General features: G+C 71.7%; 33 protein-coding genes, 6 tRNA genes, 2 pseudogenes and 1 riboswitch. Of the genes and pseudogenes, 21 read left to right on the top strand and 20 right to left on the bottom strand.

The features are described from left to right. Nucleotides 1-426 precede the first annotated feature (426 nt). Nucleotides 427-975, bottom strand: coding sequence for a MarR family winged helix-turn-helix transcriptional regulator (locus tag ACZ6TU_RS30785; protein ID WP_184985429.1), 549 nt, complete (start codon nucleotides 973-975; stop codon nucleotides 427-429). A gap of 122 nt (nucleotides 976-1,097) precedes the next feature. Between ACZ6TU_RS30785 and ACZ6TU_RS30780 the strand changes: the two genes are divergently transcribed. After that, on the top strand, nucleotides 1,098-2,363 hold the full coding sequence (locus ACZ6TU_RS30780; protein WP_469552253.1) for an MFS transporter: 1,266 nt from the start codon (nucleotides 1,098-1,100) through the stop codon (nucleotides 2,361-2,363). 51 nt (nucleotides 2,364-2,414) lie between these two features. Here the strand turns inward: ACZ6TU_RS30780 and ACZ6TU_RS30775 are convergent, their stop codons facing one another. Beyond that, complete coding sequence (locus ACZ6TU_RS30775; protein WP_467677732.1) at nucleotides 2,415-4,082, bottom strand: ATP-binding SpoIIE family protein phosphatase; 1,668 nt, start codon at nucleotides 4,080-4,082, stop codon at nucleotides 2,415-2,417. 173 nt (nucleotides 4,083-4,255) lie between these two features. Further along, entirely contained in the window at nucleotides 4,256-5,635 is a 1,380-nt protein-coding gene (locus tag ACZ6TU_RS30770; RefSeq protein WP_469552242.1) for an NAD(P)/FAD-dependent oxidoreductase, read from the bottom strand. Between the two features lie 374 nt (nucleotides 5,636-6,009). On the opposite strand from ACZ6TU_RS30770, the gene ACZ6TU_RS30765 reads away from it, so the two are divergent. After that, nucleotides 6,010-6,789: a TetR/AcrR family transcriptional regulator gene (locus ACZ6TU_RS30765; protein WP_467677736.1), complete on the top strand. Its 780-nt coding sequence runs from the start codon at nucleotides 6,010-6,012 to the stop codon at nucleotides 6,787-6,789. A 294-nt stretch (nucleotides 6,790-7,083) separates the two neighbouring features. After that, nucleotides 7,084-9,027: a sigma-70 family RNA polymerase sigma factor gene (locus ACZ6TU_RS30760; RefSeq protein WP_469552240.1), complete on the top strand. Its 1,944-nt coding sequence runs from the start codon at nucleotides 7,084-7,086 to the stop codon at nucleotides 9,025-9,027. Here ACZ6TU_RS30760 and ACZ6TU_RS30755 read toward each other — a convergent pair. Together ACZ6TU_RS30755 and ACZ6TU_RS30750 are read right to left on the bottom strand one after the other, a co-directional pair. Next, nucleotides 9,014-12,352, bottom strand: coding sequence for an AfsR/SARP family transcriptional regulator (locus ACZ6TU_RS30755; protein WP_467677740.1), 3,339 nt, complete (start codon nucleotides 12,350-12,352; stop codon nucleotides 9,014-9,016). The genes ACZ6TU_RS30760 and ACZ6TU_RS30755 overlap by 14 nt on opposite strands. A 352-nt stretch (nucleotides 12,353-12,704) precedes the next feature. Beyond that, on the bottom strand, nucleotides 12,705-14,819 hold the full coding sequence (locus ACZ6TU_RS30750; RefSeq protein WP_467677742.1) for an asparagine synthase-related protein: 2,115 nt from the start codon (nucleotides 14,817-14,819) through the stop codon (nucleotides 12,705-12,707). Nucleotides 14,820-15,633: 814 nt separating this feature from the next. Here ACZ6TU_RS30750 and ACZ6TU_RS30745 point away from each other — a divergent pair. The 4 genes from ACZ6TU_RS30745 (at nucleotide 15,634) to ACZ6TU_RS30730 (ending at nucleotide 20,968) form a co-directional block, all read left to right on the top strand. Continuing rightward, complete coding sequence (locus tag ACZ6TU_RS30745) at nucleotides 15,634-17,055, top strand: MFS transporter (protein WP_466201100.1); 1,422 nt, start codon at nucleotides 15,634-15,636, stop codon at nucleotides 17,053-17,055. Nucleotides 17,056-17,129: 74 nt separating this feature from the next. Further along, the gene (lhgO, locus tag ACZ6TU_RS30740) at nucleotides 17,130-18,347 is read left to right on the top strand and encodes an L-2-hydroxyglutarate oxidase (protein WP_467678207.1); all 1,218 of its coding nucleotides are present in this window, start codon (nucleotides 17,130-17,132) and stop codon (nucleotides 18,345-18,347) included. A 319-nt stretch (nucleotides 18,348-18,666) separates the two neighbouring features. Further along, nucleotides 18,667-19,500 (top strand): tRNA (guanosine(46)-N7)-methyltransferase TrmB, encoded by an 834-nt coding sequence (trmB, locus tag ACZ6TU_RS30735; RefSeq protein ID WP_467677744.1) that lies wholly within the window; start codon nucleotides 18,667-18,669, stop codon nucleotides 19,498-19,500. Nucleotides 19,501-19,564: 64 nt separating this feature from the next. Next, on the top strand, nucleotides 19,565-20,968 hold the full coding sequence (locus tag ACZ6TU_RS30730) for a PrsW family intramembrane metalloprotease (protein ID WP_467677746.1): 1,404 nt from the start codon (nucleotides 19,565-19,567) through the stop codon (nucleotides 20,966-20,968). A 48-nt stretch (nucleotides 20,969-21,016) separates the two neighbouring features. On the opposite strand, the gene ACZ6TU_RS30725 is transcribed toward ACZ6TU_RS30730, so the two are convergent. The 4 genes from ACZ6TU_RS30725 to ACZ6TU_RS30710 all read right to left on the bottom strand — a co-directional run bounded on the left by ACZ6TU_RS30725 (nucleotide 21,017) and on the right by ACZ6TU_RS30710 (nucleotide 25,009). Next, entirely contained in the window at nucleotides 21,017-21,961 is a 945-nt protein-coding gene (locus tag ACZ6TU_RS30725) for an aldo/keto reductase (RefSeq protein WP_469552238.1), read from the bottom strand. Between the two features lie 126 nt (nucleotides 21,962-22,087). Beyond that, nucleotides 22,088-23,119 carry a M23 family metallopeptidase gene (locus ACZ6TU_RS30720; protein WP_467677750.1) on the bottom strand — a complete coding sequence of 344 codons (1,032 nt, stop codon included), beginning with the start codon at nucleotides 23,117-23,119 and terminating at the stop codon, nucleotides 22,088-22,090. Nucleotides 23,120-23,131: 12 nt separating this feature from the next. Beyond that, a riboswitch (cyclic di-AMP (ydaO/yuaA leader) is annotated at nucleotides 23,132-23,287 on the bottom strand. Nucleotides 23,288-23,576: 289 nt separating this feature from the next. Next, nucleotides 23,577-23,650 (bottom strand) — tRNA-Met (locus tag ACZ6TU_RS30715). A gap of 228 nt (nucleotides 23,651-23,878) precedes the next feature. Continuing rightward, a complete protein-coding gene (locus ACZ6TU_RS30710) occupies nucleotides 23,879-25,009 on the bottom strand; it encodes a dihydrofolate reductase family protein (protein WP_469552236.1) in 1,131 nt (376 codons plus the stop codon). Between the two features lie 99 nt (nucleotides 25,010-25,108). On the opposite strand from ACZ6TU_RS30710, the gene ACZ6TU_RS30705 reads away from it, so the two are divergent. The 3 genes and pseudogenes from ACZ6TU_RS30705 to ACZ6TU_RS30695 all read left to right on the top strand — a co-directional run. After that, entirely contained in the window at nucleotides 25,109-25,624 is a 516-nt protein-coding gene (locus tag ACZ6TU_RS30705) for a MarR family winged helix-turn-helix transcriptional regulator (RefSeq protein ID WP_467677754.1), read from the top strand. Nucleotides 25,625-25,766: 142 nt separating this feature from the next. Further along, complete coding sequence (locus ACZ6TU_RS30700) at nucleotides 25,767-26,408, top strand: GTP cyclohydrolase II (protein WP_467677756.1); 642 nt, start codon at nucleotides 25,767-25,769, stop codon at nucleotides 26,406-26,408. 117 nt (nucleotides 26,409-26,525) lie between these two features. After that, nucleotides 26,526-27,005 (top strand): annotated as a pseudogene (locus ACZ6TU_RS30695) (MarR family winged helix-turn-helix transcriptional regulator); the annotation flags it as partial. A 273-nt stretch (nucleotides 27,006-27,278) separates the two neighbouring features. Here the strand turns inward: ACZ6TU_RS30695 and ACZ6TU_RS30690 are convergent. From ACZ6TU_RS30690 to ACZ6TU_RS30670, 5 genes are all read right to left on the bottom strand, one after another. Next, complete coding sequence (locus ACZ6TU_RS30690; protein ID WP_467677758.1) at nucleotides 27,279-28,352, bottom strand: SpoIIE family protein phosphatase; 1,074 nt, start codon at nucleotides 28,350-28,352, stop codon at nucleotides 27,279-27,281. Beyond that, entirely contained in the window at nucleotides 28,352-28,798 is a 447-nt protein-coding gene (locus tag ACZ6TU_RS30685; RefSeq protein ID WP_469552235.1) for an anti-sigma regulatory factor, read from the bottom strand. The genes ACZ6TU_RS30690 and ACZ6TU_RS30685 overlap by 1 nt, the downstream gene beginning before the upstream one ends. Beyond that, entirely contained in the window at nucleotides 28,795-29,238 is a 444-nt protein-coding gene (locus ACZ6TU_RS30680) for an STAS domain-containing protein (protein ID WP_467677762.1), read from the bottom strand. Before ACZ6TU_RS30680 ends, ACZ6TU_RS30685 begins: the two co-directional genes overlap by 4 nt. Further along, nucleotides 29,235-30,134: an STAS domain-containing protein gene (locus ACZ6TU_RS30675; protein WP_469552232.1), complete on the bottom strand. Its 900-nt coding sequence runs from the start codon at nucleotides 30,132-30,134 to the stop codon at nucleotides 29,235-29,237. The genes ACZ6TU_RS30680 and ACZ6TU_RS30675 overlap by 4 nt, the downstream gene beginning before the upstream one ends. Before the next feature lie 144 nt (nucleotides 30,135-30,278). Continuing rightward, a complete protein-coding gene (locus ACZ6TU_RS30670) occupies nucleotides 30,279-31,448 on the bottom strand; it encodes a PP2C family protein-serine/threonine phosphatase (protein ID WP_467677766.1) in 1,170 nt (389 codons plus the stop codon). Between the two features lie 234 nt (nucleotides 31,449-31,682). Here ACZ6TU_RS30670 and ACZ6TU_RS30665 point away from each other — a divergent pair, with 234 nt between their 5' ends. Together ACZ6TU_RS30665 and ACZ6TU_RS30660 are read left to right on the top strand one after the other, a co-directional pair. Beyond that, complete coding sequence (locus ACZ6TU_RS30665; protein WP_467677768.1) at nucleotides 31,683-32,177, top strand: MarR family transcriptional regulator; 495 nt, start codon at nucleotides 31,683-31,685, stop codon at nucleotides 32,175-32,177. Nucleotides 32,178-32,505: 328 nt separating this feature from the next. Beyond that, the gene (locus ACZ6TU_RS30660; protein ID WP_467677770.1) at nucleotides 32,506-33,366 is read left to right on the top strand and encodes an RNA polymerase sigma factor SigF; all 861 of its coding nucleotides are present in this window, start codon (nucleotides 32,506-32,508) and stop codon (nucleotides 33,364-33,366) included. On the opposite strand, the pseudogene ACZ6TU_RS30655 reads toward ACZ6TU_RS30660, so the two are convergent. Further along, nucleotides 33,363-34,300, bottom strand: a pseudogene (locus ACZ6TU_RS30655) (IS481 family transposase). The gene ACZ6TU_RS30660 and the pseudogene ACZ6TU_RS30655 overlap by 4 nt on opposite strands. Nucleotides 34,301-34,397: 97 nt before the next feature. Here ACZ6TU_RS30655 and ACZ6TU_RS30650 point away from each other — a divergent pair. Both ACZ6TU_RS30650 and ACZ6TU_RS30645 read left to right on the top strand, forming a co-directional pair. Beyond that, the gene (locus ACZ6TU_RS30650; RefSeq protein WP_469552231.1) at nucleotides 34,398-34,538 is read left to right on the top strand and encodes a hypothetical protein; all 141 of its coding nucleotides are present in this window, start codon (nucleotides 34,398-34,400) and stop codon (nucleotides 34,536-34,538) included. Next, nucleotides 34,535-34,696 (top strand): hypothetical protein, encoded by a 162-nt coding sequence (locus ACZ6TU_RS30645; RefSeq protein WP_469552230.1) that lies wholly within the window; start codon nucleotides 34,535-34,537, stop codon nucleotides 34,694-34,696. Before ACZ6TU_RS30650 ends, ACZ6TU_RS30645 begins: the two co-directional genes overlap by 4 nt. A 215-nt stretch (nucleotides 34,697-34,911) precedes the next feature. Here the strand turns inward: ACZ6TU_RS30645 and ACZ6TU_RS30640 are convergent. From ACZ6TU_RS30640 to ACZ6TU_RS30625, 4 genes are all read right to left on the bottom strand, one after another. Next, nucleotides 34,912-34,984, bottom strand: a tRNA-Lys gene (locus ACZ6TU_RS30640). A 154-nt stretch (nucleotides 34,985-35,138) separates the two neighbouring features. Continuing rightward, nucleotides 35,139-37,295 (bottom strand): DEAD/DEAH box helicase, encoded by a 2,157-nt coding sequence (locus ACZ6TU_RS30635; RefSeq protein WP_469552228.1) that lies wholly within the window; start codon nucleotides 37,293-37,295, stop codon nucleotides 35,139-35,141. A 319-nt stretch (nucleotides 37,296-37,614) separates the two neighbouring features. After that, nucleotides 37,615-38,151 (bottom strand): hypothetical protein, encoded by a 537-nt coding sequence (locus tag ACZ6TU_RS30630; RefSeq protein ID WP_469552226.1) that lies wholly within the window; start codon nucleotides 38,149-38,151, stop codon nucleotides 37,615-37,617. Between the two features lie 87 nt (nucleotides 38,152-38,238). Next, nucleotides 38,239-38,589, bottom strand: a complete 351-nt coding sequence (locus ACZ6TU_RS30625) for a metallopeptidase family protein (RefSeq protein ID WP_059420586.1) — start codon at nucleotides 38,587-38,589, stop codon at nucleotides 38,239-38,241. 83 nt (nucleotides 38,590-38,672) lie between these two features. Between ACZ6TU_RS30625 and ACZ6TU_RS30620 the strand changes: the two genes are divergently transcribed. From ACZ6TU_RS30620 to ACZ6TU_RS30605, 4 genes are all read left to right on the top strand, one after another. Continuing rightward, a complete protein-coding gene (locus ACZ6TU_RS30620; RefSeq protein WP_469552225.1) occupies nucleotides 38,673-40,259 on the top strand; it encodes a metallophosphoesterase family protein in 1,587 nt (528 codons plus the stop codon). A gap of 80 nt (nucleotides 40,260-40,339) precedes the next feature. Beyond that, nucleotides 40,340-40,412: transfer RNA gene (locus ACZ6TU_RS30615), tRNA-Glu, on the top strand. Between the two features lie 37 nt (nucleotides 40,413-40,449). After that, nucleotides 40,450-40,524, top strand: a tRNA-Asp gene (locus ACZ6TU_RS30610). 24 nt (nucleotides 40,525-40,548) lie between these two features. Continuing rightward, nucleotides 40,549-40,622 (top strand) — tRNA-Phe (locus ACZ6TU_RS30605). A 439-nt stretch (nucleotides 40,623-41,061) separates the two neighbouring features. Here ACZ6TU_RS30605 and ACZ6TU_RS30600 read toward each other — a convergent pair. Beyond that, nucleotides 41,062-41,250: a hypothetical protein gene (locus ACZ6TU_RS30600; RefSeq protein ID WP_467677782.1), complete on the bottom strand. Its 189-nt coding sequence runs from the start codon at nucleotides 41,248-41,250 to the stop codon at nucleotides 41,062-41,064. Between the two features lie 295 nt (nucleotides 41,251-41,545). Between ACZ6TU_RS30600 and hrpA the strand changes: the two genes are divergently transcribed. The 3 genes from hrpA (at nucleotide 41,546) to ACZ6TU_RS30585 (ending at nucleotide 46,033) form a co-directional block, all read left to right on the top strand. Further along, a complete protein-coding gene (hrpA, locus tag ACZ6TU_RS30595) occupies nucleotides 41,546-45,514 on the top strand; it encodes an ATP-dependent RNA helicase HrpA (protein ID WP_469552224.1) in 3,969 nt (1,322 codons plus the stop codon). Nucleotides 45,515-45,607: 93 nt separating this feature from the next. After that, a tRNA-Asp gene (locus tag ACZ6TU_RS30590) sits at nucleotides 45,608-45,682 on the top strand. Nucleotides 45,683-45,841: 159 nt separating this feature from the next. Next, nucleotides 45,842-46,033 carry a DUF6274 family protein gene (locus ACZ6TU_RS30585; RefSeq protein WP_467677786.1) on the top strand — a complete coding sequence of 64 codons (192 nt, stop codon included), beginning with the start codon at nucleotides 45,842-45,844 and terminating at the stop codon, nucleotides 46,031-46,033. The last annotated feature ends 122 nt before the right edge of the window (nucleotides 46,034-46,155 follow it).

Genomic DNA, 46,155 nt, shown 5'->3' with positions numbered 1-46,155 from the left:
GGTCTTGCGTTTCCGACTCTATCAGATCTTTTCTCGATCCGATTTCCTCGGTGCTTTCCAGGTTCCCGCTTCCGCGTTTCCCTTTCCGGCGGTTCTGACTCTATCAGATCCTTTCGGGCCCGATTCCCTGTCAGCAGGGTTTGTCTTCGCGGCTGTTGGGCCGTTCCGACGTGTCCAACCTTAGCGCGTTCACTCGGCGTTTCCAAAATCGAAGCTGTGTCGATCAGGTCGTCGAGTCCCAATTCGAATTGAATTCGGGCACGCCGAAATCAACCCCGTTGGGAGCGATCTTGCTAGTGGTTGGGTGCCGCTGGTGCGGCGGAAGTGCCGTCGCAGAACCGTTACGGCTCCGCGGCAACCCGAAGAACTTTACGGATCAGAGAGGGGGCTGTCAAACGTCCCCTGTCAAGATCTTTTGTGTGGGCGTCAGTCCAGGTCGGAGAGGCGGCCGCCGGCGTCCGGCTGGGCGTCTTCCACCCGACGCAGAAGGCGGGTGAGGACCTCGCCGAGCGCGGTGCGCTCCTCCGGGGAGAGGTCCTGGAGCAGGTCCTCCTCGAAGACCGACGCCAGGCGCATCGCCTCCAGCCACTTCTCGCGACCTCCGTTGGTCAGCTCCACGATGACGCGGACTCGGTTGGACTCATCCCGCTCCCGGGTAACCAGTCCTTCGCCGACCATGCGGTCGATGCGGTGGGTCATGGCGGCCGGGGTCAGGCCGAGGCGCTTCGCGAGGTCGCTCGGGCCCAGACGGTAGGGAGCGCCGGAGAGGACGAGGGCCTTCAGGACCTCCCACTCGGCGTTGCTGATGCCGAGGGCCGCGGTCTGACGGCCGTAGGCGACGTTCATACGGCGGTTCAGGCGGGACAGGGCCGAGACGATCTGCTCCACCTGGGGGTCGAGGTCCTGGAACTCGCGTTGGTACGCCGCGATCTGCTCTTCGAGGGTCGGCTCGCTGGGGCCGGGGGTGTCGCCCATGGGCGCAGTATGGCACGGCCGTTCTTTGCCTTGAAGTCCTTGGGTATGTACTCTTTAGCTTCGAACTTTAGTTTCGAAGTCTTCACTCCTAACTTGTGAGAGAGGTGAACGTGACCAGGGCGATGGGCGCAGCGATGCGCCGGATCCACGTGGGCAACGCACTCAGCGCGTTCGGGCTCGGCTTCACCGTCCCCTATCTGTACGTCTATGTGGCGCAGGTGCGGGGACTGGGAGCCATGACGGCGGGTCTCGTACTCGCGGTCTTCGCTGTGGCGGCGCTGGTCGTGCTGCCGTTCGCCGGGCGGGCGATCGTCCGGCGCGGCCCGCTGCCGGTGTTGCTCGCCGCCCTGGTCACCGCCGCCGTCGGTGCGCTGGGGCTGGGGCTGGCGAGCAGTGCGGCGGCGGTGCTGTCAGCGGCTGCCGTGCTGGGGGCCGGGCAGGCCGTGACGCAGCCGGCGCTGGCGACGATGATCGTGGACTGCTCGACCGCGGACACGCGCTCGCGGGCCTTCGCCATGCAGTTCTTCCTGCAGAACCTCGGGCTCGGGGTGGGCGGCCTCATCGGCGGTCATCTGGTCGACACGACGAGCGCCGCCTCCTTCACCCTGCTCTTCGCGATCGAGGCGGCGATGTTCCTGCTGCTGGTCGTGGTGATGGCGACCGTGCGGATGCCGCACGCGCCGCGGATCGAGGGCGCGCCCGTGCCGTCGGGGCGGGGCAGCTGGAAGCAGTTGCTGGGGAACCGTGCCATGGTGCAGCTGTGCGTGCTGGGCTTCGTGCTGTTCTTCGCCTGCTACGGGCAGTTCGAGTCGGGGCTGAGCGCGTACGGGGTCGAGGCCGCCGGGATCTCGACGTCCGCGCTGGGGACGGCACTGGCCGCCAACACGCTGGTGATCGTCGTCGCGCAGTTCGCCGTGCTGCGGTTCGTGGAGCGGCGTCGGCGCTCGCGGGTGATCGCTGCCGTCGGGCTGATCTGGGCCGTGGCGTGGGCTGTCGCCGGGTACGCGGGGCTCGGGCACGGGAGCCAGGAGATGGCGACGGCCGCGTTCGTCTCGACGTACGCCTTGTTCGGGCTGGGTGAGGCGATGCTGTCGCCGACGGTCGCCCCGCTGGTCGCGGATCTCGCGCCGGAGGGGATGGCCGGGCAGTACAACTCCGCGTTCGCCCTGGTCAAGCAGCTCGCGCTGGCCGTCGGGCCAGCGGTGGGCGGGCCGTTGGGGGCCTCGCTGCACGCGCCGTACATCGTGGCGTTCCTGCTGTTCTCGCTGGGGATCAGCTTCCTGGCGGTGCGGCTGGGGCGGCAGCTCACGGACGTGCAGGATCGGCCGTGGCTCGCGAAGAGCCGGGTCGTGGCGCGGGGTGGGGCGCCCGTTTCCGCGGACGTCTGATCCCCTCCCCTCCCTGCCCCTCCGGTCCCTGAGTCCCTGCTTCCGTCTGCTCTACGTCGCCTGCGTACGCGGCAGCGCGAACTCGCACCAGACCGCCTTGCCCCCGCCCGGTGTCCGGCGGCAGCCCCAGTTCGAGGCGATCGTGGCGACGATGGCGATGCCCCGGCCCGATTCGTCGCCCGGTTCCGCGCGGCGGCGCCTGGGGAGATGGTCGTCGCCGTCGGTGACCTCGATGATCAGGCGGCGGTCGGTGCGGCGCAGGCGCAGGCGCATCGGTGGGGTGCCGTGCTGGAGGGAGTTGGCGACCAGCTCGCTGGTGGCCAGGACGCCCAGGTCGTGCAGGTCGGCGGGGAAACGCCAGCTGGTCAGGACGCCGGAGGCGAAGGCACGCGCGCGTGGGGCCGCTTCCACGCCGCCCAGGAGTTCCAGGGCGGCGTTGCGGAAGAGCTCGCTCTCCGGGCCCGTCCGGGCAGGGTGCTGGAGGACCAGGACGGCCACGTCGTCGTCGTGGTCGGCGGTCACGCCGGCCGAGCGGACCAGGCGGTCGCAGACGACCTGGGGCGTGCCGGTGGCGCCGGCCAGAGCGCGTTCCAGGGCGGCGATGCCCTCGTCCAGGTCGGCGTCCCGGCGCTCCACGAGGCCGTCCGTGTAGAGGACGGCCGTGGAGCCGGGGCCGAGGGGGATCGAGCCCGAGGCGTGCATCCAGCCGCCGGTGCCGAGCGGCGGGCCGGTGGGTTCGTCGGCGTGCAGGACCGTGCCGTTCTCGTCGCGGACGAGGATGGGGAGGTGGCCCGCCGAGGCGTAGACCAGCTTGCCCTCGTTCGGGTCGTGGACCGCGTACGCGCATGTGGCGATCTGGTTGGCGTCGATCTCGGCTGCCAGGCCGTCGAGGAGCTGGAGCACCTCGTGCGGGGGCAGGTCGAGGCGGGCGTAGGCGCGGACCGCCGTGCGGAGCTGGCCCATGACCGCTGCCGCGCGGACGCCGCGGCCCATGACGTCGCCGATGACGAGGGCCGTGCGGCCACCGCCGAGGGTGATGACGTCGTACCAGTCGCCGCCGACCGCGGCCTCCGTGCCACCGGGGTGGTACGTGGCGGCGACGCGCAGGTCGTCGGGTTCTTCGAGCTCCTGGGGGAGCAGTGATCTCTGCAGGGTCACCGCCGTTTCGCGCTGGCGGCGTTCGCTGGCGCGCAGGCGTTCGGCGGCTTCGGCGTGGTCGGTGACGTCCGTGGCGAAGACGAGGACTCCGCGGCCGTCACTGCCGCCCTTGCCGTCGTCCTGGGCGACGGGGGTGCAGGTGAAGGTGTAGGAGCGGCCGTCGGGGGCCTTGCGGGACTTGACCGTGCGGGGCTTGCCGCTGCGCTGGACCTGGTCCAGGAGGGGGAACAGGCCGAGGGCGTCCAGTTCGGGGAGGGCCTCGCGGGCGCGTTCCCCCAGGGGGCGTACGCCGAATGCGGTCGTGTAGGCGTCGTTGACGTAGGCGATGCGGTGGTCGGGGCCGTGGACCAGGGCGACGAGGGACGGGACGCGGTCGAGGACCTCGCGTACCCGCAGTTCGTCGACGGCGGGTACGGACGGTGGCTCGTCGGTCAGTTGTTCGACACGGGCGGCGGGTACGGACCCGTCCCCCCGCCGGTCCGGGGAGGCCGTCTGCTCGGTCCGCGCTGCGGCGCGGCGCTGCGTTCCGGGGAGCCGGGCGCTCCAGCGCGTGAAGTTCACGAATCCTTGCCTCGTGTAGTCGTCGGCGGCCGGCACCGGAACCGGCCGGGGCCCCGGGGGCCCGCACCGGGGCGTGTGGTGGCACGCCCGCGGTGGTGGACCAGTCTGGCAGTGAGCGGACCGGACCGGCATCCGTCAGACGCCGGGCCGGCCGGTGGAGTTCCTGGGTCCGGTCAGGACGACCCCTTCGGGTTGTGCGGGGGGTCTTGGGAAGGCTTTCCACCGGCCGCGAGTTCGAACTCCGCTCGGGGGTGTTCGAGTGAACCCAGGGAGACGATCTCGCGTTTGAAGAGGCCGGCCAGGGTCCATTCGGCGAGCACGCGCGCCTTGCGGTTGAAGGTGGGCACGCGGCTGAGGTGGTAGGCGCGGTGCATGAACCAGGCGGGGTAGCCCTTGAGCTTGCGTCCGTAGACGTGGGCGACACCCTTGTGCAGGCCCAGGGAGGCGACCGAACCGGCGTAGGCGTGTTCGTACGTCTGCAGGGGCTCGCCACGCAGGGTGCGCACGATGTTGTCGGCGAGGACCTTGGCCTGGCGGAGGGCGTGCTGGGCGTTTGGGGCGCATTCGCGGCCGGGTTCACCGGCCGTGACGTCGGGGACGGCGGCGGCGTCTCCGGCGGCCCACGCGTGCGTGGCACCCTCGACGGCCAGTTCCGCCGTGCACCTGAGCCGTCCGCGGCCGTTGCGGGGCAGGTCGGTGGCGGCGAGCACCGGGTGGGGTTTGACACCGGCCGTCCAGACGACCGTACGGGTGGGGAAGCGGGCGCCGTCGCTGAGGGCCGCGACCCGGTCCGCGCAGGACTCCAGGCGGGTCTGAAGGCGTACGTCGATGTTGCGGCGGCGCAGTTCGGTGACGGTGTAGCGGCCCATCTCCTCGCCGACCTCGGGCAGGATGCGGTCCGAGGCCTCGACGAGGATCCACTTCATGTCCTCGGGGCGGATGTTGTGGTAATAGCGCGCGGCGTAGCGGGCCATGTCCTCCAGTTCGCCGAGCGCCTCCACGCCGGCGAAGCCGCCGCCGACGAAGACGAAGGTGAGGGCCGCGTCGCGGATCGCGGGATCGCGGGTGGAGGAGGCGATGTCCATCTGCTCGATGACGTGGTTGCGCAGGCCGATCGCCTCCTCGACGGTTTTGAAGCCGATGCCGTGGTCGGCGAGGCCGGGGACCGGCAGTGTGCGGGAGACGGAGCCGGGGGCGAGGACGAGTTCGTCGTACGTCAGCTGCTGCCCGCCCGTGCCCTCCTCGTCGGTGGCGAGGGTGGTGATGGTGGCGGTGCGCTTCGCGTGGTCGACGGCGGTGGCCTCGCCGATGACGACGCGGCACCGGTCGAGGACGCGGCGCAGCGGTACGACGACATGGCGGGGGGAGATGGCGCCCGCGGCGGCCTCGGGGAGGAACGGCTGGTACGTCATGTACGCGTCGGGGGTGACGACCGTGATCTCCACGTCGCCCCGCTCCAGTTCCCGTTTCAGTCTGCGCTGAAGGCGCAGGGCCGTGTACATCCCGACGTAGCCACCACCGACAACGAGAATGCGCGCACGTTCCTTCACCATCCCATGACGCACCCACCGCTTGCGTTTGTCCACAGCCTCGACGAATTGTGTGACCGGAGCGGGAGAGCGCGCGGAGTTGGCCGGAAAGGCGAGCTGCGATGAATACGCGCAGGTCAGCAGGGGTGGTGCGGGGGGCGGTCAGGGGCACATTCCGGACGTATGCGGCCCGTACTCCGATCGGTGGGCGCTCCGTGCGGAACCTGCCCCTTCTGAATTGACTCCCTCTCAACTATGTTCGTGTGTCGACGGGGTGTAGGGGGATGCGCTCGCCGGGTCCGCGGGGCGGGCCCGGGGACCCGGGCCTGTTCCTCCGTCCCGGCATCGAATGGCGGGGAGTGTCTCCGGGGGGAGACGTCATTACCGGGGGAATGCGTATGCATGTTCAGGACTCTCATTGGTCGTCCGCGTCCGCTGTCGCGGCGGGTGGCGTGACGATGAGCGCGACGGCGGGCAACGGACGCGGGAACGGATCGCGGACGACGCCGCTGCGCGTGGACGCACAGCGCAATCTGGAGCACGTGCTGCGGGCGGCGCGCGAGGTGTTCGGCGAGCTGGGGTACGGCGCGCCGATGGAGGACGTGGCGCGGCGCGCGCGAGTCGGTGTGGGGACGGTGTACCGGCGGTTCCCGAGCAAGGACGTCCTGGTGCGGCGGATAGCCGAGGAGGAGATCTCCCGGCTGACCGACCAGGCGCGTACGGCGCTCGGGCAGGAGGACGAGCCGTGGTCGGCGCTGTCGCGCTTCCTGCGGACGTCGGTGGCCTCCGGCGCCGGGCGGCTGCTGCCGCCGCAGGTGCTGCGGGTCTCCGTCGAGGAGGACCGTGCCGGTCAGGCGCGGGTGCCGCAGCAGCGGACGCAGCCGGGCTCGGGGGAGCTGCGGCTGGTGCCGGAGGAGCCGGTGGCGGTCGCCTCGGTGCCGGCGCCGGGGGTCGTGGCGGAGGACGACGCCGGGGCGTCGGCGCTGCTCGAGGTCGTGGGTCAGCTGGTGGATCGGGCGCGTGCGGCGGGTGAGCTGCGGGCGGACGTGTCAGTGTCGGACGTGCTGCTGGTGATCGCGACGGCCGCGCCCTCGCTGCCGGACGCGGCGCAGCAGGCGGCCGCGTCGGCCCGGCTGCTGGACATCCTGCTGGAGGGGCTGCGGTCGCGGCCGGCGTGAGGGCGGGCGGGCTGCCGTCACGGGCGGCCCCTCGACCGGTCCTGTCGGCTTGCCGGTCGGCTGGGCTGGGCTGGTCGAAGGCGTCAGTCGGATTTGCCGGTGGAACGGACCGGTCGGCTTCCGAGCCCGGAGCGACGAGGGATCATTCCCCGAACGAGTGACGACCAGTACTGGCGTGCGGTAAATCCCGACGGATGAGTGACGGTCCGGAATCCGAGGTTCTGACCAAAAGCCAATATGGCACTCTGATCCGGTGGTCTGGACGTGTTGGCCGGCTGGCGGGGGCTTTCCGCGATGAGCGTTGACGGGCGGGACGGGCGGGACGGGCGGGACGGGTCGAGCGGTAACGAGGACGCCACGGCCGGCGGCTCGGTCCCGCCGCAGCGCGAATGGCGTGAGGACAGCCACCTGCCGCCGCCGCGCGAGCTGCCGCCCTCCGACGCCGACCTCATCGACCGGATGCGCTCGGGCGACGACACGGCGTACGAGGAGCTGTACCGGCGCCACGCGCAGGCCGTGCGCCGGTACGCCCGGACCTGCTGCCGTGACGCCTACACCGCGGACGACCTGACCGCCGAGGTCTTCGCCCGCATGCTCCAGGCGGTACGCGGCGGCTCCGGTCCCGAGCACGCCGTCCGCGCGTACCTGCTCACCTCCGTCCGGCGCGTCGCCGCCTCGTGGACGCGGTCGGCGCGGCGGGAGCAGCTTGTCGACGACTTCGCCGTGTTCGCCGCCCAGTCCGCACGCGGCTCCGACGTGTCCGACGACGACACGCTGGAACGGGGCGCGGACGTACGGGCGATGCACGAGGCCGAGCGGTCCATGGCCATGCGGGCCTTCCGGTCGCTGCCGGAGCGGTGGCAGGCCGTGCTGTGGCACACCGAGGTCGAGGACGAGTCGCCCAGCGAGGTCGCCACGCTCTTCGGGCTGGACGCCAACGGCACGCGCGTGCTCGCCAGCCGGGCCCGCGAGGGCCTCAAGCAGGCCTACCTCCAGGCCCACGTCAGCGCCACACTCACCGCCGACGAGGAGTGCGCGCGCTACGCCGACCAGCTCGGCACGTACGCCCGCGGCCGGCTGCGCAAGCGTGCCGAGCGGGGGCTGCGCAAGCACCTGGAGGAGTGCGCGAAGTGCCGGCTGGCCGCGACGCAGATCGAGGAGGTCGCCGGCGGTATACCCGCCGTGGTGCCGGTCGCGGTCATCGGCTGGTTGGGCCCCGCCGGGTACGCCAAGGCGGCAGGGCTCATCGCCGGAGGAGCGGGGGCGGCCGGAGCCGCGGGTGCGGCCTCGGCGGCGGGCGGGGGCTCGTCCGGCGGGTCGGCGGCGGGCGCCGGTTCGGCCGGTGGTGCTGCGGGGAGCGGCTCGTCCGGTGGGGCCGGAGGCGGAGCGACGGCCGCCAGGGGAGTGGGCGCGCCGGTGAAGGCCGGTGTCGCGGCCGGTGTGGTCGCCGTGGGCGTCGTGGCCGCGGTGGTGCTGGCGTCGGCCGGCAACGAGAAGCCGAAGGACGAGGCGAGGCCGACTCCCACCCCCTCTTCGCCGGTGGTCCGGCCCGCCGAGCCGACGCCCCCTCCCTCGCAGCGGGAACCCGGACCGCGGCCACCGGGGATCGTGCCCGCGCGCGCCGAGAACCCCGCGCCGACACCGACCCCCAGGACCAGCCCGCCGTCCACACCGTCCCCGGCACCGACACCGACGCCCACCCCGCCGCCCGCGCCCCCGAGGCCGGTACCACCCCCGGCGCCCACGCCCACGCCCACGCCCACACCGCCACCGACTCCGACTCCGACCGAGATGCCGCCCTCCCCGGCCGTCTACCAGTGGAGCGAACTGTCGTACGACATCAGCGGCGACGGCACCGAGCCCGAGATGCGGTTCGGCGCGAGCAGCTGGGTCTGGCAGCGGTACGGCCTGTCGGCCGGCGACCAGCGGTACACGCACGGCGTCACCGTGCACGGACGCTCCTCCGTCACCATCGACCTCAACCGCTCCTGCTCCTCGTACGAGGCGCTCGTCGGGGTGGACGATCTGACGCTGAAGCTCGGCACGGTGTACTTCTCCGTCTACGCCGACGGGGTCCGGCTGTGGCGGTCCGGGCTGGTGCAGGGCGGTGACCCGGCGGTCCCCGTCCAGGTGAACCTCACCGGCCGCCGCACCGTACGGCTGGTGGTGGAACCGCACAGCGCCCTCGACAACCTGGCCCTGGCGGACTGGGCGGAGTCCAAGTTCACCTGCGGTTAGCGGCTTTCGACTCGGTGGCGTACGAGCTCCGCGCCTCGTCCAGCTCGTGCAGGACGTCGTCCGCGGTGAGCGCCGCGCCCCGAGCGCGCTCCGACTCGCACCGGGCAGGACCGAGGGCGGCGCGGGCGGCTGCCCCGATACGTTCCGCCTGGGCGTGCTCCGGCATGGGGCGGGGACGGCCGGCCCACCAGTGGTCGCCGGCGCCGAGCAGCCGTGCCGCGTGCGGGAAGTCGCCGAGGTCGGCCAGCAGGCCTGCCGCGCTGTCCACGACCGTGGCCCGGATCAAGTCGGAGCACCGCTTGTCCACGGCATCGCGCAAGGCTCCTGTCAGCTTGGCCAGAGCGGACTCCGGGCCGGACTCGCTCGCCGTGACCATGGCCTCCACCAGATCCAGCATCACCAAGAACTGGGGCGGCGGTGTGCCGCGCGCGGCATCCGCGTGCGCCGCCTCGCAGAACTCGCGCGCCCGAGCGGTGTGCCCCTCCTCGGACGCCATCTGGGCCCGCAGCAACAGGACGAACGCCCTGGAGTCCGCCACGCCGCACCGGTCGGCGGCGGCACTCGCCTCGTCCAGCCTCGCCAGCGCGGCCGGGCGGTCTCCCGCGCGGTAGGCGAGCTCGGCGAGCCGGGCGAGGAGGAACGGCGACTCGGCGTACGCGCCCACCTCGTAGGCGAGCCGAAGCGCCTCCTCGTACTCCCCCTTGGCCTCCTCGAAGCGGCTGCGCGCCATGGCGGCCTCGCCGGCCGCGCTGCACACCTGGGCCCGCAGCCAGCGGTCACCGGCGCGGCGGCTGAGGACGCGCAGGTCCGCGAGGTCGTCGTCGACGCCGTCCAGGTTGCCGGGAGCGTCGACGACCATGTGCGTACGGGCCATCAGGGCAACGGAGACCTCCCAATCGCCACCGTGAGCACGGCAGTTGGCGACGCCGGAGTCCATTTGGGCCCGGACGTCACCCGGGTCGACCACGAAGGAGGAGATCATCGGCCAGACGAGACCCGGGACCCGGGCCGCCTGTGGTCCGCCCTCCGCGAAGAACGCCCACACGCGCTCCACGTACTGCCGCCGCTCTTTCACGAACGCCTGCATGGGCCCTGCCTCGGCCATGAAGAACAGATGCAGCATGCGCAGATCCATCCGCAGGGCGTGCAGCGGATGCTCCGCCTCTCCGTCCGGCGCGGCCAGGAAGTGGTCGACGGGATCGGGCAGGCCCGGCTCGCCGACGGGCGGCACACGCCCGGCGACATCCCTCTCCACACTCAGCCGCAGGATCCGGTCGAGCCACTCCAAGCCCTCGTGCCGGTAGTTGCGCAGCCACCAGAACCAGCCCATGGCCAGGATCAGAGCGCCGGCCTCCTGCTCGTCCCCGTCCGTGAGGGCCCGGTCGAGGGCCGCACGGATGTTGTCGAGCTCGGTCTCCAGGCGGGAGACCCACGGCAGCTGCCCGGCGGAGCGCAGCAGCGGCTCGGCCTGCTCGACGAGCGCGCGCACCCACGCCCGGTGCCGCCGCTCGGCCGCGGCACGCAGCGACGGGGCCTCGGCGGCGCGCTCGACGGCGTACTCGTGGATGGTCTCCAGCAACCGGTACCGCATGCCGGCGGAGCCGTCCTGCTGGTCTGTGCCGTCCTGGTGGTCTGTGCCGTCCGGGTCGTCCGTCCCGAAGGGTGCCGCGACGACGAGGGACTTGTCGACGAGGGCCCCGAGCAGCTCGGCGGCGGGCCCGGTGCACACGGCCTCCGCCGCCGTCAGGTCCCAGCCTCCCGCGAACACGGACACCTCGCACAGCAGCGTCCGCTCGGCCTCGTCGAGCAGGTCCCACGACCAGTCGACGACGGCGCGCAGGGTCTGCTGGCGGCGCAGGACCGTACGGCTCCCGGAGGTGAGGAGGCGGAAGCGGTCGTCGAGCCGGTCGGCGATCTGCCGGGGCGTGAGCAGCCGGAGCCGGGCCGCGGCCAGCTCGATGGCGAGCGGCAGCCCGTCCAGGCGGCGGCAGATCTCCGCCACTGCCCGCTCGTCACGGAGCACGGCGTCCGCGTCGGGACGGACGGCGGCGGCGCGCTCCGCGAACAGCCGGCGGGCGTGGTCCGGCCGCAGGGGCTCGACCGGGCGCACCAATTCACCGGGCACGCCCAGGGGTTCACGGCTCGTGGCGAGGATCGTGAGCCCCGGGCAGCGGGTCAGCAGGGTCTCGGCGAGGTGGGCGGCGGCGGCGATGACATGCTCGCAGTTGTCGAGGATCAGCAGTGGGCCGCGCGGGGCGCAGTACTCCACGAGCAGGGCGACGGGGTCGTCCTGCACGGCCGTCAGCTCGCTGGTCATCAGGACGGTCTCGCGCAGACCGAGCGCGCTGACCACCGCTCCCGGCACCGCCTCCGGCCGGTCGAGCGGGGCGAGCTCGGCCAGCCATGCCTGCGGGAGGCCGGCGGCGGCTTCCTCGGCGAGGCGGGTCTTGCCGGAGCCGCCCGGTCCGGTGAGGGTGACGAGTCGGGCTCTGCGCACATCGGAACGGATGGCGTCGATCTCGGGTTCCCGGCCGACGAAGGAGGTCAGACGGGGACGGATGTTCCCGGTGCGCTCGGGCGGATTGGGCGTCGGTTTCCCGCTCCTCGCGGTCGGCGCGAGCAGGTCGGCGTGGAGGGCGCGCAGGTGCGGGCCGGGGTCGGTGCCGAGGCCCTCCGCGAGGGCGCGGCGGACGGACTCGTACGCGGCGAGGGCGTCGGCTTCGCGGCCGGTGTCGCGCAGGGCGCGGACGAGGAGGGCGTGCAGCGGTTCGTCGTACGGGTGCACGGCGGTCAGTTCCCGCAGTTCCGGTACGACGTCCGACGCGCGGCCGAGCCGCAGGCGGGCCTCGGCTCGGGCCCGGGTCGCCTCCAGGCGCGTGGCCTCCGGGCGGGTGGCGACGGTGCGGTCGGGGAGGTCGGCGAGGGCGGGGCCGCGCCAGAGGGCCAGGGCGTCGTCGAGGTGCCGTTCCGCCAGGGCGGGGGCGTCGGCGGTGAGGGCGTCCGTGCCCTGCCGGACGAGCCGTTCGAAGACGAAGAGGTCGATGTCGTCGGGCGTGGCCGTGAGGCGGTAGCCGCCGGTGTCCGAGGTCACGGCGTCCTTGCCGAGTGCCCGGCGGAGGCGGCCGATGAGGGCCTGGAGCGCGGCGTGGGCGTCCTGGGGCGGGTCGTCCGGCCACACCTCGTCGATCAGGGTCCGGGGCGGGGTGACGTGGGAGGGGCGTAGGGCGAGGGCGGTGAGCAGGGCGCGGAGGCGGGGACCGCCGACGGGTATGGCTGTGCCGTGCTCGTCTGCTGCTGTGGTGACGCCCAGGATTCTGTACCGCACCGGGTCATTGTGGCTGGGGTGGGGGTGAGGGTGGTGGGGTTTTTGGGGTGGGGTGTTGCTGTGAACTGGGTCGGCGGGTGCCGGGTGTTGGTGCGGCGGGAGGTGCACAACTCGGCGCTGTGCAGTGCTCGGCGGTGTTGCCGGGGCCGGGTGGGTTCGCAGCCCGGCGTAGCGGGGTGCCTCCCCCAAGCTCTTCGAGCAGGGGGTACCCCCAGCGCCCACCCTCCCCCAAGCTCTCGACTTCGCTCGAGCAGGGGGACCCCCATCGCCCTCAGCGGCACGATCGCCCGCAGCTCGGCGCAGAGGCGTACCTCGGCGCATGCCCACAGCTCCAGGCGCAAGGCGGCGCTCGCTACACCCGCCGCACCCCGGCCCCCGCCCCCAACGCCCCCCGCTGCGGCGCGATCCCCGCCGGTACGGCGCGCTGCCGGGCCGGTGTGCCCGTCCAGCAGGTGCCGCGGCGGGCCAGCAGGCGGCGGAGCCACAGCTCCAGGGACACGAGGCCGGCGAGGCCGTCCAGGGGGAGGGGTTCGCCGGCCGCCGCGGAGCGCAGGGCCTTTCGGACCACCCGGGCCTCCACCAGGCCCGCCTCGGCCAGCAGCGGCGTGTCGAACAGGGCGACCAGGGAGTCCGCCGCCACCCTCAGCCCCGTACGCGCCGCGGCCGCCGCCGTCGCCTGGGTCGGGGCGCCCCACCCGGGCGGCAGGTCCCGGACCCCGGCCCCTTCCAGCACCGTACGGAGGATCGCCGCCCGCGCCCCCGGCCGTACCCGCAACGCCTCGGGCAGCGCCCGGGCCGCGCGCACGACCTGGTTGTCGAGGAACGGCGCGTGCAGCCGCTGAAAGCGGATCTCCGCGGCCTGCTCCAGCACCCGCAGGTCCGCCGCATACCGCGCCAGCGCCGCACGCGCGCGGAAGTCACCCGGCCGCTGCCCCGGCCCCACCAGCTCCGACCGGTGCGTCGCCGCCTGAAGACGAACCGATACTTCAGCGAGCGCCTCACCGGTCAGCCAGCGCGCCGCCGGCCCGGGTCTCCCCCAGGTCAGCGCGGCGAGCGAGGCCTCCACCGCACCCCCGGGCGCGTCCAGACCGTCGTCCGTACGGTGGTCGAGCAGGCGCTCGGCCAGGGATTCCAGCCCCGCCCGGTAGGGCGTACGGGACAGCCGTCGGGCCGCCGCGTACACGCGCGCGGGGACCAGCACCGAGCCGTCCGTCTTGGCCAGCGCGGCGACGGGCCGCACCAGGTGGCGCCGCTTACGGTCCATCAGCAGGTCGGCCAGACGCGCGGGATGGGCGTCCAGGACCTGCCGCGCACCGTAGCCCGTGAAGTGGTCCGCGCTGCCGGCCGCCAGCCGCGCCCGGTGCCGGGCCGCCGTCACCAGGGACGCCCCCGGCTCGTCCGTCAACGGGCCCTCCAGATCGGCGTACGGAAGGGTCTCCTCGCCACCGGCCACGACGACATGGTGCAGACGCGGGTTCGCGGCCAGCGCACCCGCCCGCTCCAGCTCGGCCTCCCGCCCTCCGACGGCCAGGTCGTTGAAGGTGACCGCCAGCAGCCGCTCTCCCGCGCCCGTGCCGTGCCCCAGCACCGTGCCCGGCATTCCGGGCAGCCCCGCGGCCAGCAGCGCCAGTGTCCCCGAGGCCGGCCCGCCCGACAGGTCCGCCCCGATCCCCGGCACCGGCATCCCGCGCGCGGCACGCCGCTCGGCGGGTCCCATGCCGGGCACGGGTCCGGGGTCTATGTCCGCCCCGGGGACGTGCCGCGGTGCGGACAGCCGCGTCCGTACGGCCTCCACCAGCGCGTCGCGCACGGCGTCGACCGCGCTGTCGGGATCGGCCGAAGGCGCCGCGACCGCCAGCGAGGCGACCGGTTCATACCCGGCGATCTCCCGTGCCCCGGCGCGCAGGATCAGTGCATGCCCCGGCGGAATGCGCTTCACGCCGTCGTACGGCGTGGAGTCGTGCAGCGCCGCGGGCACGTCAGGGGCGGCCAGCAGCGCGGCGAGGTGCCCGAAGTCGAGGTTGGCCTCGATGAGGTCGGCCAGCGGCAGCGCGGCCGTCGCATACGCCGTACCGCCGGCCCAGGGGGTGTGGAACACCGGCCGCGCGCCCGCGAGATCGCCGCAGACGGTGACCCTTCGGCCGACCTGCACGATCGCGGTGTAACTTCCCGGCCAGGCGGTCAGATGCCGAAGTGCCCCGCCGCGCGCGGCGAACAGCGCGACGCGCAGCTGCTCGTCGGTGGCGCCGCAGATGCCGAGGACGGCGATGCGCGTCCGGTCGTCGGCCTTCACGACCCGCACCTCGTCGGGGCGCCAGTCACCGACCGCCCACAGCGGATCGGGATCGCCCCACAGGAGTTGGGAGCCCACCGGGTGCAGGGTCTCGCCGTCGGGTCCCGTGGCCCCCGCCGAACCGGCAGCGACGGCTCCCGCGGCGGTGCTGCTCCACCCCACCAACCACCGCATCGCCGCCTCCACAGGCTGTGGACAACCAGTGCACCGTACGAACCGGTTCACCATGCTGCCATGAAGGAAGCGTTCCAGAGTGTGCCCGCGCCGCTTGCGCTCCGCCGAACGCGCCCCGGCGGAGCCACCCACGCCGTCCGGAACACCCCCGAACGCCCCGAACTCTCCCATGCCACATGAAGAGACGGGCGGAGAAGACGGCAGTGAAGACGGAAAGGGAAGACTGCGGTGGTGGCGGCGGGAACAGAAGGGAGCGCCAGGAGACAAGGCACGTCAGCGACACATCACCAGTACGACTGCGGCGCGAATGCGCCCCCCATACGCGCCCCAAATACGCCCGGCGCGCCCTCAAGTACCGTGGTAGGAGGCCTGATACCCCACCACGGGTGGGGTCGATTTTTGGCCAAATCCCTGTCAGGCAGGCAGCGTCGAACACTCTCCGTACAGGCTCTGCGCACCACGTGCGGTCGCGCAGTCCGGGAGACGGAGCACGCCTCCCGGACCGTTCCACCGCCCGCGGGGATGGAGGCGGCGGTGTCCCCCAGCCCACTGGATCCAGTACAGCGGGCCGACCCACGCAATGACCATGGAACCGCTCCCGCGGTGGCCGGAGAAGAGCGCACGGACAGGCGCACGGCCACACAGTGGGAGCACGCCGCAACAGCCCGTATCTGAACCGTACTTCAGTACGGACCACAATCCCGCCAACCGGAACAATGCCCCTTAACGCTTGGGATGCGGCGAACTACGCTGGGTTTACGAATGCCGCGTGGTTATGCCAACGTCGGCAGCCGTCTGTGTCGAGGGGTGGCTCATGTCCAGGGAGCAACGCGGGCCGAACGAAAAACTCGGCGCCGTTCTCGCCCTCGCGGGAATCTCCAACGCAGGCCTCGCGCGGCGCGTCAACGATCTTGGCGCTCAGCGAGGACTGACACTTCGCTATGACAAAACGTCGGTGGCGCGCTGGGTGTCGAAGGGCATGGTGCCGCAGGGTGCGGCGCCGCACCTCATCGCCGCCGCCATCGGCCAGAAGCTCGGCCGCCCGGTGCCGCTCCACGAGATCGGCCTGGCGGACGCGGACCCCGCGCCCGAAGTCGGCCTCGCCTTCCCGCGGGACGTCGGGCAGGCGGTGAAGTCCGCGACGGAGCTGTACCGCCTCGACCTCGCAGGCCGCCGCGCCGGGGGCGGCATCTGGCAGTCGCTGGCCGGATCGTTCGCGGTGAGCGCGTACGCGACGCCCGCCTCACGGTGGCTGATAACCCCGGCCGACAGTTCGGTAGCGCGTGACGTGGGCCCCGGCGAGGACTCCGGCGCACCGCTCAAAGTCGGCCACAGCGATGTGCAGAAGCTGCGGGAGGCCGCCGAGGACGCGCGGCGCTGGGACTCCAAGTACGGCGGCGGCGACTGGCGTTCGTCGATGGTCCCCGAGTGCTTGAGGGTGGAGGCGGCTCCCCTCCTGCTCGGCTCCTACTCCGACGAGGTCGGCCGGGCGCTCTTCGGCGCCTCCGCCGAACTCACCCGGCTCGCGGGCTGGATGGCCTTCGACACGGGCCAGCAGGAAGCCGCCCAGCGCTACTACATCCAGGCCCTGCGCCTGGCCCGGGCGGCGGCGGACGTCCCCCTCGGGGGCTACGTCCTGGCCTCCATGTCCCTCCAGGCCACCTACCGCGGCTTCGGCGACGAGGGCGTGGACCTCGCCCAGGCGGCCCTCGAACGCAACCGCGGGCTCGCCACGGCGCGCACGATGAGCTTCTTCCGCCTCGTCGAGGCCCGGGCACACGCGCGTGCGGGTGACGCCCAGGCGGCCGGCGGCGCCCTGAAGGCGGCCGAGAGCTGGCTGGAGCGCGCCCGCCCCGGCGACAACGACCCGAGCTGGCTCGGCTTCTACTCCTACGACCGCTTCGCCGCCGACGCGGCCGAGTGCTATCGCGACCTGAAGGCCCCACGCCAGGTCCGCCGCTTCACGGAACAGGCGCTCTCGAAGCCCACCGAGGAGTTCGTCCGCTCGCACGGCCTGCGCCTGGTCGTCTCGGCGGTCGCCGAACTGGAGTCGGGCAACCTGGACGCGGCGTGCGAGCAGGGCGTACGAGCGGTGGAGGTCGCCGGGCGCATCTCCTCGGCCCGCACGACCGAGTACGTCAAGGACCTCCTGCACCGGCTGGAGCCGTACGGCGACGAACCGCGGGTCGTGGAGCTGCGGGAGCGCGCCCGGCCGCTGCTGATGGCCCCGGCATAGCCGGACAGGCATGCTGCCGTCCCCGCGTTTGAAGGCATTGTCAGTGGCGCAGTGCACTATCGAAGCGGGAGGTGGTGCTGGTGACGCGGGTGCCGGAGATCGCGTACGACTGTGACGTGCTGGTGATCGGCGGGGGGATCGTCGGTCTGTCGACGGCGTATGCGATCACACGCGCCGCACCAGGCACACGGGTCACGGTCCTGGAGAAGGAACCGGGCCCCGCCCGGCACCAGACCGGCCGCAACAGCGGCGTCATCCACAGCGGCATCTACTACCGCCCCGGCTCCCTCAAAGCCCGCTACGCCGTGCGGGGCGCCGCCGAGATGGTCAAATTCTGCGCCGAATACGGCATCCCGCACGCCGTCACGGGCAAGCTGATCGTCGCGACCGACCGCTCCGAGCTGCCCCGCCTGCACGCACTCGTACAGCGCGGCCGGGAGAACGGCATCCCGGTCCGTGAACTGGGCGCTTCCCAGATCGCGGAGTACGAACCGGAGGTGCGGGGCCTCGCCGCGATACACGTCGGTACGACCGGCATCTGCGACTTCGTCGCGGTCGCCCGCCGGCTGGCCCACGGCTCGGGCGCGGAGATCCGCTACGGCACGCGGGTCGTCCGCGTCGACCGCCGCCCCGAGCGGGGAGTCGCCGTGCTCACGGCCGCCGGGGACGTCGTACGCGGGCGGGTGCTGGTGAATTGCGCGGGCCTGTACAGCGACGAGGTCGCCCGGTTGACCGGGGACGACCCGGACGTCCGGATCGTGCCGTTCCGGGGCGAGTACTACGAGCTGGCCCGACCGGAGCTGGTGCGGGGCCTGGTGTATCCGGTCCCCGACCCGGCGTTCCCGTTCCTCGGGGTGCATCTCACGCGCGGGATCGACGGGGGTGTCCACATCGGGCCCAACGCGGTGCCGGCGCTGGCCCGCGAGGGGTACGGGTGGGGGACGGTCCGTGTGCGGGAGCTCGGGTCGACGCTGGCCTGGCCGGGCTCCTGGCGGATCGCCCGCCGGCACTGGCGGTACGGGGCGGGGGAGCTGCGGCGGTCGGTGTCCAAGGGGGCGTTCACGGAGGCGGTGCGGCGGTTGTTGCCCGGGGTGTCCGAGGACGACCTGGTGCCGACGGCGGCGGGGGTGCGGGCACAGGCCGTGCTGCGTGACGGCACGCTGGTGGACGACTTCCTGTTCCGCGAGGGCCCTCGCACGGTGCACGTGCTGAACGCGCCGTCTCCCGCGGCTACGGCGTCCCTGCCGATCGGCAGGGAGGTGGCGCGCAGGGCGTTGAGCGCGCTGGCCTGACCAGCCGCGGGGGTTCCGAGGTGCTCGGCGTTGTCGCTGAGGCCGGGCGGGTCTGCGGCCCGGCGGAGCGGGGTGCCTCCCCCAAGCGCTTCGAGCTGGGGGTACCCCCAGCGCCCACCCGTGCCGCCCTGGGGGTACCTCCCAGGCCCTTAAGGCACTGGGGGAGGCACGACTGCCCGCAGCTAGGTGGCGGCCCCGACCCACGACCACCGCGAAGGCGCTACGCGCACCCCCACCGCACCCGCGCAGGCCGCCGCAGGCATACCACCCCCGCCCGTCCCGCCGGACGCGATCCACCCCCCGTAAAATCGGCCTCACTGTGTCTGACTCCGTGAACACCCCCGAAACGCCCCAGCCCGCCACCCCCGGCGCCTCCATCCGGCACACCCGGGCCAAGGGTGAGCCGCGCTTCCCCGATGGGCCGAAGGCCGATCCCGCCGGGTCGCACTTCGAGCGGCGGATCCGGAGTTTCCAGCCGCGGCGGAGCCGGGTCACAGCCGGCCAGGCCGACGCGCTTCAGCGGCTGTGGCCCAAATGGGGCCTCGACATCGACGGCAGTCGAACCCTCGACCTCGCCGACCTGTTCGGCAACGACAACCCCGTCGTCCTGGAGATCGGCTTCGGCATGGGCGAGGCCACCGCCCAGATGGCCGCAGCCGACCCCACCACCGACATCCTCGCCGTCGACGTCCACACCCCCGGCCAGGGCAACCTGCTCAATCTCGCGGACCGGAACGGCCTGTCCAACATCCGCGTCGGCAACGGCGACGCGATCATCCTCCTCCGCGAGATGCTCACCCCGGACTCCCTCGACGGCCTGCGCGTCTACTTCCCCGACCCCTGGCCCAAGAAGCGGCACCACAAGCGCAGGATCATCCAGCCCGACTTCCTGACCCTCGCCGCCACCCGCCTCAAGCCCGGCGCGATCGTGCACTGCGCCACCGACTGGGAACCGTACGCCGAACAGATGCTCGACGTACTCACGGCACACCCCGACTTCGAGAACACGCAGGCGGACGGCGGGTTCGCGCCCCGTCCCGACTTCCGCCCCCTGACCCGTTTCGAGGGCCAGGGACTGGACAAGGGACATGTCGTGAACGACCTCCTCTTCCGTCGCGTACAGCACGTGGACCAACCCCCCGCCGGCGCCTGACCGCACCCGAACCCGCATCCCTCCCGCCTGCGGACAGCGCCCATCCGTCGTTAGGGTCAATGCCGTGGCCACCTGCCCCCCACATCCGTCGTACCCCAGCGGTCCGCCCAGCGGTCCCGCCGACGGCGCGCCCTTCGCCGGCGCACCCACCGCCGCCCCCCTCCGGCATGCCCACTGGTGGCAGCGCGCCTGGGTGCGCTACGGCGCGCTGACCACGCTCCTCGCGATATCCGGCCTCGTCATCCTCGCCCTGGTCCGCGAAGAGACCGGCACGGAAGGGTTCCTGGTCGGGCTGGGGCTGGCCACGCTCCCGGTGCCCCTGCTCATAGCCGCGTTCCGCTGGCTGGACCGGGTCGAACCGGGCCCCTGGCGGAACCTGCTGTTCTGCTTCGCCTGGGGCGCCTGCGCGGCGGCGCTGATAGCGATCGTCGCCAACAGCTTCGCGACCAGATGGATAGCGACGGCGACGGCGGATCCGTCCAGCGCGGACACGCTCGGCGCGACCGTCATAGCCCCGGTGGTCGAGGAGATGGCCAAGGCGGCGGCCGTCTTTCTGGTCTTCCTCTTCCGGCGCCGCGACTTCACGGGCGTCCTCGACGGAGTGGTCACAGCCGGCGTCACCGCGACCGGCTTCGCGTTCACGGAGAACATCCTCTACCTGGGCACGGCCTTCGGCACCGACCAGCTCACCGGTGGCACCGGCATCGCCTCCGTCACGGCGGCGACCTTCTTCGTGCGCATCATCATGTCGCCGTTCGCGCACCCGCTCTTCACCGTCCTCACGGGCATCGGCTTCGGCGTCTCCGCACTCGCGGCGGACCGCCAGCACGTCCGCCGCGTCGCCTTCCCGCTCTCCGGGCTGCTGCTCGCGATGGGCCTGCACGCGATGTGGAACGGCTCGTCGGCGTTCGGCGAGTACGGGTTCTTCGCCGTGTACGCGGCGTTCATGGTGCCCATCTTCGGGCTGCTGACGTGGCTGGTGGTCTGGACCCGGCAGCGGGAGCTGAAAACCGTACGGGCGGAGCTGCCCGCCTACGCCGTGGCCGGGTGGCTGTCGCCGGTCGAGCCGTACGCGCTCGGCTCGATGCGGGCCCGGCGGATCGCCCGCCAGTACGCCCGCCGCCACGCGGGCAGGGGGGTGGCGCGGGAGGTCGCGCGGTACGAGGCGTACGCGACGTCTCTGGCGTTCCTGCGGCACCGGGGCCGCCGCGGCCGCGCCGGTGCCGACTTCGTCGTACGGGAACGAGAACTGCTAGACGAGCTGTGGCGCCGCCGGGAGGCGGCCCGGCCCGCGCTGGACTACGCCGCGCGGATCACGGCCCCTCCGGTACCGGTGGCGGCCCCGCCCTGGCCGGTGTACGGGGCGTACGGGTACGGCTGTCCGGTAACTCGGCCAACGGTGACAACACCGACGACGCGGTGGGGCGACGCGGAGCGGTACCCCGCGTACAACCCGTACCGGTCGTAGCCGAAACCTCAGCCCTCACCCCCGGGCGGGCCATCCGGGGGCAACCGCTCAGGCCGAAGCCTCCGTGAGCCGCCCGAGCTCCGTCTCCGTCAACGTCAGCTCCCCGACCCCGACCAGGGCGGGCAGCTGCTCCACCGTCCGCGCGGAAGCGATCGGCGCCGCCACCGTCGGCTGGGCCGCGAGCCAGGCGAGGGCGACCGTGGCGACGGGGACGTCGTGGGCCGCGGCGATCTCGTCGAGGGCGTCGAGGACCCGGCGGCCCCGCTCGGTCTCCAGGTGCTTGGCGGCACCGCCCGCCCGCGCGCTGTCGACGCTCGTACCGGGCCGGTACTTGCCGGTGAGGAAGCCCGACGCGAGCGCGTAGTACGGAACAGCCGCCAGGCCGGTCCGCTCGGCGAGGTCCTGGAGCTCACCTTCGTAGGTGTCCCGGGAGACGAGGTTGTAGTGGGGCTGGAGGGCCACGTACCGGGCGAGCCCCTCGCGGTCGGAGAACTCCAGGGAGGCCCGCAGCCGCTCCGCGGAGATGTTGGAGGCGGCGATGTACCTCACCTTGCCGGCCTTCACGAGTTCGTCGAGCGCGCCGATGATCTCCTCCACCGGCACCTCGGGCTGGTCGAAGTGGGTGTAGTAGAGGTCGATGTAGTCGGTGCCGAGGCGCCGCAGGGAAGCGTCGGCGGCGGCCTTGATGTTGGCGGCGGACAGGCCGCGGAACTCGGGGTGCTGGCTGACCTTCGTGGCCACGACGACGTCCGCGCGATTGCCGCGTGACGTGAGCCACTTGCCGAGGACGGTCTCGGACTCACCGCCCTGATTGCCCTCGACCCAGGCCGAGTAGACGTCGGCGGAGTCGACGAAGTTGCCGCCGGCGGCGGTGTACGCGTCGAGGACGGCGAACGACTGCGCCTCGTCGGCGGTCCAGCCGAAGACGTTGCCGCCGAGGGCGAGCGGGAAGACCTCGAGGTCGGAGGAGCCGAGCTTGCGAAGAGAAGTCATGCTCTGCGTCAACGACCGTACGGAACCGCTCATTCCACAACAGACGCAAAGCTGCCGTAAATACCGGCAGCCCTGATGTCGGGGGTCGTCATCAGGACCACCGGTGCTTCAACCGGCCTCCGAAGCTCAGACGTTCAGGCCCTTGCCCCGCAGCCACGCCAGCGGGTCGACCCCGTTGGTGGACCCACCGGTGTGAACCTCGAGGTGCAGGTGCGCCCCGGTGACGTTGCCGGTCGCGCCCACGCGGCCGATGACGTCGCCCGTGCTGACCTTCTGGCCGACGCTGACGCCGATGGACGACTGGTGCGCGTACCAGATCTCCGTGCCGTCATCGAGGGTCAGGACCGTCTTGTAGCCGTACGACCCGTTCCAGCCCGCCTCGGTGATGGTGCCGCTGTGCACCGCCTTGATCGGCGTGCCCGTGGGGGCGGCGAAGTCGAGACCTGTGTGGTAGCCGGAGGACCAGTAGGCGCCGGCCTGACCGAAGGTCGAGGTGATGGTGTACGCGGAGGTCGGCAGCGTGTACTGCTTGGCGAGGGCGGCGAGCCGCTCGGCCTCGGCCTTCTTCCGGGCCTCCTCCTCCGCCTTCCTCTTGGCTTCGGCGGCCTTGGCCTTGGCTTCCTTCTCCGCCTTGGCGACGGCCTCCGCGGCTGCCTTCTCGGCGGCTTCCGCGGCATCCTGCGCGGCCTTGGTCTCGATCTGCTCCTGCTGGTGCTCGACCTGCGCCATGATCCGGGCGCGCAGTGCCTCACCGGCGCCGGAGGTGCCCTGCTCGGTGTCGGCGGCCGCCGTGCCGAGGTCACTGAGCGGGGTGGCGGAGCCTTCGGGGGTGTCGTCGTCCGAAATGAGGGAACCCACCGAGGGAAGGTCCGAAACGGAGATCGACACCGGCGGCTTGCCGGTCTGGGCGCTGGCCATGCCGCCCGCGCCCACGGCGGCTATGACGCCGACGCCCAGGACGGTGGAGCTGCGGGCGAGTCCTCCGCCGCGCTGCTTGGTGACACGATGCCGGCCACGGACGGGACGGATGGACTCCGCGGTGGGGTTCCATTCCTGGAACGGGCCCTCGTCGGTACGGTGACCGCCGTAGCCGAAGGTTTCGGTGTCGCGCTGGTTCGGCGCGGACGGGGCCGCGGGGGCAGGCCGGTTGGACGCCACGTGGGCGTACTCCTTTCCTTCCTTCTCGCCTACCGGGTTAGCTGACGGGTTCGGAGCAGGAAGGTCTCCTACGCGCGTATACCGGCCGTGCTTCCACGGCGGCATCCGCCCGATTCACCCCAAGTGGTGGTTCCCCGGTTCCCTTTCGGGATTCGGCGCGTGCGCACGGAGCCGCCTTCTGTGACGGCTGGGACGACCGCGCTGCGTTATCGAACGTTAATAGACGCGCGGTGGGTATTCCAGCGATTCCACTTGATCATTAACCTTTTTCGCGCGGACCAACCTGCCATGACCGGCTCAAATCGGGCGAGTTGGCCGCCACATAAGTGACTCACGAGTTTTGACGGTGCGTCAGTTGTTATGCGCAGCGGTGTGATTCACTCACCGAACGTAATGAAGGGCTCGGGACATACACCGAGGGCCGGAACCCTTTCGGATTCCGGCCCTCGGCCTTCAGTAGCGGGGACAGGATTTGAACCTGCGACCTCTGGGTTATGAGCCCAGCGAGCTACCGAGCTGCTCCACCCCGCGTCGTTGTGTCTCCAGTGTACGCCATCCGCGGGACAGCTCGCGCACACCCGGCGCTCACCCGTGGAGAGGGGTGCCGGGAAGGTCCCCGACTTCAGCGGGACCTGGGCGCGCCGTCCCCCATGCCGAGGTGCGACTTCAGCCAGGGCTGCTTCCCGGCGGTGACGCTGAAGGTGGCGTCACCCGGGAGGCGGCGAGGCCGCCGGATCTGTTGGGCCGATCGGCCCGCGCTCAGTGCAGCAGGTGGCGGTTCGGGGCCTTGGCCCGCTCCTCGTGCTCCGGGAGGACGACGACCTCCGCTCCCCCGGCCGCCAGGACGCCGCTGCCGTCGGCCCCCGCCACGAAGGTGTCCGGCTCGCGCCAGGCCGTGACCACGCGTCGTACGCCCGCGTCGAGGATCAGCCGGGCGCAGGGTGCGGGACGGGAGGCGCGGCGGGCGCAGGGCTCCAGGCTGCTGTAGACCGTCGCGCCGGCGAGCCTGGGGTCGGCCGGGTCGGTCTTCGCCAGGGCCGCCTCCTCGGCGTGCACGACCGGGTCGCCGCCCTCGCGGGAGTGGCCGCGGGCCAGTTCCGTACCGTCGGCCGCGACCACCACCGCGCCGACGCTGAACGCCGTGTCCGACGGCGGGCACTGTGCCGCCAGTTCGCAGGCGAGGGTCAGCCAGTGGTGGTCGGCGGCGGTGGGGAGGGGGCCGGTGCCGGGGGCGGTCGGCTCGTAGCGCATGAGGACCACGTCCTCGATCCGCCGGGTCTCCAGCAGCCGGAGCCGGCCGGACTGGTAGCCGCCGGGTCCGAAGAGGCGGGGTGCCTCGGGGGCGCCCACGAAGAGCGGGGCGAGGACCAGCTGGAGTTCGTCGGCCAGGCCCTGGGTGAGGAGCTGGGTGTGGATCAGGCCGCCGCCCTCGACCATGAGCCGTCGTACGCCCCGGACGTCGTGCAGGTGGGTGAGGAGCCGCCGCCAGTCGAGGTCGGCGCCGAGCGGGACGACGTCGGTGGCGAGGCCGAGGGCACGGGCGCGTTCGGCGCCCTTGTCGGTGGTGTAGAGGACCTTCTCACCGCCGGTGTGCCAGAACCGTGCCGCCGGGTCGAGGTCGCCGGAGCCGCTGACGGTGACCTTGAGGGGGTACTCCGGCCGGCCGGCGGCCGTGCGGGCGGCTCGCCTCTCGGGTGAGTTGACCAGCAGGCGCGGGTTGTCGGCGCGGACGGTGCCGGCGCCGATCAGGATCGCGTCGACGGACGCCCGGACCTCGTCGACCCGGTCGAAGTCGGCCGGGCTGGACAGGAGCAGGCGTTCGGGGCCGGTGTCGTCCAGGTAGCCGTCGAGGGAGACGGCGGCGGACAGCAGGACGTACGGGTGGGGCATCGACGCTCCCGGCTCGTGGAAATACGTGGAAACTCGTGGAAGACGGCGGACTTGCGGGACGGTCTTGGTTCAAGTTTGAAACAAACCTACACTGGCCGCATGACGACTCGCTGGCTCACCCCCGAGGAGCAACGCGCCTGGCGCGCGTACATCGCCGCCTCACTGCTCCTGGAGGACGCGATCGACCGGCAGCTCCAGCAGGACGCCGGCATGCCGCACCTGTACTACTCCATCCTGTCCGTCCTGTCGGAGTCCCCGGAGCGGCGGCTGCGCATGACCGATCTCGCCGAGCGGCTGAAGATCACGCGCAGCCGGCTGACGTACGCGGTGACGCGGCTGGAGAAGGACGGCATGGTGAGGCGCGAGGCCTGCCGGTACGACAAGCGGGGCAGCATCGCGGCCCTGACCGACGACGGGTTCGCCGTACTGGAGCGGGCGGCGCCCGGGCATGTCGACACCGTGCGGAGCTTCCTGTTCGACCGGCTCAGCAAGGAGCAGGTGGGGCAGCTGGAGGAGATCTCCATGGCGATCGCGCAGGGGCTCCAGGAGGACGGGACGCGGCCGGCGTCGGACGACGTGCCGTGGCGACGGAGGTCCTCCACAGCCTGTTCGTGAGGCACGTCACAACGCACCTCGATCTCGTTGCTTCAAATTTAAAGCAAGGGTAGGGTTCCGGACGTGGATCTGCTTCAAATCTGAAGCAGCCTGCAAGCCGACGGCTGTGCAGCCGAACAGGAACGGAACCCGGAGGCCCCGCATGCCCGACACCGCCGCTGTCCTCGCCACCCCGCGCTCCCGAGTCCGGGTCCCGCTGCGCTTCCACGACGGGTACGAAGTCGACGCCGAACTCGTCACCTTCCACGGTCTGGCCGACGGCCAGGAGCACGTGGCCGTCGTCCTGGGCGAGCCCGGCCCGGTTCCGCTGGTGCGGCTGCACTCCGAGTGCCTGACCGGGGACGTGTTCGGCTCGGCCCGCTGCGACTGCGGTCCGCAGCTGCGCGAGGCCGTCGAGCGCATAGCCGAGCGCGGCGGCGTGCTCCTCTACCTCCGCCAGGAGGGCCGCGGCATCGGCCTCTACAACAAGCTCGACGCGTACGCCCTCCAGGACGAGGGCCTCGACACCTACGAGGCGAACGCGGCCCTGGGGCTGCCGGAGGACGCCCGCGACTACACGGCGGCGGCTCAGATGCTCCGCGCCCTGGGCATCGGCGAGCTGGACCTGCTCTCCAACAACCCCGACAAGGCCGCCCAGCTGCGCGACCTGGGCGTGGACGTCCGCGACCGCGTCCCCACGGGCGTCTTCACCACCGCGCACAACGTCCGCTACCTGCGCGCGAAGGTCCTCCAGACCCAGCACACGCTGCCGCTCGCCGCGCTGACGGGGCTCAACGCGAGCTGAGCCTTCCCGGCCCGGCCGGGCACCGAACGAGGCGGCTTGCCCCTCGGCTCATCGGGTACAGCCTTTGAAAGAGGGCGACCTCCGCAGTACCCGGAGCTTATGGAAAGTGACCGTTTCGTGACCGATCTCGGCGGCCCCGGAGATCCCGGGGCGAGGAGACCGGGCGATGGCCCGGAGGCCGTCGCGGCACAGATCGCCGACGCCGTGGAGAGCCTGACGGCCCTGTGGTCGGACGCCGCCCAGGAGGCGTCCCCGCGCCTGTCCCTGCACCAGCTGCGGGCACTGCGCACGCTGGAGGCGGTGCCCGGACTGAACCTGACGGCCCTGGCGGACCGGCTGGACATCGGCCTCCCCACGGCCAGCCGCCTCTGCGACCGCCTGACGGCGGCCGGCCTCCTGGAACGCGCCCCGCACCCGGACACCCGCCGCGAGGTACAGCTGTGGCTCACCACGCACGGGCAGCACGTCCTGGGCGACGTCGCCGGCCGCCGCGCACAGGCCCTGGCGACGGCGCTGGCGGCGATGGAACCGGCGGCACGGGTGGCGCTGAGCCGGGGGTTGCGGGGGTTTCTCACCGCGCGGGATGCGGATATTCCCCGGGTCGACGGGACGGACAGGGCCGACGGGACCGGTGGGACTGGCCCCGGCCCCACCGACGGGACCGGTGGGACCGGCCCCACCGGCCGGACCGACGGGACTGACCCCACCGGCCACACCGACAGGACTGACCCCACCGGCGGACCGTAACGGCGGCAAGTCCGGTCGGTCCCGCCGTAAGCCGGCCGTACAACCCGCGCCCCGTCCAACGACCCGCGCCCCACCCGCACAACCCGCGCTCCGGCCGCCCCCGCTCCCCCAAACCCGGCGCCGTCAGCCCCCCGAGCCGTGACGGCTCCCCCCACCGGCGCCGCCACCACCCAGCACCGCCACGCACGTGTCGTCCCGCACCGGACGAGCCGCGCTGCCCGCGTCCCGGAGGATCGCCGCGGCGATCACCGCCGGGTCGCAGCCGAGGAGCACGGCGTCGTCGGGCGGCGTCCAGCGGCCGGGCAAGCCGTCGCTGTGCAGGACGAGCAGGCTGTCGTCCTGCCACGGCGCCCGCTGCACGGACACGGACGCCGGGGCCTGCGCGCCCACGATGCCGGGCTGGGACAGCATCGCCTTCCAAGTGCCGCCGGTACGCAGGCGGGCGCCGACGTTGCCGATCCCCGCGAAGTGCAACCGCCCCGATCCGAGGTCCAGTTGGGCCACGGCGACGGCTGCGCCCCGGGTGCGGCGCAGGACCCGGCCCAGATGCCGCAGCATCTCGGCGGGCGGCCGGTCGGCCATGCCGTGCAGCGCGTCCGCGGCGGCGCCGGACGCCTCGGCCGCCTTGGGTCCGTGACCGAGCCCGTCGGCGAGCAGCAAGGTCAGACGGTCGTCGGCACACACCCGGCTCCAGGCGTCGCCGGAGTACTCGGCCCGGCCGAGGGGGACGTTGACGCCAGCGGCGCGCAGACCCCGCGGGGGCGTCCGATGCCGGCCGGCGGGGGGTTCGTGGTCGATCCGGGCCACGGCCACGGTGCCCCGGCCGGGGGCGCTGTGCAGGTCGAAGTCGTTCGCTGTGCGCCGGCACGTGCCGAGGCCGGCGCCCAGGGAGGCCGCGGTGGTGTAGCCGTCGCTCATCGCCGCCGCGACGTCCGGGATGCCCGGGCCGTGGTCGAGGGCGACGAGCTGCACGGACAGCCGCCGGCCGTCGGCGGGTGCGCCCTCGACGAGGTTGATGACGACGTACCCGCCGTCCGCGTGCCGCACCAGGTTGGTCGCCAGCTCCGTCGCCACGAGCGCCGCGGTCGCGGTGCGGTGCGGGCCGAGCCCGGCGCACGCGCCCGCCGCCTCGGCCGCCACCCGGACGTCCCGCACCCGGGTCGAGTCGTCCACCGGCACGTCCCACACCCTGCTCATCACGCCCCCCACCGGGTCGGCGGCACGACCGTGGCCCAGGCCGTGACGGTGACGGTGGTCCCCTGGCCGGGCCGGCTGTCCACCTCGAACTCCTGGACGAGCCGCTTTGACCCGCTCAGGCCGAGTCCGAGCCCGCCGCCGCTGGTGTAGCCGTCGGTCATCGCCTGGTCCAGGTCGCGGATGCCGGGCCCGGCGTCGACGAAGGCCAGCCGCAGGCCGGGCGACGGCCCGGTGTCCAGCGGGGTGATCTCCACATGGCCTCCGCCGCCGTGGACGAGGGTGTTGCGGGCCAGCTCACTGGCGGCGGTGACGAGCTTGGTCTGCTGCACCAGACCGAAGCCGAGCCCGGCGGCGGCCTGCCGGACCTGCTGCCGTACCCAGGCCAGGTCGGCGTCGGAGCCGATCGGCAGGCTGGCCGGCGCGGCGTGGCGGGAGGCCTGCGTCACGGACTCCCCCCGTCCCGGTACTCACCGGCGGTGAGCATCTCCATCGCGCGTTCGACGTCCAGGGCCGTACGCAGTCCGGGCAGGGTGAGCCCCAGCTCGACCAGGGTGATCGCCACTGCGGGGCGCATCCCGGCCAGCACCGTACGGGCGGCCAGCAGTCCGGCTGCGGCGGCGATCTCGGCGAGGACCCGCCCCAGGAAGGAGTCGACGATGTCCACGCCGGAGATGTCGATGACCACACCGGTCACCCGGGTGTGCGCGATCCGTTCGGTGATGTCCTGCTGGAGCTGCTCGGCCATCCCGTCGTGCAGCTCCCCCTGGAGGGTGACCAGCAGGATGTCGCCCAGCCTGAGGACCGGCACCGTGAAGCCGGGCCCGCCGGAGGGCCCGGTGGCCGGGAGCCCGAATCCCGCGGGCCCGTTCCCCGAGGGGCCGGTCATCGCGCACCCGCGTCGGCCGCCCGGAGTGGCGCGATCTCGACGCCCTGCCGGCTGAGCGCGTAGGCCAGCGCGTCCGCCAGGCTCGCGCGGGTGAGCACCGTGCCGAGGTCGATGCCCAGATGGATGATGGTCTGCGCTATCGCGGGCCGGATGCCGGAGACGATGCACTCGGCGCCCATCAGCCGGGCCGCGGCCACCGTCTTCATCAGGTGCTGGGCGACCAGCGAGTCGACCGTGGGCACGCCGGTGATGTCGAGGATGGCGTACCGGGCGCGCTCGGCGACGATCGCGTCCAGCAGGCTCTCCATGACCACCTGGCTGCGCGCGCTGTCCAGCGTGCCGATCAGCGGTACGGCGACGGTGCTCTCCCAGAGTTTGATCACCGGGGTGGCCACTTCGTTCAGTTGCTCGCGCTGCCGTGCGATCACCGCCTCGCCCGCGCTGACCGTCGTCTCCTGCACGACCAGACGCAGCGTGCCCATCAGCACGGTGAGGGCCAGCACACACTCCTGGGCCTCGGGGGCGTACGGGTCCGGGAATTCGGAACGCAGCAGCTCGGTCACCGGTTCGCGCAGCTCGGCCACCTCGTCGGCGAGCCCGTCCGCGCCGATCCCCATGCGGTCGTGGGAGGCCGCCATCCGCCCCAACTGGTCGCGCACCGCCTCGAATCCGGAGGCCCGGATGTCGTCCGGCCGCCCGGCGGCCGCCACCGCGGCCAGCGCCGCAGCAACAGACCTGCCCGCCTCCACCGCCTCGTCGCGGGAGACGGTGAAGACCGTGCGGAACAGCGCGGCGTCCGCCCACCGTTGGGCGATCTGCTCCCGGCGCCGTTCGAGGAAGGCACTCACCTGGTGTGCGGCCGGCTCCTGCTCCGCGTTCTCTTCCGACACCGACACTTGCATCGCTCCCTTGCACGGGCCGGCCGAGGTCGCGCTACGGCACCTCAGCCGTTACTTGCCATATGACAAACATTAGGGCCGGGGTACGGCACCACCAAGCAGCCGCTCGTCCACATCCCTGACCTGCGTCTGCCCCGGTCCTCACCGCCCACGCCAGTCCAGGCACACCACCAGGGCGTCGTCGTCCGGGGCGGGTCTGCCGCGGTGGCCGGACAGTTCGCGCAGGGCGGCCCGGGGCACCTCGGCGGCCCGGAGCAGCCGGGTCGACTGGATCGCCCGGGCCAGGGCGGCGCCCCCGTACGCCTCGCCGCCCGGCGAGGCGGCGTCGTGCACCCCGTCACTGACGAAGACCAGCCGGTCACCGGGCTGGACCTCGAACTCCTGGGCCACGTAGTCGGTCTCCTCGAACATGCCGAGCGGCAGCTGGGCGTCGAACGGCACCCGCTCCACCGCGCCATGGCGCAGCCGCAGCAGCCGCGGGGAGCCGGCGTCCACCGCCCGGGCCCGCCCGGTGGCCAGCTCGATGTCCAGCATGAGCACGGACAGGTAGCAGCGGCCCCGGTAGTGGGCGTACACCGCCTGGTCGGCCAGGGCCGCCTGGTCGGCGAGGGAGAGACCGGCCCGGCGCGCGTTGCGCAGGGCGTTGATCGCCAGGTTCGTCAGCAGGGAGGCCTCTATACCGTCGCCCACGCCGCTGGTGACGTAGAGACTGAGCCGGTCGGCCGTGGCGGACCAGTCGAAGTTGCCGCCGAAGATCGCGTATGCCGGTTCCAGCTGTGCGCCCAGCTCGTACTCGGGGCGGGAGCAGGAGCGACCCGGCAGCAACTGCCACTGCATCTCGGCGGACAGGGTGAGCCGGTCCCTGCGGCGCGCCTGGAGGTACACGTCGGTGTCCCGCTCGGCCACGACGACCTCGTGCCCGAGCACCTCGGCGATCTCGGCCAGTTCGCCGAGGCAGCCGTCGGCGTGCTCGCCGCCCGGCAGGGTCACCGTCAGCACGCCGAGGCGGTCGCCGCGCACGGTGACCGGCAGATGCACGCGTACTCCGTCAACCGAGTCACCCGGAAGGGTTTCCACGTACGGCTCCTGCGCGCCGAAGGCCCGGCCCGCCGGGCTGTTGGCCACGGACACCGGCTGAAGGGTGTGCGGCGGCACGGACACCGGCTGCAGCACCGTCAGTCCGTAGTCGGCCAGGTACAGCTCGACGGAGTCCGCCGCGTACTGATCGGTCAGTACGCGACGGACCGCGTCCAGCAGTTGAGGGGGTGCCGCCGAGCGCAGGGCGCGCTCGGCGGTCACGAGTCTGTTCACGATCGTCGTCACGATGGTCGAAGCCCAATCCTTGAATCCTCGGTCGGACACTTACTTGGTCCTCGGGCACGGCCCTCGGTCCCGGGGCCTGTGCCGGGCCTGGCTCGCGGCACGCCCAGGGGGTGTCCGCGAAGCCCCGTCGTCCGCCCGGAGGGCGTGCCGGGCGTCGCAGGGCAGGCGGGACTTTGCGGACACCCCTAGTACGCTGACGGCCATCCCGGTGCCTGCGAGAGTGTGACTGTGACTTCCCTCCGACCCCACCCTGAGCCAGCAGAGGTCGCCCGTGTGACCTCCACGGCCGCGGAGTTGCTGGAAGTCCTCTGGGGCCGGGCCTCTACGGCACCCGCCTCGGCGTCCCAGCTGCGCGTGCTGCTCATCCTGGAGCACCACGAGGGCATCAACCTGCGCACCCTCGCCGACTCCCTCGCCTCCACCCCGCCCTCGACCAGCCGGCTGTGCGACCGGCTCCAGGCGGCCGGGTTCGTCGAACGCGTGGTGAGCGCGGCGGACCGGCGCGAGGTACGGCTGCACCTCAGCGGCCGGGGCCGCGCCTTCCTGGCGGACCTGCGCATCCGCCGGGAACAGACGCTGCGCGCGGTGCTCGACCAGATGCCCGCCGCCAAGCGAGTCGCGCTGCTGCAGGGGCTGGAGGCGTTCTGCGACGCGGCCGCGGCCCGGATACACGACGACCGCGACGACTCCGCCGCGCCCGGTACCCGCACTGCCTGAACCGCCCGTCGTGGCACCGGGACCACCATTCCGGATCCTCCCCGCGACCGCATGACACGGCTGGATCGTTGCATCGCGGCTATAGTTGCCAAACGACAACTGTCCGCTCCGCGAGTCCCGTCGCCAACTCCTGGCCGCCGCACCGCCCCACCCTCCTGCCCGTACCGTGAGCCACCGTGCGGGTACCCCGTCACCGCCCCGACCTGCGCCGACTGTGGTCAACGTCTCGGCGGTGAGGACACGGGGCATGAGCCGGGCGACTGCGGGTAGCGGGCTGGAGGTGGCCTGTCGGGGGACGGGAGCGGGCCGGAACTACGAGGGAGGGCCCGTGACGGCGACGACGCGCATCGGCACGACGACGGATTCCGGTACCGACACCGGTGAGGAGCTGCCGCAGATCAGCGAGCCGCAGAAGCTCGCCCCGCAGGACGCGCGCGGGCTGACCGGACAGTTCCTCGAACGGCTCGCCGTGCTGGAGGAGGGCACGCCCGAATACCAGTACGCGCGCAACACGCTCATCGAGATGAACATGTCGCTGGTGCGGTTCGCGGCCCGCCGGTTCCGTGCGAGCGGCCAGGCGATGGAGGACGTCGTCCAGGTCGGTGTCATCGGGCTGATCAAGGCCATCGACCGGTTCGAGGTCTCCCGCGAGGTCCAGTTCACCAGCTTCGCGGTGCCGTACATCATCGGCGAGATCAAGCGGTTCTTCCGCGACACGTCCTGGGCCGTGCACGTGCCGCGCCGCCTTCAGGAGGCCCGTACGGAACTCGCCAAGGCCACCGAGGAACTGTCCTCCCGCCTCGGCCGCGCGCCGAAGGTCACGGAGCTGGCGGCGCTGATGAACCTCTCGGAGGAAGAGGTCGTCGAGGCCCAGGTCGCGGCGAACGGCTACCTGTCCTCGTCCCTGGACGCCGCGATCAGCGGCGACTCGGAGGAGAGCGACACCACGCTCTCCGAGTTCATCGGCGAGGAGGACCCGGCCCTCGAACTCGTCGAGGACTTCCACGCGCTGGCTCCCCTGGTCGCCGAACTCGACGAGCGCCAGCGCCTCATCCTCCACCTCCGCTTCGTCGAGGAACTCACCCAGGCGGACATCGGCAAGCGCCTCGGCATCTCCCAGATGCACGTCTCCCGCCTGATCTCCCGCACGGTGGCACGCCTTCGGTCGGGGCTGCTGGCGACGGGCTAACTGTGCTGTCGGTGCAGGTTGGTGACGCGGCTGGCTGGGGTTTGGCCGCTGATGCCGGTGTGGGGTCGGTGGTAGTTGTACCAGTCCAGCCAGTCGGGGAATACGGCCTGTCGTTCGGCGTCTGAGGTGTAGGGCCGCTGGTAGGCCCACTCGTCCAGCAGGGTGCGGTGGAAGCGCTCGACTTTGCCGTTGGTATGCGGCCGCCAGGGCCGGGTCCAGCGCGGACTGATGCCCAGGTCGCGGCAGGTGTCGCGCCAGGTGTTCTTGGTGTAGGCCCAGGCGTTGTCGGTCAGTACCCGCTCGACGGTGATGCCGCGTGCGGCGAACCAGGCGGCTGCCCGATTGAGGAAGGCCGCGCAGGTGGCTGCCTTCTCGTCGGGCAGGTCTTCGGTGTAGGCCAGGCGGGAGTGGTCGTCCAGGGCGGTGTGCAGGTAGGCGTATCCGGTGCCGTTGCGGCGGTCCTGGTTGGCCCGGCCGGCTGCCCGGCCCAGGACCTTGTGGCCGCCGCCGTCGGGGATACGGCCGAGCTTCTTGACGTCGATGTGGACCAGCTCGCCGGGCCGGGAGCGTTCACAGCGGCGGACGGGTTCGCCGGTGGCCCGGTCGGTGGCGGCCAGGGCGGGCATGCCGTGACGGCGCAGGATGCGGTGGGCAGTGGAGGCGGCGATGTTGCAGCGGGCGGCCAGCCACCGGTCCGATGCGGTGTTCGCGGCGCAGGCGCACGACCTGCTCCTCGATGGCGGCCGGGGTGCGGCCAGGCTGGTGGTGCGGGCGGCTGGAGCGGTCCTGCATTCCGGCGGCCCCCAGCTGCCGGTAGCGGTCTGCCCAGCGGGCTGCGGTGGTGTGGCTGACCTGGAAGCGTTCCGCGGCCCGCCGCAGCGGCCAGCCGTCCTCGACTGCCGGTCGCCGTCAGCGGGGCATTACGGTGGAACAACGAGGGCCTCCTGGGTGCCGGTTGTCGATGTCGCAGTCCACACCGAAACCAGAGGCCCTCGCCCCGTTCAGGGCGACGGCATGAAGGCGGGTGTTTCATGAGCAACCAGGCGATGGGCCGACGCGACCGGATGCGTGAGGCCACCCTCAAAGAGGTCCACCAGACCGCTCGGACGCTCCTGGTCGACAAGGGGGCGGCGGCGGTCACGATCAACGCGGTGGCACGCGAGAGGGCATGAGCGGACCCTCGCTGTACCACTACTACGCGAGCCGGGACGCCCTCGTGGAGGCGGTGCCCGCGGGCTTCTTCCACTACCAGGCCGGCCTGCGCTTACCGCTCTTCGAACAGTGCCTCGACGAACTGGCCGTGACCCTCGGCCTGACCACGGAGCCCTGACTACGCGGAGGATTCCAGGCGCCGCATCGAACAGGTCGACACCGTCTTCGCCCTGCACGAGGGTGATGCTCCCCCCCAGGTGCTGTGCCGGTCGAAGCTCGACGGACGCATCCGCTCACGCAACAGCCTTGAAAATAAAGCAGCGCCCGACCCGACCGAAGCCGACTCAGGCGCTGCACAGCAGGTCAGAGGGGTTACCCCCTACCCGCCTCAGGTAGGCCCTGTGGGACTCGAACCCACAACCAATGGATTAAAAGTCCACTGCTCTGCCAATTGAGCTAAGGGCCCAGGCGATGTTGCCCCCACGAGCATAGCCGGACCTGGCCGAGTCTCCGATCGGGTATCGGTGACCCGGCCGTGCCGGGGGTGTGAAAACCCTCCGAAACGGCGGAGCGCCGTGGCCCCGTCGGGACGGGGCCACGGCGCTCGTCACGCCTGTGCGTCAGCTGTTGCGCTTCCAGCGCGGCTTGTCCTCGCGGCGCTGGAAGGAACCGCCGCCACGGTGGTCGTCACGACGACCCTGCGGCCGGTCGTGCCCGGGCCGGTCGTGCCCGCCGGAACGGAAGCCCGGACGGTCGTCGCGGCGGTCCCGGTTGAAGGGACGGTCGCTGCCACGGTGCCCACCGCGCTCGTCCCGGCGGAAGCCGCCACGGTCGTCACGACGCTCGAACGGACGGCCACCGCGGTCGTCACGACGCTCGAAGGAACGACCACCACGGTCGTCGCGACGGAAGCCGCCGCGCTCACCCCGGTCGCCCCGGTCCGCCCGGTCGTCCCGGCGGAAACCACCACGGTCGCGGTCACGGTCGAAGGAACGGCCGCCACGGTCACCGTCACGGTCCCGGTTGAACCCGCCGCGGTCGTCACGACGCTCGAAGGAACGGCCACCACGGTCGTCGCGACGCTCGAACGGACGGCCACCACGGTCGTCACGACGCTCGAAGGAACGACCACCACGGTCATCACGACGCTCGAAGGAACGGCCACCACGGTCATCACGACGCTCGAAGGAACGACCACCACGGTCACGGTCAGCGGACCGGTCACGCCCGGCCCCGCCGCGCTCCTCGCGCCGCTCCCGCCGCTCGTACGGCGCGGGAGCCTCGGCGCGCTGCTCGCGCTCGGCGTCCTGCGCGGTCCGCTGCTCCGGCACCGAGATCTCGACGCCGGCCGGCACCTCCGCGGGCTCCCCGGCGACCACGGCCGCAGGCTCTTCGCCGCGCTCCCGGGCGACCCGCGCGAGCAGCCGGTCGGACTCCTCACGCAGCTCGTTCGCGCGCCGCTGCGCCCGCTCCAGTTCCTTGGTGAGCTGGGCGACCTCACGCTCGGCCTGCTGCGCGGCGTTGCCCACGGACTCGGCCTGGACCTCGGTCATCGACCGGGCGCCGGTGATCTCGGCGACCTCCGGGTCGAAGGCCGCGCCGCCCTGGATGATGTGGCGCGTGGCGTCGACGCCCGCGTCCTCCATCAGCCGGAAGATCTGACGCCGCTGGTGCGGCAGGGACAGGGACACGACCGTGCCCGTGCGGCCGGCACGCGCCGTACGGCCCGCGCGGTGCAGGTAGTCCTTGTGATCGCCGGCCGGGTCCACGTTCAGCACCAGGTCGATGCCGTCGACGTGGATACCGCGCGCCGCGACGTCGGTCGCGACGAGCACGTTGACGTACCCGTCCTTGAAGTCGGCCAGGGTCCGCGTCCGCGCGCCCTGGGTCATGCCGCCGTGCAGCGCGTCGGCCTTCACACCGGAGTCGCGCAGCTGCTCGGCGACGCGGTCGGCGCCCAGCTGGGTCCGGACGAAGATGATCGTGCGGCCCTTGCGGGAGGCGATGGCCGCGGTGACCGGCGCCTTGTCCTTGGGCTTCACGATGAGGATGTGGTGCGACATGGTCGTCACGGCGCCCTGGGCGGCGTCGACCTCGTGGCTCACCGGGTTGTTCAGGTACCGGTCGACGAGGGTCTTGATCTCGTTCTCCATGGTCGCGGAGAACAGCATCCGCTGACCGCCCGCGGGGACCTGGTCCAGCAGCTCCGTCACCTCGGGCATGAAGCCCAGGTCGGACATCTGGTCGGCCTCGTCGAGAACGGCGATCTGCACGTTCTCCAGCGAGCAGGCGCCGCGGTTGATGATGTCGCGCAGCCGGCCCGGGGTGGCGACCAGGACGTCGACGCCCTTCTCCAGGGCGTAGATCTGGTTACCCATGGACGTACCGCCGCAGACGACCTTCATCTTGAGGCCGAGGACGTCGCCGTAGGGCTGGAGCGCGTCGGCGACCTGCATGGCAAGCTCACGCGTCGGCGTGAGGATGACGGCCCGCGGCTTGTGCTTCTCGGTGCGGCCGCCGGCCAGCGTGGCCAGGGCCGGCAGACCGAAGGAGAGGGTCTTGCCGGAGCCGGTGCGGCCACGGCCGAGGATGTCCTTGCCGACCAGGGCGTCCGGAATGGTCGCGGCCTGGATCGGGAAGGGGGTGGTCACACCGTTCTGCGCGAGCTTGCGCACGACGCCCTCGGGGAGACCGAGGTCGGCGAAAGTGAGTTCGGGGGTGTCGTCGGCTGCCTCGTTCTCGGGCACGACGATGTGATCAGTACTGGCGATGGACATGCGAATGCGAAACCTTCCGGAGTCTCGTCGGCACGCGCCCGTCAACTCCGTGATTCGCGATTCGCAATACGACCGCCTCAATGCGGTCCACCACGGCAAGGGAGAGTACGCGCCACACGGCGCGCTCTGCGGTGGCGCCGGGCAAGATGGGATCAAACGATCTGCCACCATACGCACTCCGGGCCCCGCAAGGCAAACCGGACTCCGCAGGAGGCAGCGGGGACACCCTCCGTCAGCCAGCGGCCCGGAGAACCTCCCGTCGGCTCCCAACCAACCACCCCCCGGAAATGTTCCCGCCGCGGCGACGCTCACCGCAGGGCTACGCCGGCGCCCCCGCCTCCGGTGCCGGCTCCCGCTGCGCCAGCTGCGGCCCCGGCGGCTCGTGCGCCGACGACGACGGCTCCGGCTTGTCCGTCGGCTCCGGCGACGTCGTCACCTCGGTCGGCGTCGGCGTGGGCTCGGGATCGACCGTCCGGGTGGGCGTCGGCGGAATCGGCGGCTTCGGCATCGGCTTGGCCGGCTTCCCAGGCTTGTCGCGCCCCGGCGCGGACGCGCTCACCACGGCGGACGGCGACACCCCGGGAGACGCCGACTCCCCCGCCTCACCGCCCTTGCCCTTCTCACCCTTCTTGCCCTTGCCACGCCCGCGCTCCCCGTCGGCCGCCGCGCCGAGCCCGGTACCGCCGCTCGACGCCGCCGACTCACCGTCAGGTGCCGCCCCGCCGCGCTGCCCGGCGGAGTGCGACGGCTTGGCGCTCCCGCCCGCGTCGTCGTCGCCGACGCTCATACAGCCGGCGGCAGCGGCGACGGCCACGACCATGGCGGCCAAGCGGACGGGTACGTACAAGGGGCGCACGGGGCCACCTCCGGAAAGGGTGATGGAGTCAACACCTCCAACTCCCGCCGCCCACAAGAGGACACGCGCCCCGCATTCACAACCCGCTCAGCCGTAACCCAGGGCGTGAAGGCGCGCGTCGTCGATGCCGAAGTGGTGCGCGATCTCGTGCACGACTGTGATCTCCGTCTCGGCGACGACGTCCTCCCGCGACTCGCACATCCGCAATGTCGGATTCCGGTAGATGGTGATGCGGTCCGGCAGCACACCGGCGTACCACTCGCCCCGATCGGTCAGCGGAGTCCCTTCGTACAGCCCGAGCAGCTCGGGATCGTCCGACGGAGGATCGTCCTCGACGAACACCGCGACGTTGTCCATCAGTCGCGTCAACTCCGGCGGGATCCGGTCGAGCGCCTCGGCGACCAGTTCCTCGAACTCCTCGCGCGTCATCTCCAGCACAGGCCCATTGTCGGCCACGGCACAGCCGTACGAGAGCCTTCCGGCGTCGCATATCCGGCCCGGGACTTGGGCATACGGGACCAATGGCCCGCGTCCCCGCCGCAGTCCTGAGTGTCCTGAACCCCATCCGCAAGGCCCCGCACACCCTCGCCCGCCGCTACCGCTCCCGTCAGGCCCCGGCCACGATCGAACTCGTGCCGCAGCCGCACCCGTGGTCCCGTGCGGTGGGTCTCGTGGCCGTCGTCCTCCTCGGCGCCTGGCTGGGCCTGCTGGTCGTGGGCAACGTCCGGGTCCCGGTGGGCCCCATGAACACCACCATGACCCTGCGCCCCTCCTTCACCGGCGGCACCAAAATCAACGTCTCGCCCTTGGGCGCCCTCCAGCTGGACAGCCACATCGCCCCCGTCCGCCTGGACGTGAACGTCGACCAGCTCGACCCGGTCCGCTCCCAGGCCCTGGTCGACCACCCCGAACGGCTCTCCGGCCTCCAGGACGAGGTCACCCAGGACGTCGGACACGGCACCCTCGACCTGGCCGTCCGCTCCGGCATCGCCGTCGTCGGCGGCGCCACCGCGCTCGGCCTCGCGGTCTACCGCCGCCCCCGCCGCGCCCTGGCCGCGGGCGGCCTCGCCCTGACCCTCCTCGCCGCCTCGGGCGGCACGGCGTACGCCACCTGGCGCCCCGACTCCGTCCTGGAACCCAAGTTCTCCGGCCTGCTCACCTCGGCCCCCTCCCTGGTGGGCAACGCGCGCAGCATCGTCACCGAATTCGACGTCTACCAGAAGGAACTGGCCCGCCTGGTCACCAACGTCACCAAGCTCTACGACGCCACCTCGACCCTCCCGGCCTACGCGCCCGACCCCTCCACCATCCGGGTCCTGCACGTCTCCGACATCCACCTGAACCCGGCGAGCTGGAAGATCATCGCCTCGCTGGTGGAGCAGTACAAGGTCGACGTGATCGTCGACTCGGGCGACACGATGGACCACGGCACGGCCGCCGAGAACGGCTTCCTGGACCCCATCGAGGACCTCGGGGCCCCCTACGTCTGGGTCCGCGGCAACCACGACTCGATGATCACCCAGCGCTACTTGGAGGGCCTGAAGAACGTGCACGTCCTGGACGACGGTCGGGCGAAGACGATCGAGGGCCTGCGCTTCGCGGGCATCGGCGACCCGCAGTACACCCCGGACCGATCGAAGCGGCCCGGCGCCGAACAGTCCCAGGAACTGGCCGGCGCGCGCCTGGCCACGGCCCTGCGCGACCAGCGCACGGCCGGCACCCCGGTGGACATCGCCATCGCCCACGAGCCGTCAGCGGCCCGCGAGGTCGACGGCGAGGTGCCGCTGGTGCTGGCCGGCCACATCCACCACGACGAGATGGAAGTCCTGAAGTACGGCACCCGACTCCGCATCGAGGGCTCCACGGGCGGCAGCGGCCTGCGCGCCATCGAGGGCAAGCACCCCGACCCCATCGAGGCGTCGATCCTCTACTTCGACCGGGACACCCGCCATCTCCAGGCCTGGGACGAGATCGAACTGGGCGGCCTCGGCCTCACGACAGCCGAGGTCAGCCGCCACCTCCCGGAGGAGAACCAGCCCGGCGCGACCCAGTCCCCGACCACCCCCACGACGGAGTCCCCGTCGGAGTCCCCGACGCCCTCTCCCTAAACCGTTTTGGCGATAGCTCCCGCCATCCCATATGCTTCTCACGTCCCCGACGCGCTGAGAAGCGCCCAGGCGGGCCGATAGCCCTCATCGTCTAGCGGCCTAGGACGCCGCCCTTTCAAGGCGGTAGCACGGGTTCGAATCCCGTTGGGGGCACGCACCACCCTGTGCGACACTGTCGTACGACACGCTTGGTCCTGTGGAGCAGTTTGGAGTGCTCGCCACCCTGTCAAGGTGGAGGCCGCGGGTTCAAATCCCGTCAGGACCGCTGAGGTTTCACGTGAAACCTCGTGGCTGGGTAGCTCAGTTGGTACGAGCGTCCGCCTGAAAAGCGGAAGGTCGCCGGTTCGACCCCGGCCCCAGCCACAACCGCCCTCACCAGGGCTTGAGCCCCTCTCCACTAACACTGGAGAGGGGCTCTTTCATGCCGTCTACGCCAGCGGACGAGCGACTTGGGGACCGTTTCTGTCCTGTGCCATCGAAGTTTGAGTACGTGTCACCGAAGGCTGAACAGGGGTGACGGCCCCCGCGGGATGCTTGCGGGGGCCGTCTCGATTACTGGGCGCCGTTGCCCGCCCCGGTCCAGCCGTCATGCATCCCGCCCCCTTCTCCTCGGCGAACCCCGGTGGCAGATCGGCTCCGGGGCGCTTACGGACCCGTAGCGGGTGGGGCATGAGAGGTGTAGAGGGTCGGGCTGCGCGGCTGCGCATCCCCTTACGCGACTGATGGTGGCGCTTTGGGTACTTTGCGTGTCCATGGTTGGGGAGGCGATGAGTAGTCGCTGCCGCGTGCTGGGATTCTTCGACTAGTCGTCCCCGCTGCTCTGCTGTGAGCGGGAGTTCCGGCTCGTGCTGCGGGCCAGTTCGCTGCCGAGCAGCGTGGCCTTGGCCACACCACGTGCCCAGCGCGGGGCGTCGCCCCGAGCCGCCCAGAAGACGCAGACGCAGCCGCCGATGAAGAGCAGAACGACGACCGACAGTACGAGCACGAGCATGCTCGACCCCCATTTCGTGTGATGGTCCGCGCCATCGTCTCAGGCGGGCCACAGGCCTACGCCTGCCGCACCTCAGGCACGCTGAGGGCGGCGTAGGTGTGACCAGCAGGAAGAACACCGTGGGCGTACGCCAACCCGTACGCCGACAGCAGCGAACGACCGCCGCTGCCGGGCACCTCTCACGGCTCCACGATCAGGTCCCACCCTTCCGGAGGGGCGGCGCGTGACCCGGCCAAACCGCCGGAGACAAAAGCGTTAGCCATGAAAATCCGCGGGATGAGATCCTGGACCGCGTATGTCTACGCAATCCGCCCCCGCCCTCGGCGCCCTCGCCTCCCGCCTGACCGAGCTGTCCCTGCGCGACGCGCACCGGCTCGGGCGCAGGCTCGAAGGTGCGCGCAAGATCCGTAAGCCGGAGGCCCAGGCCGCCGTGCTGGCCGAGATCGAGGCGAAGATCGGCAAGGCCGAGGAGCGGATGGCCGGGCGACGCGGCCGCCTGCCCGAGATCACGTACCCGGAGCAGCTGCCGGTCAGCCAGAAGAAGGACGAGATCGCCGACGCCATCCGCGACCACCAGGTCGTGATCGTCGCCGGTGAGACCGGTTCCGGGAAGACCACGCAGATCCCGAAGATCTGCATGGAGCTCGGCCGCGGGGTCCGCGGCATGATCGGGCACACGCAGCCCCGCCGTATCGCCGCCCGCACGGTCGCCGAGCGCGTGGCGGAGGAGCTGGACACCCCGCTGGGCGAGGCCGTCGGCTGGAAGGTCCGCTTCACCGACCAGGTCGACCCGGACGCCACCTTCGTCAAGCTCATGACGGACGGCATCCTGCTCGCCGAGATCCAGACCGACCGCGAGCTGCGCGCCTACGACACGATCATCATCGACGAGGCCCACGAGCGGTCCCTCAACATCGACTTCCTGCTGGGCTACCTCGCCCAGCTGCTGCCGAAGCGCCCCGACCTCAAGGTCGTCATCACCTCGGCCACCATCGACCCCGAGCGCTTCTCCCGGCACTTCGGCGACGCCCCGATCGTCGAGGTCAGCGGCCGTACGTACCCCGTGGAGGTCCGCTACCGGCCGCTCCTGGAGGAGGACGGCGACGACGCCGACCGCGACCAGATCACCGCGATCACCGACGCCGTCGAGGAGCTCCAGAGGGAGGGCAAGGGCGACATCCTGGTCTTCCTCTCCGGCGAGCGGGAGATCCGTGACACGGCAGACGCGCTCACCAAGAAGAACTATCGGTTCACGGAGGTCCTGCCCCTCTACGCCCGGCTGTCGCACGCCGAACAGCACCGCGTCTTCCAGCCGCACACCGGGCGCAGGATCGTTCTGGCCACGAACGTCGCCGAGACCTCCCTCACCGTCCCGGGCATCAAGTACGTCATCGACCCGGGCTTCGCACGGATCTCCCGGTACAGCCACCGCACCAAGGTCCAGCGCCTCCCCATCGAGCCGGTCTCCCAGGCCAGCGCCAACCAGCGCAAGGGCCGCTGCGGCCGTACGTCGGACGGCATCTGCATCCGCCTCTACAGCGAGGACGACTTCAACGCCCGCCCGGAGTTCACGGACGCGGAGATCCTCCGGACGAACCTCGCCTCCGTCATCCTCCAGATGACCGCGGCCGGCCTGGGCGACATCGAGAAGTTCCCCTTCATCGACCCGCCGGACCACCGCAACATCCGCGACGGCGTACAACTCCTCCAGGAGCTGGGCGCCCTCGACCCGGCGCAGAAGGACCCCCGCAAGCGGCTCACGGACACCGGCCGCAAGCTCGCCCAGCTGCCCGTCGACCCGCGGTTGGCCCGGATGGTCCTGGAGGCGGACAAGAACGGCTGCGTGCGCGAGGTCATGGTCATAGCGTCGGCGCTGTCCATCCAGGACCCCCGCGAGCGCCCCGCCGACAAGCAGACCCAGGCCGACCAGCAGCACGCCCGTTTCAAGGACGAGACCAGCGACTTCCTGGCCTACCTCAACCTCTGGCGCTACATCCGCGAGCAGCAGAAGGAGCGCGGCTCGTCCTCCTTCCGCCGGATGTGCAAGCAGGAGTACCTCAACTTCCTTCGCATCCGCGAATGGCAGGACATCTACAGCCAGTTGCGCACGGTCGCGAAGCAGATGGGCATCCACCTCAACGAGGACGACGCCCCGGCCGACCGCATCCACGTCTCCCTGCTCGCGGGCCTGCTCTCCCACATCGGCATGAAGGACGTGAAGAACGCCGGTGGGGAGGGCGGGAAAGGCACAGCGAAGAACGAGTATCTGGGCGCCCGCAACGCCAAGTTCGCGATCTTCCCCGGCTCGGCCCTCTTCAAGAAGCCCCCGCGCTTCGTGATGTCCGCCGAGCTCGTCGAGACGTCCCGCCTCTGGGCCCGCGTCAACGCCAGGATCGAGCCCGAGTGGGTCGAACCGCTCGCCGGCCACCTCCTCAAGCGCACGTACAGCGAACCGCACTGGGAGAAGGACCAGGCCGCGGTGATGGCGTACGAGAAGGTCACGCTCTACGGCGTACCGATCGTGGCGCAGCGGAAGGTCAACTACGGCCGGATCGACCCGGAGGTCAGCCGCGAGCTGTTCATCCGGAACGCGCTGGTCGAGGGCGACTGGCGCACGCACCACAAGTTCTTCTCGGACAACCGCAGACTCCTCACCGAGGTCGAGGAGCTGGAGCACCGGGCCCGGCGCCGGGGCATCCTGGTCGACGACGAGACGCTGTTCGACTTCTACGAGCAGCGGATCCCCGAACACGTCGTCTCCGGTGCCCACTTCGACTCCTGGTGGAAGCACAAGCGGCACGAGCAGCCCGACTTCCTCGACTTCGAGCGCGAGATGCTCATCAACGAGAAGGCGGGCGAGGTCACCAAGGCCGACTATCCGGACTCCTGGCGGCAGGGCAACCTCAAGTTCCGTGTGACGTACCAGTTCGAGCCGGGCGCGGACGCGGACGGCGTGACCGTCCACATCCCACTCCAGGTCCTCAACCAGGTCACGGACGAGGGCTTCGACTGGCAGATCCCGGGCCTCAGGGAAGAGGTCGTCACCGAGCTGATCCGCTCCCTGCCCAAGCCGATCCGCCGGAACTACGTCCCCGCGCCGAACTACGCGAAGGCGTTCCTGGACAAGGCGGTCCCGCTCCAGGAGCCCCTCACCACGACCATGACCCGCGAACTGCGGCGCATGGTCGGCGTGCCCTTCGAGGCGGACGACTTCGACTGGTCCAAGGTCCCCGACCACCTCAAGGTCACGTTCCGGATCGTCGACGAGCGGCGCCGCAAGCTCGCCGAGGACAAGGACCTGGAGGCACTGAAGCTCAGGCTCCGGCCCAAAGCCCGCAAGGCCCTCTCCCAGGCGGCGGCCGCCACGGCGGAACGCCAGGGTGGCGAGTCCCTGGAGCGCAAGGGCCTCACCGACTGGACGATCGGCACCCTCACTCGCGTTTTCGAGACCCGGCGGGCCGGCCAGCCGGTGAAGGCGTACCCGGCGCTGGTCGACGACGGCGACACGGTCTCCGTACGCCTCTTCGACACGGAGGCCGAGCAGCAGCAGGCCATGTGGAAGGGCACCCGCCGTCTGATCCTGCGCAACATCCCGGTGAACCCGGCGAAGTTCGCCTCCGAGAAGCTGACGAACGCGCAGAAGCTGGCGCTGTCCGCGAATCCGCACGGCTCCATCCAGGCACTGTTCGACGACTGCGCGATGGCGGCCGCCGACAAGCTGATCGCGGACTTCGGCGGGCCGGCGTGGGACGAGGAGTCGTACCGGAAGCTGTACGACAAGGTGCGCGCCGAGATCGTCGACACGACCGTCCGTACGGTGGGCCAGGTCCAGCAGGTGCTGGCCGCCTGGCAGGCCTGTGAACGCCGTCTGAAGGCCGTACGCAGCCCCGCGCTGCTGCCGAACCTCCAGGACGTGCGGGGGCAGCTGGACGCCCTCGTGAAGCCCGGCTTCGTGACGGAGGCGGGGCTGCGGCGCATGCCGGACCTGATGCGCTATCTGGTGGCCGCGGACCGGCGTCTGCAGCAGATGCCGACGAACGTGCAGCGGGACACCACGCGGATGCAGAAGGTCCACGAGATGCAGGACGAGTACGCCTGGCTCCTGGAGCAGATGCCGCAGGGCCGGCCGGTGCCGTCGTCGGTCCTGGACATCCGCTGGATGATCGAGGAGCTCCGGGTCAGCTACTTCGCCCACGCGCTGGGCACGGCCTACCCCGTCTCCGACAAGCGGATCGTGAAGGCGATCGACGCGGCGGCGCCGTAACGGCGTGCGCACGCAGGGTGAGTTCGACCAGGGCCCCACCCTCCTGTAGAGTCTCTTTTCGCAGCGCAACGCACGAATGGCGCCGCGAAACCTGGTCCTGTGGAGCAGTTTGGAGTGCTCGCCACCCTGTCAAGGTGGAGGCCGCGGGTTCAAATCCCGTCAGGACCGCAGTAAAAGAGCCTGGATCTTCGGATCCGGGCTCTTTCTTTGTGCGCCCCTGACCTGCGCGATGACCCCTCGCGGGCCCTCACGCCGTCTTGACGGCCTGTCATTCCCTCGGTACCCAGAAACCAGGGCCGTCCCCGTTCGGCCTCCTGGAGGTGGCGTATGGCGGCATCGGCTAGGCACGAGACACGGGCCCTGCTCCGTGCGCACTTGGCGGCCGCGTCGTCGTACCGGCATCTCACTCGCCACTGTCCGATCTGCCATCGCCTGCTGCGGCTGGCCATGGAGTCCGCCCCTCGCACCACCCAGGCCCCACAGGGGGCCGTCGAGAACGAGCGCCCGGCGCGAGCATAACCGGAGGCCGGTCTCAACACCCCTCCGCACAGGGGATGCTGGAGCCGGTGGTTCCACTACCGCACCCGCGGCGAAGCTAACAAGCCGCTTGGTATGTGACGGGTGTCACTGCATGAGTTTTG

The organism is Streptomyces sp. NPDC052064 (genome assembly GCF_055585925.1).
Note: the sequence above shows the minus strand (reverse complement) of the source record. Positions and strands in the feature narration are given on the sequence as shown.

Excerpts from the sequence above, each read along its gene's own strand:
- ACZ6TU_RS30705 (WP_467677754.1), top strand. The coding sequence starts at position 25,109 with ATGACGACTCGCTGGCTCACCCCCGAGGAGCAACGCGCCTGGCGCGCG.
- ACZ6TU_RS30760 (WP_469552240.1), top strand. The coding sequence starts at position 7,084 with ATGAGCGTTGACGGGCGGGACGGGCGGGACGGGCGGGACGGGTCGAGC.
- ACZ6TU_RS30635 (WP_469552228.1), bottom strand. The coding sequence starts at position 37,295 with ATGTCCATCGCCAGTACTGATCACATCGTCGTGCCCGAGAACGAGGCA.
- ACZ6TU_RS30780 (WP_469552253.1), top strand. The coding sequence starts at position 1,098 with ATGGGCGCAGCGATGCGCCGGATCCACGTGGGCAACGCACTCAGCGCG.
- ACZ6TU_RS30745 (WP_466201100.1), top strand. The coding sequence starts at position 15,634 with ATGTCCAGGGAGCAACGCGGGCCGAACGAAAAACTCGGCGCCGTTCTC.
- ACZ6TU_RS30650 (WP_469552231.1), top strand. The coding sequence starts at position 34,398 with ATGAGCAACCAGGCGATGGGCCGACGCGACCGGATGCGTGAGGCCACC.
- ACZ6TU_RS30710 (WP_469552236.1), bottom strand. The coding sequence starts at position 25,009 with ATGCCCCACCCGTACGTCCTGCTGTCCGCCGCCGTCTCCCTCGACGGC.
- ACZ6TU_RS30620 (WP_469552225.1), top strand. The coding sequence starts at position 38,673 with ATGGCCCGCGTCCCCGCCGCAGTCCTGAGTGTCCTGAACCCCATCCGC.
- hrpA (WP_469552224.1), top strand. The coding sequence starts at position 41,546 with ATGTCTACGCAATCCGCCCCCGCCCTCGGCGCCCTCGCCTCCCGCCTG.
- ACZ6TU_RS30690 (WP_467677758.1), bottom strand. The coding sequence starts at position 28,352 with ATGAGCAGGGTGTGGGACGTGCCGGTGGACGACTCGACCCGGGTGCGG.
- ACZ6TU_RS30725 (WP_469552238.1), bottom strand. The coding sequence starts at position 21,961 with ATGACTTCTCTTCGCAAGCTCGGCTCCTCCGACCTCGAGGTCTTCCCG.
- ACZ6TU_RS30645 (WP_469552230.1), top strand. The coding sequence starts at position 34,535 with ATGAGCGGACCCTCGCTGTACCACTACTACGCGAGCCGGGACGCCCTC.
- ACZ6TU_RS30765 (WP_467677736.1), top strand. The coding sequence starts at position 6,010 with ATGCATGTTCAGGACTCTCATTGGTCGTCCGCGTCCGCTGTCGCGGCG.
- ACZ6TU_RS30600 (WP_467677782.1), bottom strand. The coding sequence starts at position 41,250 with ATGCTCGTGCTCGTACTGTCGGTCGTCGTTCTGCTCTTCATCGGCGGC.
- ACZ6TU_RS30770 (WP_469552242.1), bottom strand. The coding sequence starts at position 5,635 with ATGGTGAAGGAACGTGCGCGCATTCTCGTTGTCGGTGGTGGCTACGTC.
- ACZ6TU_RS30585 (WP_467677786.1), top strand. The coding sequence starts at position 45,842 with ATGGCGGCATCGGCTAGGCACGAGACACGGGCCCTGCTCCGTGCGCAC.
- ACZ6TU_RS30700 (WP_467677756.1), top strand. The coding sequence starts at position 25,767 with ATGCCCGACACCGCCGCTGTCCTCGCCACCCCGCGCTCCCGAGTCCGG.
- ACZ6TU_RS30785 (WP_184985429.1), bottom strand. The coding sequence starts at position 975 with ATGGGCGACACCCCCGGCCCCAGCGAGCCGACCCTCGAAGAGCAGATC.
- ACZ6TU_RS30680 (WP_467677762.1), bottom strand. The coding sequence starts at position 29,238 with ATGACCGGCCCCTCGGGGAACGGGCCCGCGGGATTCGGGCTCCCGGCC.
- ACZ6TU_RS30750 (WP_467677742.1), bottom strand. The coding sequence starts at position 14,819 with ATGCGGTGGTTGGTGGGGTGGAGCAGCACCGCCGCGGGAGCCGTCGCT.